The organism is Gemmobacter nectariphilus DSM 15620, assembly GCF_000429765.1.
Taxonomy (GTDB): domain Bacteria; phylum Pseudomonadota; class Alphaproteobacteria; order Rhodobacterales; family Rhodobacteraceae; genus Wagnerdoeblera; species Wagnerdoeblera nectariphila.
Genome location: NZ_AUCM01000009.1, coordinates 77,165 through 132,756 on the forward strand (window position 1 = coordinate 77,165; position 55,592 = coordinate 132,756).

The following is a 55,592-nucleotide window of genomic DNA, read 5'->3' on the forward strand; positions in this document are numbered from 1 at the left end:
GCTTCGGCTTCGGCTTCGGCTTCGGCTTCGGCTTCGGCTTCGGCTTCGGCTTCGGCTTCGGCTTCGGCTTCGGAAAGGGTCTCGGTCAGCGCATCCTGGTCAAGTGCCAGATCGGCGTCGAATTCCGGCGCCCACTCGTCGACCATCGCGGCCGGCGATTGCACGGAAGGCGCGTCGGGCTGACCATCGACGATCGAGGACAGCATGAGCGCCATATCGTCCGCTTCGATCACGTCGTCCGGCATGTCGTCTGCCGGCTCGGCCGCCGACAAGATTTCGGGCGCGGCCTCGACGATTTCCTCGGCGGCCAGGGCAAAGACATCGTCCGCGGCCTCTTCGGCGTCCTCGATCTCGTCCGCGAAGGCGGCATCGCGCGAGCGGCTGACAGCGGCGCGGATGCGGGCCAGCTTGGCGGCAACGCTATCGTCGACAGCGCGCAGGCGCGGTGCAGGCGATTCGGCGACCGGCTGGATGACCTCGGGTTCGGCCTGCGGCGCGGGCGCCTGGTCTTGCACGGGCTCGGGGGCCGCCGCAGCGACGGGTGCCGCAGCAGGGGCCAGCGTCGGCGCCGCAACCGCATCGCCTGCGCGCAGAATCACCCCGTTCTCTTCGATCTTGGCTTCGACCCGGCGCTGAATCTCGCGCTCGGCAATCTTGTGCAGCATCGCCGCATCAGGCTGCGGCGGTTCGGCGCCGAAATACCGGTCCTCGGCCGCCAGATCCCGGAAATATTCGGCAATCGCCTTCATCGTGCCGAAGGGATCGTCAAATCCTTCCAGTGTGCAGGAAAAGGTGCCGTAGGAAACGGTCAGGATCCGGTTCTGCGATACCATGGTCTTCTACCCTCTGCACAACTTTCGCTGCTCAACTTCGCCACCTATTGGTCCGATTCCATGAACCGACAAAGGCAAATTGAAGGATTGATCGTGGCCCCGGTTGCCTTCTTTTGCCTTAATTGGAAGAAGTCTCGGCATGGAACACACGATTGTCGAGTCAGATCATGGTGTAACGCTGGTTGGCGGGGCCCCCGTCACCCAGGCGCAGATGGCGCTGGCGCTGGCCCATGCGCCCCGTCTGGTCGCAGCCGATGGCGGGGCCGACCGGGTGCTGCGCCTGGGCCATCTGCCCGAGGCGGTGGTCGGAGACCTTGATTCGATCTCGGCCCCGGCGCGCGCGCGGCTGGCAGACCGGCTGCACCATATCGAGGAACAGGAGACCACGGATTTCGACAAGGCGCTGCGCAGCGTGGCGGCGCCCTTTGTGCTGGGTCTGGGCTTTTCCGGTGCGCGAATCGACCATGGCCTGTCGGTGCTGAACGCGCTGGCCCGCCATCCGCACCGGCGCTGCCTGATCCTGTCGGGCCATGATCTGGCCTTTCTGGCCCCGCCCGAATTGCGCCTGACCCTGCCGGTGCGCAGCCGGCTGTCGCTGTTCCCGCTAGGCCCGGTTCAGGGGATCAGCGCGGGTTTGCGCTGGCCGATCAAGGGCTTGCGCTTTGCCCCGGACGCCCGGATCGGCACATCGAACGAAGTGGCCACCCCCGAGGTGCGGCTGACCTTCGATGCGCCGCGCATGCTGGTCATCCTGCCGCGGAGCCGGCTTGCCGCCGTATTGCGCGGGCTTGGGCTGCCGTCACCCTCTCTCGGTGAATGATGTAAAGGCCCGAGGCAACGATCACGCCGATTCCCGTCCAGGTCCAGGCATTCGGGAAATCGCCGAACACCAGATAGGCCAGCGTCGCGGCAGAAACGATCTCCAGATAGTGCAGCGGCGCCAGCGTGGCCGAAGGCGCCAGCTTCAGCGCATAGGTCATGAACATGTGGCTGACCGTTGCCGCGACCCCCACCCCCAGCAGCCAGCCCCACGCCAGTCCCTGCGGCATGACCGGATCCAGCGTCGCGATGCCCGACCCTTCGGCCAGCGCGACCATCGGCAGACAGATGCCGGCCGCAACCCAGGCCGTGTGGAACTGCATCGCCTCGGGCGTCATGTGGCGCGAGGCTTCGCGCGTGATCAGCATATAGGCGGCAAAGGCAAAGGCCGTGCCAACCGGCAACAGGGCAACCCAGCCAAAGGTGGCAAAGCTGGGCTGAATGACCATCAACGCGCCGATGAACCCCACGCCCGAAGCGGCAATGCGGCGCGGCCCCACCTCGTCGTTGAACATCAGCTTGCCGAAGATCAGCAGGATGAACGGCTCGACAAAGGCGATGGCCAGCGCATCGGCGATAGGCATGTGGCTGACAGCCCAGACAAAGGTGAACGTCGCCGCAATCGAGGCCAGCGCCCGCCAGAGCGTCAGGCGAAACGCCCGCGCGGTCATCCGCATCCCCTGCCCCAGCAGCAGAAGGATGGGCAACATCAGGACGGACTGCACGATGAATCGCGCCAGCGTCACCTGCCCCACAGGCACCGTCTGGGTCGCGAGTTTCGAGGATACGTCGATCAGCGGGGCGAACAGGCAAAAGCCCAGCATCAGCGCAACGCCTGGCAGGATGCGATCAGTCGAGGCGGTCATTGGTCGCTCCTGGCGTCCCTGTGTGGCAGCGGGGGGCCGCCCCGGCGCCGGCTGGTTCTTGCACCGGTGGCGCACCGGCCGGCGACCCCTTGGGAAATTTGATCAAGACGAAAAGGGCAGACCGGCCTTAGCCTGTCTGCCCCACCGGGTCCAGAGGGCCCTGCCCTAGTTGGAGGCGCCACCTTCGCGGGCGATCAGGTTCCAGATGCCGTCCTTGACCACCGAAATCGTCACCTCGTTCGCGCCCTGATGGTTCTCGGGCGTGTATTTGATGTGCATGTCGGTCAGCTCGTCCTTGAAGTCGAGCGATTCCATGGCCTTCTTGAAGCTGTCGGCTGTCAGACCCGGCCCCGCGGCTTCCAGCGCGCGGATGACGATATCGGCCGTGTCATAGCCCAGCATGGCAAAGCCGGTGGCGGGCTGGTTATACTTGGCCGTGTAATCCGCGATGAACTTTGCCGGCACCGGATCGTTCTTGCGCGCCTGCAGATCCACCCAGCCAGCGGCCGCATAAAGCCCGTCGGTCACGCCGCCCGGCACCGCGGCCACTGCCTCGAGGAAGCCGGCCGAGGTGGCCAGGAACTTGACGTCGGTCCAGCCCAGCTGTTTCGCCGTGCCGACCACGGTGATCCCGGCCCGCACGCCAAGCGCCATGGTCACCACCTGGCACCCGTCGGCGCGCAGCTTCTGCACCGCACCGACGAAATCCTGCTCATCGGGCTTGTGCGTGGTTTCCGAGACGAACTCCATACCCAGCTCGGCCGCCTTTTCCTTGGAGGCGGACGAGATTTCCATGCCGAAATCGGTCGGCAGATACATGGTGCAGACCTTGGTCAGCCCGAACTCCTTGTTCAGATAGCGCATCCCGGCGACGGTCTGGTCGTAATAGCTGGAAAAGGCGATGAACTTGTTCTCTGCCCCTTCGGCAGGCAACATCTCGCGCGCGGCGGTCAGCGGGTTGATGTTGAACACGCCCTTGGGGTCCATGATCTTGAAGCCGGCCAGGTTGTGCGGCGTGCCCAGCGACATGATCATCGCGAAAACCTTGTCGCGGTTGACCAGCTTGTTATAGGCCTGCGTCGCCTTGGGCAGCTGATAGCCATGATCCTCGACGACGAACTTGATCTGGCGTCCATGCACGCCGCCCGCCGCATTGGCCTGTTCGAACCGCAGCGAGGCGCCGTTCATCGCCGGAACGCCGATGGCGGCGAAGATCCCCGACAGATCGTTCACCGATCCGATCACGACTTCCTTGTCCGACACCCCTTGCGTTTCGGCCAGCGCCCCCTGTGCCAGACCCAGCGCCAGCGCGCCTGCGGCCAATGCTTTCATCGTGCCTTTCATTGCGTCCTCCCTTTGCCCCCTCCTCCGGGGGTTACCGATACATGTCGTCGATCAGTCCCTTGTGCTTCTTCTCGACGAAGCTGCGTTTCAGTTTCATCGTGGCGGTCAGTTCCTCGTCCTCGGCGGTCAGCAGCACGTCGATCAGCCGGAAATCCTTGATCTGCTCGACCCGCGCGAATTCGCGGTTGACCTGGTCGATCTCGGCCCGGATCAACTCCTGGACTTCCGGCGCCCGGGTCAGCGAGGCAAAGTCGGAAAACGGCACGCGGGCGGTCTGGGCGAATTTCTCGACGTTTTCCTGGTCGATCATTACCAGCGCGGTCAGGAACTTGCGCCGGTCGCCAATGATGACGGCATCCGAGATATAGTGGCTGAACTTCAGCCGGCTTTCGATTTCCGCCGGGGTGATGTTCTTGCCGCCCGCAGTGATGATGATGTCCTTGAGCCGCCCGGTGATATAAAGAAACCCGTCCTCGTCGATGCGGCCGATGTCGCCGGTGCGCAGCCAGCCATCGGCGGTACAGGTCTCGGCGGTCTTTTCAGGCAGGTTCCAGTAGCCCCTGAAATTCGCCATCGCCATGCACTGGATCTCGCCATCATCGGCGATGCGCAGCTTGACGCCCGGCATCGCCTGCCCGACCGATCCCAGCCGGTCGGCGCCGGGGCGGTTGACGGTGCAGGTGGCGGCGTTTTCGGTCATGCCATAGCCTTCGAACACCGGAACGCCGATGGCGCGGAACCAGGTCAGCAAAGCCGGGCTGATCGGGGCAGCGCCAGAGATGCCCTGTTTCAGCCGGTTCATGCCCAGAAGCTGGCGCAGGTTGCGAAAGACCAGCAGATCGGCCAGCGCAACCCCCAGCCGCATGAGCAGGCCCAGCGGCTTGCCCGCGCTGTCCGCCGCCGCCCGCGCCATGCCGACCTTCATCGCCAGACCATAGGCCAGACGGCCGATCCAGGTGGCCTCTTGCGCCATGATCAGCACGCGCGAATAGACCTTTTCCCACACACGGGGGACTGCGGCAAAGACATCCGGGCTGACTTCCCGCAGGTTATCGAACACCGTCTCGGGGCTTTCGGCAAAATTCACCACCGACCGCGCGGCAATCGGGAAATAGGCCGAGTTGTTGCGTTCGAAGATATGGCACAGCGGCAAAAAGCAGAGCTGCTCTGCCTCGGGGCGCACCGCCAGATTGCGCAGGCCGGCCTGAATGGAATGCAGGATGTTTTCATGGGTCAGCATGGCGCCCTTGGGCGCGCCGGTGGTGCCCGAGGTATAGATCAGCAGCGCCACATCCTGCGGCTGCGCCCGTTCGATCTCGGCCTCGAAGGCGCCGGGGTGTTCGGCCTCTTCCAGCTTGCCCAGCTCGTAAAGCTCGGGCAGGAACAGGAACCGCTCCCCCTTCAGATCGTGCAGGCCCTCGTCTTCCAGGATGATGACCTTGTCCACCCCCGGTGCGCCGTCGGGAATGTCCAGGAACTTGTCCAGCTGCTCCTCGTTCTCGACGATCAGGAACCGGCAGCGGCTGTCGGCCAGGATATAGGCGACCTGAGAGGACGAGTCGGTCGTGTAGATGCCCGAGGATATCCCCCCCACCCCTTGGACGCCCTGATCGACATACAGCCATTCCTTGCGATCCTCGGACAGGATCTGCACGACCTCGCCGCGCTGCAGACCAAGGCGGCGCAGGCCAAGGCCGATCCATTTCGCATGGGTCCAGTAATCGCCCCAGGTAAACTCGCGCCAGATGCCCAGCGTCTTTTCCCGGTGGGCAATGCGGTTTGGCTCGGTCTCGGCGCGCAGCCGGAACAGGGCGGAAATCGTGTCGCAGCCATCGACCAGCAAGGGCCGCTGGCTGGCGTCGACATTGATCGCAACGCCCTTGACGGTTTCCATCTGGGGGATCTTGGCATGGCGGGTCATGGCATCACCTCCAGGTCTTGCGCCGCTTCCAGCGCCGCTCGCCCCGGGCGCCTTCGTTGGCGTGGCCCAGATAGAAGCTTTGAATATCCTCGGACGCGGCCAGCCGGTCGGCGGTGCCGTTCATCACGATGCGGCCCAGTTCCAGCACATAGCCATCATCGGCCAGATCCAGCGCCACGGCAGCGTTCTGTTCCACCACCATCATGGTCACGCCTTCATCCTTGTTCAGCCGCTTGAGGATGGCGAAAATCTCCTGCGTCAGCAGGGGCGACAGGCCAAGGCTGGGCTCGTCCAGCAGCATCAGGCGCGGGCGCAGCATCAGGCCCCGGCCGATGGCCAGCATCTGCTGCTGCCCGCCCGAAAGCGTGCCTGCCTCTTGCGCGCGGCGTTCGGCCAGAATGGGGAAATAGTCGAACACCATCTGCCGGTCGCGGGCGATTTCCGCCTTGTCGCTGCGGGTATAGGCGCCAAGGGCCAGATTTTCCTCGACCGTCAGCAGGGGAAACACCTCGCGCCCTTCGGGAACATGGACGATCCCGGCGCGCACGATGCGGTGCGGCTCCCACCCGGCAACGTTCTGACCCTGAAACAGGATCTCGCCCTTTTCCGGGTCCATGATGCCGGAAATGGTCTTGAGCAGCGTCGTCTTGCCCGCGCCATTGGCGCCCAGCACGGTGACGACCCTGCCCTGATGCACCTGCAAGGACACGCCGCGCAGCGCCATGATGGGACCGTAAAAGGTTTCAAGGTTGCGAATTTCCAACAACGGGGCGGTCATTTCCGGGCCCCCTTGGCATCGGCGGTTTTCGAAATCGCACCTGTGCCCAGATAGGCGGCAATCACCTCGGGGTGGCTTTGAACTTCGGCCGGGGTGCCCTCGGCGATCTTCTTTCCACCATCCAGCGCCAGCACCCGGTCGCAGACCTTGGCGACCAGGCCCATGTCATGTTCGACCATCAGCACGGTAATGCCCATCTGCCGGCGAATGTCGTCGATCCACCAGCGCATGTTCTGGGTTTCCTCGACCGACAGCCCGCTGGCAGGCTCGTCCAGCAGCAACAGCCGCGGCTTGCTGGCCAGCGCGCGGCCCAGTTCCACCACCTTGCGCACGCCATAAGGCAGGCCAGCAATGCGCTGATCGCGATAGGGTTGCAGGTCGAGAAAATCGATTACCTCTTCCACCGCCTCGCGGTGGGCGCGTTCCTCGTCGCGCACGCGGGGGGTGAACAGGATATTCTCGATCATCCCCGTGCGCCGGTGCCGGTGGCGCCCGACCAGCAGGTTCTGCAACACCGTCGCCTGATGAAACAGCTCGATGTTCTGAAAGGTCCGCGCGATCCCCAGCCCCGGCACCTGATGCGGCGCAAGGCGCAACAGATCATGCCCGTCAAAGGTGATCGAGCCGGAATAGGGCGTGTAGAACCGCGAGATCAGGTTGAACGCCGTCGACTTGCCCGCCCCGTTCGGCCCGACCAGCGCAAAGACCTGCCCTTCTTCCACCGACATCGACAGCGCGTTGACAGCGGTCAACCCGCCGAACTTCAGGGTGGCATCCCGGATTTCCAGCAAACTCACCGCAGCCGCTCCGTTTTCAGATAGGATTTCTGCCGGCGGAACATGTCCTTGCGGGCAAAGGGGAACAGCTCCAGCCAGGTGCGCACCTTGAGCCAGCGGCCATAAAGGCCCATCGGTTCAAACAGGATGAACAGGATCAGGATGCCGCCGAACACCGCCGCCTCGAGCCCAGGAATGGCGATGCCGCCGCCGATGCTGCTGGTGATGATCGACAGCAGCTGGGGCAGAAAGGCCACCACCACCGCCCCCAGAAACGCGCCATGGATGAAGCCAAGCCCGCCGACAACGATCATCATCACCAGTTGAATGGCGATCAGAAAGTTGAACGTCTCGTTGTTGAACACCTCGGCAAACAGGCCCATCAGCGCGCCGCCAAGGCCGGTGAAGGCGCACGACAGGCCAAAGGCGATGGTCTTGGTGCGCGCCACATCGACCCCCATGGCCTGCGCCGAAATCTCGCTGTCGCGCACGGCGGCAAAAGACCGCCCCAGCGGGCTGCGCAGGATGTTGCGATAGGCTGCCGTCACCAGCACGACCACCGCCAGCGCCATCCAGTACCAGGCGGCCGGATTGGCCCAGCGGTTGATTTCCAGCCCCAGAATGGTGACCGGGGGGGCATACATGCCGTTCACCCCGCCGGTCCAGGGCGCCAGCAGCACGATGATGTCATCGGCCAGAATCGCCAGCGCCAGCGTGGCGATGGCCAGATACACCCCATGCAGCCGCAGCGCCGGAACCGCGATGATCGCGCCGACAACGCCGGTGATCACCCCCGCCAGCAGAAAGGCCAGCACAAAGGGCAGACCTGCATCCATCAGCAGCACACAGGCATAGCACCCCAGCGCCATGAAGGCGGAATGCCCAAGGCTGACCTGCCCGGTCTGGCCGGTCAGCAGCATCAGCCCCAGCCCGGCCACCGCCCAAATCAGGACATTCGTCGCCTCGCCCAGAAAGAAATCGTCCAAGAGCCACGGCAACCCCACCGCCAGTGCCAGCAAGGCCAGATACAGCCCGCGCTTCCACCAGTCGGGAAAGAGGTCGATATCGGTGTCGTAACTCGTCTTGAAATGGAACCGCATCGGTCAGACCTTCTTGGTGCGGACCTGGCTGAACAGGCCGTGCGGGCGGAACACCAGAACCAGAATCAACAGCGCATAGGGCGCGATCTGGCTATAGCCGGGGGGCAGGTAGCGGGCGGCAAAGGGTTCGATGATGCCGACGATCAGCCCGCCCATCAGCGCGCCAGGCAGGCTGCCGAAGCCGCCGATCACCGCTGCCGCAAAGGCCTTGATGCCGATGAAGCCGGCGTTCGGCTCCAAGGCACCCTTGGAGGCATAGAGGATCCCGGCAATCGCCGCGACGATCCCGGCCAGCGCCCAGACCATGCCTTGCACCCGCTTGACCGGAATGCCCATGTAATAGGCCGCCATCTGGTTCTGGCTGGCGGCCTGCATCGCCAGCCCCACCTTGGTTTTCTGGAAGAACTGCCACAAAGCCAGCGTCAGGATCAGCGTGACCACGATCACCGCCAGATCGACCGTGCCCAGCACCACCCCGGCAAAGCGGACATCGCCAAAGGCCAACGGCGAATGCAGCGATTGCGGCTCGTGCCCCCAGATGGCACCGGCGGCAAAGCGCAGAATGAACCCCAGCGCGATGGTCAGGATGATCACCGCCGTCTGGCTTTGCCCGAACACCACCCGCAAGATCGCGGCGTCGATCAGATAGCCGATCGCGCCCATGATCAGGAACACCAGGGGCAGCGCCAGCCAGAACGGCAGCCCGGCATATTCAGGATTCACAAGCCCAAGGGTCACGAAGGCGCCCAGCATCATGAAATCGCCCTGGGCGAAGTTCACGGCCTCGGTCGCCTTGTAGATCAGCACGAAGCCAAGCGCGACCAGACCGTAGACACAGCCGTTCGCAAGCCCGCTGACCAGCAGCTGCAGCACATCCATATATCTCTCCCATAGGCGGCCGGTCCTCTGACGGGTCCGTTCCGCGCACCACCTGCCCGGTTTTCCGGTGCAGTCCTCCGTGATGCTGTCCCTATGATGAGCCTGCAACCTCTCTGTGCGTCAACGATTTTCGGTTGTTTACGTTGCGGAAGGCGCAAAATGCGAAACCCCGCCCTTGCGGGGCGGGGTTTCAGGGTCTGGCAACGGGTGCCGGATCAGGCGTGTTTCTTGCCCTTGATGCCGGCCCACAGACGCTTGTTGGTCAGATAGAGCAGCACCGACAGCACGCTCAGGAAGATCACGGCGGTAAAGCCGGCCTGCTTGCGCGCCATCATCTTGGGTTCGGCCGCCCACATCAGGAAGGCCGCAACGTCCTGCGCCATATGGTGAACCGAGTTGGCGTGGCCATCGTCGAATTCCACGGCGCCATCGGTCAGCGGGGGCGCCATGGCGATCCAGCCACCCGGGAAGGCGTGATTTTCATAGAAGGTCGAACCAGCCTCTTCCTTTTCCTCGCCGGTATAGCCGGTCAGGATCGAGGCGATATGCTCGGGTCCACCGATGCCGCGGAAGAACTGGTTGATCCCAAGGCCATAGGGGCCGTGAAAGCCGGCACGGGCCTTGGCCATCAGCGACAGGTCCGGCGCGTTCGACAGGCTCGACGGCGGGAAGTGGTCCGACGGCTCGCGCGGACGTTCTTCGCCATCGGGCAGCGTGACCGCGGCCAGTTCCTTGGCATAGGCGCGGACCTGATCGGCCGGCAGCTCGGGGCCGCCGGGGTCGGCCAGCGTGCGGATCGGCACGAACTTCATGCCGTGGCAGGCCGAACAGACCTCGGTGTAGATCTTCAGACCGCGTTGCAGCTGCATCTGGTCGAACTTGCCAAAGGGCCCCTCGAAGCTGAACGAGAAGTCCTCGGTATGCGCCACGGCCCCGGCCGCCAGAGCGGACCCTGCGGACAGCGACAGCGCAGCCAGCGCGGAAAGCGTGAGTTTACGGATCATTGTGCTTGCCCCTCTCTCACTCTGCGGGCTGGCCGTAGTGCGACTTGAAATCTTCCTCGATCGTTGCCGGTTGCGGCAGCGGCTTTTCGATCAGCCCCAGCAGCGGCAGGATGACGAGGAAGTAGACGAACCAGTAGGTCGCCGCGATCAGCGAGATCCAGGTGTAGAGCCCTTCGGCCGGCATCGCGCCCACCCACATCAGCACCATGAAGTCGACCGCCAGCAGCCAGAACCACCACTTGAACATCGGACGATACTTGCCCGACCGCACCGACGAGGTGTCCAGCCAGGGCGTCAGCGCCAGCACGGCGATGGCGCCGAACATGGCCAGCACACCAAAGAACTTGGCGTCGACGATGCCGAAGGTCACGAACTGAACCAGCTGCACCACCCACACATCGCCGGTGAAGGCACGCAGGATCGCGTAGAACGGCAGGAAGTACCATTCGGGCACGATATGCGCCGGGGTCGAGAGCGGGTTCGCCTCGAGGTAGTTGTCGGGGTGGCCCAGATAGTTGGGCATGAAGCCGACGATGGCGAAGAACACGATCAGGATGACGCCCAGGGCGAACAGATCCTTGATCACGTAATACGGCCAGAACGGCACGGTGTCCTTTTCCGCCTCGGCCTTCGAGGTGCGGCGCACGTCAACCCCGGTCGGGTTGTTGTTGCCGGTGGTGTGGAAGGCCCAGATGTGCACCGCGACCAGCGCCGCAATGACGAAGGGCAGCAGGTAGTGCAGCGAGAAGAAGCGGTTCAGCGTGGCATTGTCCACCGCCGGCCCGCCCAGCAGCCATTCCTGGATCGACGGACCCACGCCCGGGATCGCGCCAAACAGGCCGGTGATCACCGTGGCGCCCCAGAACGACATCTGACCCCAGGGCAGAACGTAGCCCATGAAGGCGGTCGCCATCATCGCCAGGTAGATCAGCATGCCGATGATCCAGGTCACCTCGCGCGGGGCCTTGTAGGACCCGTAGTAGAGGCCGCGGAAGATGTGCAGGTAGACCGCAACAAAGAACAGCGAGGCGCCGTTCGCATGCAGGTAGCGGATCATGTGCCCGCCGTTCACGTCGCGCATGATATGCTCGACCGAGGCGAAGGCCAGGCTGACATGCGGCGTGTAGTGCATCACCAGAACGATGCCGGTGATGATCTGCAGCGCAAGGCAGAAGGTCAGGACGATGCCCCAGACCCACATCCAGTTAAGGTTCTTGGGGGTGGGGATCATCAGCGTGTCATAGGCCAGACCCACGATGGGCAGGCGCTTGTGCAGCCATTTCTCGATGCCGGTCTTGGGCTCGTAATGGTCGTGCGGAATTCCAGCCATGGGTCGCTCCTCAGCCCAGCTTGATCGTGGATGCGTCGACGAACGCGGCTACCGGGATATGCAGGTTTTCCGGCGCCGGGCCGCGGCGGATACGGCCGGCGCTGTCATAGTGCGACCCGTGGCAGGGGCAGAACCAGCCACCGAAGTCACCCGCGCCATCGCCAATCGGAACGCAGCCAAGGTGCGTGCACACGCCCGACATCACCAGCCATTCTTCGGCGGCCTCGCCCTCGGCGCCCGGCGCGGCCAGCGCGCGGTTCGCATCGGTCGCAGGGGTGCCGGCGCCCAGGTTGGGGTTGCGCGCATCCTTGTCGACCAGCTGGTCCAGCGGCACGGCGCGGGCCATCTCGATCTCGTCCTTGGTGCGGCGGCGGATGAACACCGGCTTGCCAAGATACTTGACCGTCAGCTGGGTGCCGACATCGACGCCCGACACATCGACGAAGATCGACGACAGGGCCTGCACGTCGGCCGACGGGTTCATCTGGTTGACCAGCGGCCAGACGGCGGCGCCCGTGGCGACCGCCCCGGCCCCGGCGGTGGCATAATACAGGAAATCCCTGCGAGTGCCTGCGTGATCTTCTGCGTGGGACACGTTCCAAACTCCCTTTGCCAGCCGGGGAGACCGGCCATATGCGTGGACGGGGGCGCGCAAGACACCCCCCTCTCGGGCGGCTTTTAGCGGGCATGGCGGGGCACGTCCAGCGGGCAAACCGCCACGGGGGCACGGATTCTGCGCAACCGATGCGGCATTGTCGCGCGGGCAGGCCCCGTCAGGGCATCAGTCCGGCAGCAAGGCGGCCTGCGAATCCCAGAAAGAACACCCCGACCAGCGCATTGACCACGGGCGCGGCCCGCAGCCAGACCCGCACCGCCGCCGGGGTCGAGAAGGCCAGCGCATAGGCAGAATGGATGGAAAACGACAGCACCGAGGCCCCGGCACACAGCAGGGCGATGTCCCACCCGCTGGCCCGACCTACCGGAAACATTGCCATCACGGCGATCCAGGTGGTCAGTGCCTTGGGATTGGTCGCGTTCACCGAAAGCGATCGCAGGAAAGCCCCGCGCAGATTGCTGCCTGCCCGGGCGTTGACGCTGCCATTCGCGCGCCCCCAGCCCGCCATCGCCGACCGAAGATAGCGCGATGCGAACCAGACCAGCAGGCCGCAGGCAAGCAGCGTCATGGCCGCACGCAGGCCCGGCACGCTTTGCATCAGCGCCGCCATTCCAAGGCTCATCCCCAGACACCACAGGCCGATTCCCAGCCCGACCCCAAGGGCCGAGCCCAACCCTGCCCTGCGACCGGATCCGATGGCCAGCGCAATCGTGTTCAGAACATTGGGCCCGGGCGTGGCGATGTTCATCGCCAGAAAGGCCCAGACCGTCACAAAGGCGGAAACCGGCACCAGAAGCTCAGGCAAGGCAGCCCCCCTGCCCCGGGTTTCTGGTGCCAGACATGTTTGCCCCCGCCGCTGCGCCGTGTGCCCTCATGCCACGGCGTCATGGGCGGTCCAAGAGTGTCAGGCGTCCGCCAGACGGGTGATTTCCTCTTTCAGCTTCATCTTTTGCCGTTTCAGTTCGGCAATCTTCAGGGCATCCGACCCAGGGCTGCGCTGTTCCTGTTCCACCAGAGTCGAGAGATGTTCGTGCTTGCGGCGCAGTTCCTGAAGGTGCGAAGCGATGGTCATGACGGTCTCCTCTCCGGTTACATCCGTGTAACGAGTGCATCACAGAACGTGAGTCGTGTCACCTGAACTTGGTGTCACGGGAGCGTCATCTGCATAGAATTAGCCGAAAGCCGCCAGCGCCGCGCCATCGCGCAAGATGGCACGCACCGCGGGGGCATAATTCTCGCGGTCGCCATCGTGGCCGGGGCCGTCGTGCATGATCAGCGGCGCCAGCAGGCGGAACGGGCCGCGCGCCCCCTTGCGCGCCCGCAAGATCACCCGGCTGGCCGCCCGGCCCGGCCGCGCGGCAAGCGGCAGGACGGCAACGGACCCGAACCCCTCCATCGCGCACAGAATGTCGGGCAGGCGTTCGGCCAGATGGATCATGGTCAGCCAGCCGCCCGGATGCAGCCGCTTGCGCGCGGCAAGCAGCCAGTCGGCCAGCGGCGTATCCTCGCGCTGCGCGGTCTCGCGGCCACTGTCGCGGGCAGCGGTGCCATCCTGCGGGGCAAAATAGGGCGGATTGGCGATGACATGATCGAACGAGCCACGCAGCCCCGCAGGCATCTGCCGCAGATCGCCCTGATGCACCTCGAGACTGATGCCGGTGACCATGGCATTGTGCCGCGCCAGTTCGGCATAGGCGGGTTGCAGCTCCAGCCCGTGCAGCCGAACTCCGGTGACACGCGCGCCAAGGCAGAACGAGGCAACGCCCACGCCGCAGCCCAGTTCCAGCACCGACTCGCCCGCGCGGGCCGGACAGGCAGCGGCCAGCAGGACCGGATCGGTCGCGGCCCGATAGCCATGGCGCGGCTGCGACAGGCGCAGGCGCCCGCCCAGGAACAGATCCTGCGTCTGATCCTCGGGCGCGAAGCTTGCGGGTTGGCTCATGCGGGATCCAGCCCGTTGTCGGCCAGAACGGCCCGCGCGACAAAGGCATCACGGTCCGCAACCATCAGACGGCGCGGCAAAATGCCGATGGACCCCTCCAGCACGCTCGTGTGGATGTCGAGAACGAAGGCCGTTATACCCTCGCCCGACAGCAGCGCCTCGGCAAAGGCGATCCGGGTCGGGTCAGTGCTGCGCAGGATTTCCCTCATGGGAAAAGGGTTAGCGGCAGGCCGGCGGCTTGTCGAGACGGGGTGAGAGGGCACGAAACCGTGGACAGCGACGCGACGAAACCCCACGACAGGCTGGCCGCCGCGCTGGCAGACGACATGGATGCGGTCAACGCGCTGATCCGCGACCGCATGGCCAGCGAACATGCCCCGCGCATTCCCGAAGTGACGGCCCATCTGGTCGAGGCAGGCGGCAAGCGGTTGCGCCCGATGCTGACGCTGGCGGCCGCCCGGCTGCTGGGCGGCCAGGGCGAAAAGGCGGTCAAGCTGGCCGCGACGGTCGAGTTCATCCACACGGCCACGCTGCTGCATGACGATGTGGTGGACGAAAGCGAGAAGCGGCGTGGCCGGCCGACGGCGAACCTGCTGTGGGACAACAAATCCTCGGTCCTGGTGGGGGATTACCTGTTCGCGCGCAGCTTCCAGCTGATGACGGAATGCGACTCGCTGGCGATCATGGCCGTGCTGGCCAATGCCTCGGCGGTGATCGCCGAAGGCGAGGTGCTGCAGCTGACGGCCGCGCAGAACATGGGAACGACGGCCGAGACCTATCTGCAGGTGATCCGCGGCAAGACGGCGGCGCTGTTTTCGGCGGCGACCGAGGTGGGCGGCATGGTGGCCGGTGGATCGCCCGCGCAGGTGGACGCGCTGCGCGCCTATGGCGACGCCCTGGGGATCGCCTTCCAGATGGCCGATGATCTGCTGGATTATGGCGGGACCAGCGCCATCGGCAAGAACACCGGCGACGATTTCCGCGAAGGCAAGCTGACGCTGCCGGTCATTCTGGCGATCGCTGCCGCCGATACCGAAGAGCGGGCCTTCTGGGAGCGCGTGATCGAGAGGCGCGATCAGCGCGAAGGCGATCTGGACCAGGCGCTGGCGCTGATGGCGCGGCATGGCACGCTGGAGGCGACGCGAGCGGCCGCAAACGACTGGGCGGCGCGGGCGCGGGCGGCGCTGGAGGCGCTGCCGGACCATCCATTGCGCGGGATGCTGTCGGATCTGGCGGCCTATGTGGTGGCGCGTCTGGTCTGACGGCAGCGCTTGGGGGTAGCGCCGGGGGTTTCACACCCCCGGACCCCCGTGGGGTATTTGCAAAAAGGCAAAGGACCAGACCGCGCCTTATGCTTCGGGCAGGGCTGCGACGAGGGCGGCGAAATGTTCGCCGCGCTTTTCGAAGTTCGGGTATTGGTCGAAGCTGGCCGCAGCGGGGGCCAGCAGGATGACATCGCCGGGCTCTGCCTCGGCGGCAGCGCGGGCGACGGCGCGGTCCATGGTTTCGCAGATTTCCTGCGCCGTGCCGGGGATCTGAAGCGCGAAGTCGCGGGCCGAATGGCCGATCAGATAGGCCTTGAGCACATTGCCCATATCGGCTTGCAGGCTGGCAATGCCGCCATCCTTGCCCATGCCGCCGGCGATCCAGCGGATGCGGGGGAAGGCACGCAGGGCCTGGGCGGCGCTGTCGGTGTTGGTCGCCTTGGAATCGTTGACGAAGCGCACGCCATTGAGGGTGCGGATCAGCTGGCTGCGGTGCGGAAGGCCGGCAAAGCTGTGCAGCGCGGCCTCGATATCGCGGGGGCCAAGGCCAAGCGCGCGGGTGGCGGCCCAGGCGGCGGCGGCGTTCTGGTGGTTGTGCGCGCCTGGCAGGCCCGCAATCTCGCGCAGGTCGGCCGAGGCGATCTGGCGTCCCTTGCGCCATTCCGACAGGAAGCCCTTGCGGGCAAAGACCGACCAGCCAAAGGTTTCCAGCTTTTGCCCCGACGAGACGCGGATCACCCGGTCGTCCTGCGGGCCCATGGCCAGCTGATCGGCCAGGAACCAGCCTTCGGTTTCATCGACGCCGACGATGGCGCGGTCGGGGCCGCCTTCGGCAAAGAGGCGGCGCTTGGCGGCGAAATAGCCGCCCATGCCGTGGTGGCGGTCAAGGTGATCGGGCGAGAGGTTGGTGAAGACCGCGACGTCCGGCGTCAGCGCGCGGGCAAGGTCGGTCTGGTAGCTGGACAGTTCCAGCACCACGATGCCGCCATCGCCGGGCGGGTCGATATCCAGCACGCCGCGGCCGATATTGCCGGCCATCTGCACCTCGCGCCCCGTTTCCGCAAGGATATGGGCGATCAGCGCGGTGGTGGTGGATTTGCCGTTCGAGCCAGTCACTGCCACCACGCGGGGGGCGGTGTCGAAATTCGACCAGTCCTGTTGCCCGAGCGAGCGGAAGAAGAGGCCGATGTCATTGTCGACCGGCACGCCCAGCTGCATCGCCCGCAACAGGACAGGATGCGGCGCCGGGTAGAGATGCGGGATGCCGGGCGAGGTGACGACACAGGCGAGCCCGGTCAGCACATTGTCGCGGCGCAGATCCTCGGGGGTGAACCCCTCGGCCTCGGCTTTCGCGCGGCCTTCGGGGCTGTCGTCCCAGACGACCGGGGTTGCCCCCCCGGCCGCCAGCGCCCGCGCGGTGGCAAGGCCGGAACGGCCGAGGCCCAGAACACCAACGCGCGCGCCGGCAAAGCCATGCACCGGGATCATCGGATCACCCCATTTCCGCAAGGCGGGCCAATGCCGCCTTGACGCGCGAGAGCTCTTCCTCGCGCAGGGCGAGGTTGTCGCGCGCCTCGATCACCACCTCTTCGGCGGCGCTTTCGACGAACTTGGGGTTGGCAAGGCGCCCGCGCAGGCCACCTGCCTCTTTTTCCAGCTTGGCGGCGGCTTTCTCCAGCCGGGCCTGTTCGGCGGCCACGTCGATCACCCCGGCCAGCGGCAGGGCAAAGGCGCCGCCTTCGGCCGGGATGGTGACAGAGCCCTTGGGCGCCGCGCCTTCGGTCATATCGGCCAGACGGGCAAGGCGCTTGATCAGCGTCTCGTTGCGGGCCCAGGCGGCGCGGCCACGATCATCGAGCGAGATCATCACCACCGGCAGATGCAGGCCGACCGGAACGCCCATCTGGGCGCGGGCCGAGCGGATATCCTCGATCAGCTGGATGACCCAGCGCATTTCGCGCTCGGCCTCGGCATCGACCAGCTCGGGGCCATAGGCGGGCCAGTCCTGATGCGCCAGAAGATTGGCGCGGGTGCCGGTGATCGCCCACAGCTCTTCGGTGATGAAGGGCATGATCGGATGCAGCAGGATCATCGACTGGTCCAGCACCCAGGCCATCGTGGCGCGGGTCTCGGCTGCTGTGCCCTCGTCGGCCAGCAGGGGCTTGGCGAATTCGACATACCAGTCGCAGACCTTGCCCCAGACGAATTTGTAGAGCGCATCCGCCGCGTCGTTGAAGCGGAAGGCGGCCATGGCCTCATCGACCTCGGCGCGCACGCGGGCGGTCTCGCCAATGATCCAGCGGTTCACGGTGGCCTGCGCAGTCGGCACGGGGCCGGTCGCATGCCCTTCCCACACGCCATTCATTTCGGCAAAGCGGGTGGCGTTCCACAGCTTGGTGCCAAAGTTGCGGTAGCCGGTGATGCGCTGCATGTCCATCTTGAGCACGCCGCCCAGGGACGCCATGGCGGCATTGGTGAACCGCAGGGCATCGGCGCCGAATTCGTCGATGATGTCCAGCGGGTCCACCACGTTGCCAAGCGACTTGGACATCTTCTTGCCCTTGGCGTCGCGCACCAGGCCATGCAGATAGACGGTGTGGAACGGCACCTGATCCACCACGGCCAGCTGCATCATCATCATGCGGGCGACCCAGAAGAACAGGATGTCCGCCCCGGTCACCAGCACGCTGGTGGGGAAATAGCGCTGCATTTCCGGGGTGTTCTCGGGCCAGCCCAACGTGCCGATCGGCCACAGGCCCGACGAGAACCAGGTGTCCAGCACATCGGCATCGCGCCAGACCGGATAGACCAGATGGGTCGGATCTTGCGACAGGTTGTAATCGGCCAGCGCGGTGGCCAACATGTCCATCGCCTCGGCGCGGCTGGCAACCTCGACCACGCGGGCGTGGTTCAAGGGCATCGGCAGCGGCGCCAGCGCATCGCGGAACTTGTCGAGCACGGCATCGAAGGTGGCGGCGCAATGATAGACGGGCTCGGCCGAATTGAAGCCGCCCTCGTTCAGCAGGCGGAAAATCTCCACCTCGTCCAGCGCGTTGTCGCCCTGATCGTCCTTGAAGCCGCCCATGATATCGAGGCCATACCACACCGGGATCTGGTGGCCCCACCACAGCTGGCGCGAAATGCACCAGGGCTCGATGTTTTCCAGCCAGTGGTAATAGGTCTTTTCCCCGCTCTCGGGCAGGATTTTCACCTGGCCCGAGCGCACGGCGTCCAATGCCGGGCCGACGATCTTTTCGGCGTCCACGAACCACTGGTCGGTCAGCATCGGCTCGATGACGACCTTGGAGCGGTCGCCAAAGGGCTGCATGATCTTTTTCGCCTCGATCAGCGGGACCAGCGCGTCGGCGCCTTCGGCACCCGGCTTGACCGCTGCCTTGCCAAGGCGCGGGTCATCGGCGCGGGTCATCACCGCCAGACCTTCGGCGACGATCTCGGCCACCACCTTTTCGCGCGCCTCATAGCGGTCAAGGCCGCGCAGATGGTCAGGGACCAGGTTCAAGAGGTCGGTTTCCGCCTCGGTCAGGGTCTGCGCCCCTCGTGCGACCGCCTGCGCGGTGGCCGCCGCCTGTTCATAGGGCAGACCGTCGGCGCGCATGCGCGCCCGCATGTCCATCAGGCGATAGCAGGGAATAGCGCCGCGCTTGGCCACGCCATAATCGTTGAAATCATGCGCCCCGGTGATCTTCACCGCGCCCGAACCAAAGGTCATGTCGGGGTAGTCGTCAGTGATGATCGGGATCAGCCGGCGGTGTTCCTTGGGCCCCACCGGGATTTCGCACAGCATGCCAACGATGGGCTTGTAGCGTTCGTCATCGGGGTGCACGGCCACCGCGCCATCGCCCAGCATGGTTTCCGGGCGGGTCGTCGCGATGGAGATGTAATCCCGCGTCTCGCGCAGGGTCACGTTCCCCTCGGCGTCCTTCTCGACATATTCATAGGTCGCACCGCCCGCGAGCGGGTATTTGAAGTGCCACATATGGCCGTCAACCTCGAGGTTCTCGACCTCGAGATCCGAGATAGCCGTCTCGAAATGCGGATCCCAGTTCACCAGCCGCTTGCCGCGATAGATCAGGCCCTTCTGGTACATGTCCACGAAGACCTTGATCACGGCATCGTGGAAATTGCCTTCCTCGCCCGCCGGTGCGCCGGGGGCGCCGGACATGGTGAAGGCCTCGCGCGACCAGTCGCAGCTGGCGCCAAGGCGTTTCAGCTGGCCGATGATGTTGCCGCGCGACTTGCGCTTCTGGTCCCAAACAAGGGCGGTGAAATCCTCGCGGCTGAAATCGGTGCGGCGCTGGTTGGTTTTCGCGAGTTCCCGTTCCACCACCATCTGGGTGGCAATGCCGGCATGGTCGGTGCCCACCTGCCACAGCGTGTCATGCCCGCGCATCCGGTGCCAGCGCGTCAGGATGTCCTGCAGCGTGTTGTTGAAGGCGTGCCCCATGTGCAGGCTGCCGGTGACGTTCGGCGGCGGAATGACGATGGAAAAGCTCTCGGCCCCCGGCTTGGCGTTTACGCCTGCGGCAAAGGCGTTCGCCGCCTCCCACCGGGCAGAGATCCGCGCTTCGGCTTCGGTCGGGTTGAAGGTCTTTTCCATCGGCATCTCGGGCATCCTCTCGGCAACCCCCGCTATGTAGCGCGCGCAGGGGACAAGGGGAAGTAGGGCGGGGTTCGCCCCGCCATTCTCCGGCGGCGTCGGGGTGAATCACGCCCTCCCCCTAGACCGCCCGGTCGATCCGGGTCGACAGGTGGATCAGCGATTCCGAGGATTTCACCCCGCTCATCTGGCCGATGCGGTCCAGCACCTCGTCCAGCGCGGCGGTGCTGGGCGCGGCGACTTGCAGCAGCAGATCGAACCGGCCCGAGGTGGAATGGGCGACCTCGACCTCGGGGACGGTCTTCAACCGGGTCAGGATGCCGGCCTGGGACCGGGGCTCGATGGTCAGAAGGATCGTCGCGCGGATGCGGGCGGCCTTGGCGGCCTCGCCCAGTTTCAGGGTATAGCCGGCGATGACGCCCGTGGTCTCCAGCCGCTCCAGCCGGGCCTGAACGGTCGAGCGGGCAACCTTCAACCGCCGCGCGAGGGTTGCCACCGACATGCGCGCATCGGCGCTGAGCAGCCCCAGAATGGTTCGGTCCATGTCATCCATCGCGCACCTTCCATTTTGACCGGCGTTTTCGTCGATATAACGATCTCGCGCGACATTTCATAGGTTTTCATCGCGCCGGATGTGCCTCATATGCGCGTCCAGAAAGTCTCAGGAAAAGGGCGGCTCATACGCACCTGGCCTGGTTGGATGAAACGCTCACGCGCTTTCCCCAACCCGTTGTCCGGGGCAAGGATGCTGCGTTCTGTTGGCCCGAAAGGATGCGCCGATGGGACTGTCGAAGACTATCTGGTCGAAACCTGCCGAATATCTGACCCGCACGCAGCCGGAACATCCGGTGATGTTCTTTGCCCCCGGCGTGTTGCAAGACACCGCCCGCCGCTTCATCGACGGCTTTCCGGGGATGGTGACCTATGCCGTCAAGTCGAACCCCGACGAGGCGGTGATCGCGAACCTGGCCGCTGCAGGTCTGCGCGGCTTTGACGTGGCCTCGCCGGCCGAGATGCTGATGATCCGCCGCCTCGCCCCGGAAGCGGCGATGCATTACAACAACCCGGTGCGCGCGCGGTCCGAGATTGCCGTGGCCGTCGCGCTGGGGGTGAAATCCTGGGCGGTCGACAGCCGGTCAGAGCTGGCCAAGCTGATCGAGATGGTGCCGGCAGAGGGCGCCGAGATCGCGGTGCGATTCAAGCTGCCGGTCGAGGGGGCGGCCTACAATTTCGGCGCCAAGTTCGGGGCAACGCAGGAGCTGGCGGCAGAGTTGCTGGCACGCGTGGCGGCGGCGGGGTTCATCCCGTCGATGACCTTTCATCCGGGCACGCAATGCAGCGATCCCTCGGCCTGGGGCGCCTATATCCACGCGGCAGCCGGGATCGCCCGGCAGGCCGGGGTGCGGATCGCGCGGCTGAATGTCGGCGGCGGCTTTCCCAGCCATCGGCTGAACGGTGTGCGGCCTGATCTGGGTGCGATCTTTGCCGGGATCGGTGCGGCGGTGGACAAGGCCTTTGGCGCCGATCGCCCGGCGCTGGTCTGCGAGCCGGGGCGTGCGATGGTGGCGGAATCTTTCACGCTGGCGGCGCGGGTCAAGGCGGTGCGCGACGACGAGCATGTGTTCCTGAACGACGGCACCTATGGCAACCTGGACGAGCTGCCGGTGATCGGCGTGATCGACCGGACCGAGGTTCTGGCGCCTTGCGGCACCCGCCGCACCGGCGCGCCGCGCCCGCGCATCGTCTTTGGCCCGACCTGCGATTCGGTGGACCGGCTGCCTGGCGCGCTGGACCTGCCGGTCGACATTGCCGAAGAGGATTACGTCCTGTTCCATGGCCTTGGCGCTTATTCGCTGGCGACCAACACCCGCTTCAACGGCTTTGGCGAGGTTGCGCTGGAGACAGTTCTGGCGCTGCACTGAGGGGCCGCTCCCGCACCCCTTGAGCGCGCGGGGCGCGCCCAAGGGCTTTGGGCCGGGCGCCGCGCGGTCGCGCGGCGCGGCGCCTGTGCCGGACCTTGCGCGGGATGGCCGGTGGCGGATGCCTCCGGCGGGGGTATTTGAAGCAAGGTGAAAGATCAGACGGTGGTGCGGTTGGCGTCGCCCAGGGGGGCGGCGGCAATCCACCAGTCGGGGTGGGTCTGGCGCAGGGCGGTGGCGGCGACCTCGGCCGATGCGGGCGTGCCGAAGAGCGCAAAGCAGGTGGCACCCGAGCCGGACATGCGGGCAAGGAGAGTGCCTGGCAAGCTGGCGAGGCGGTCCAGGACCATGGCGATCTGCGGGGCGACGGCGATGGCGGCGGGTTCCAGATCGTTGCGCTGTGCGGCAAGCCAGCGGGCCAGATCCGGCGCATTGGCCCAGCAGGGAAGGTCCGCGGGCATCGCGGGATTGCTGCGCGAGGTCAGGGCGCAGAACACCGCCGGGGTGGGCACCGGGATGCGCGGATTGGCAAGAACGGCCCAGACGGGCGGCAAGGGCGGGACGGGGGCGAGATGGTCGCCCACGCCGGACATGCGGCAGGTCTGGCCCTGCAGGCAGACCGGCACATCGGCGCCAAGCGCCAGACTGCGCGCGGGATCGGGCAGCGGACAGGACCAGAGCCGCGACAGGCCATGCAGTGCCGCCGCCGCATCGGCAGAGCCGCCGCCGATGCCCGAAGCAACCGGCAGGCGTTTGTCGAGGGTGATCCGCGCGCCCTGCCCCGGCGCCTCAAGGGCAGCGGCCGCGCGCAGGACGAGATTGTCGGGCTCGGCCGCCAGGCCAGCGCCTTCGGGGCCGGTGATCCGGAGTGACAGATCGTCGGCCGGTTCCAGTGTCAGCACATCTCCGACGCCGGCAAAGGCAACCAGGCTGTCGAGCAGGTGATAGCCATCATCCCGCCGTCCGGTCACATGCAGCGTCAGGTTGACCTTGGCCGGCGCGAAGACCTGAAGCGTCATTTCTTGCCGCGGTCGGACAGCGCGGGCAGTCCTTCCTCGGCCAGCACGGCATCAAGGCCTATGTCCAGCTTGCGGCGGATGCGGGCGGCATCCTTTTCCGTCGGCTCGAAGGACAGCGCGCGATGCCACTGAAACCGCGCCTCGTTCAGACGGCCAACCGCCCAGTAGACATCGCCCAGATGGTCGGTAACGATGGGATCGACCGGCATCAGCAGCGATGCCCGCTCCATCTGCGTGAGCGCCTCGGGGTAGCGGCCTGTCAGGAAATAGCCCCAGGCCAGCGAATCGATGATATAGCCATCGTCCGGGCGCTGTTCGACCGCGCGCTCGATCATGCCAAGCGCCTCGGGGATCTTCACGTTGCGATCGAGCAGCGAATAGCCAAGGTAGTTCAGCACCTGTGGCTGATCGGGCTGCAAGGCCAGGGCCTTGCGCAGATCGGCTTCGGCCTTGTCCCAGTCCTTGGCCTGTTCGCGCGCGATGCCGCGGGCATAGAACAGCCCCCAGTGGCGCGCATCGGGCGTCTTGACCAGTGCAATGGCGCGGCCATAGGCCTCGGCGGCGTCAGTGTTGCGTTCTTCGCGGCGCAGAAGATCGCCAAGCGCCACATGGACGGACAGGAACTGGCCATGGCTGCGCGCCAGATCCTCGGCTGCGGCAATCGCCTCGTCCTTGAGGCCCAGACGGTACAGCGCCTGAACCTTGCCACTGGCCGCGGCCAGCCGGGCCGGGCTGTCAGCCGGGATCCGGTCATAATTGGCAATCGCGAGGTCCAGCTGCGACATCGATTCCAGCATCGAGGCCGACAGCAGGATCGCATCTATATGGTCAGGACGCAGGAATTCGGCCATGCGGGCATGGGCCAGCGTCTGAATGTCCGGCGCCTCGCCCTGAAAGACCGAAGCCAGCAGGAAGAACACCTCGGCCAGACCATCGCGGACAGTGCGCACGGTATCGAAGGGCACCGGGGCCTCGGCGTCCAGCGCCTTGCGCAGCGCGTCAAGCTCGGGGTCGGTGCCGTCGGCGCCAAAGGCATCGTCAAGGCGGGCGCGGGCCGCATCCTCGCGGTCAAGCTGCGAGAGGATCTGGGCATGGGCAAAGACCGCGCGCCGCATCCCCATCAAGGGGTTGCGCACATCCGAAAACAGCCGGTCGGCGCCTTCGAAATCCCCCGCCATCGCAAGGGCAAGCGCCTTGTGATATTGGCCGAACACCTCAAGCCCCTGAGTTTCGGCCAGCTTGTCGAATTCGGCCAGCGCCTGCGCCATGCTGCCGGCCCCAAGCTGGGCCCAGCCGCGCACCAGGGGATCGACCAGCGGGCTGATCAGCCGGTTTTCAGGGTCGGCCAGATCGGTCAGGGCCTGCTTGTAATCGCCGTTCGCCAGCATGTCGGCCAGCCGCACCATGGCCGAAAGCTGGCTTTTCACGCCAAGGCTGCCCAGCCGGCGGGCAACCGGCACAGCGCCCTTGATGTCGCCCAGCCCGACATAGGCGGTGATCAGCCCGTCAAGGATCCCGGGATTGGCCGGGTCCTCGGCCAGTGCGCGCAGCAGATAATCGCGCGCCGGCGCGAAATCCGAGGCCATGTCGGCGGATCGCGCCGCCAGATAAGCGCCGGCCAGCTCGGCACGGCCCGTCACGGGAAGCAAGGCGATCAGGGCCCCGGCAAGGGCGATGGCTAGGCGGGATCGGCGGATCGGGGGCAAGGCGGTTCTCCGGTCGGGTGCCCCGAAGCTAGGGCCGCAAGGGTGCCAAGGCAATGCGCCCCGGCACCGATCACGCGGGTGTCACATGTTCGGATAGTTCGGCCCGTCACCACCTTGGGGCGTGGTCCAGGTGATGTTCTGGCTGGGATCCTTGATGTCGCAGGTCTTGCAGTGGACGCAGTTCTGGAAATTGATCTGGAACCGCGCCTCGGCGCCCTCGCCGATCACCTCATAGACGCCGGCCGGGCAATAACGCTGCGCAGGTTCGGCATATTCGGGCAGGTTGATCTTGATCGGGACCGAGCCATCCTTCAGCCGCAGATGGCAAGGCTGGCTTTCCTCGTGGTTGGTAAAGCTGAAGGCCACGTTGGTCAGCCGGTCGAACGACAGCACGCCATCGGGTTTCGGATAGTCGATCGGCTTGAAGTTCTTCGCCTTGCCGGTCGCCGCCGCATCGGTCTTGCCGTGCTTGAGCGTGCCAAAGAGCGACAGGCCGAACAGGCTGTTGGTCCACATGTCGAACCCGCCCAGCGGCAGCGCCGCCGCCAGACCCAGTTTCGACCACAGCGGTTTCATGTTGCGGACGGGCTTGAGATCCTTGGCGATCGGGCCCGAGCGCACGTCGGCCTCATAGCTCGACAGTTCATCCCCCTGACGGCCCGCCGCGATGGCGGCATGGGCGGCTTCGGCCGCTGCCTTGCCCGAAAGCATCGCATTGTGGTTGCCCTTGATGCGCGGCACGTTGACCATGCCGGCCGAACAGCCCAAGAGCGCCACGCCCGGCGCCACCAGCTTGGGCAGCGACTGCCAGCCGCCTTCGGTGATCGCGCGGGCGCCATAGGCCACGCGCTTGCCGCCCTTCAGCAGCTCCGCCACCACCGGGTGATGCTTGAAGCGCTGGAACTCCATGTAAGGATAGAGATAGGGGTTTTCATAGTTCAGGTGGACGACGAAGCCGATATACACCTGATTGTTTTCAATGTGATAGATGAAGCTGCCCCCGCCCGCGCGGTTGCCCAGCGGCCAGCCCATCGTGTGGGTGACGGTCCCCTCCTTGTGCTTGGCGGGGTCGATCTCCCAGATCTCTTTCATGCCGATGCCGAATTTCTGCGGCTCTTTCCCGGCAGAGAGATCGTATTTCGCGATCACTTCCTTGGACAGGCTGCCGCGCACGCCTTCGGCCAGCAGGACATATTTGCCATGCAGCTCCATGCCCGGCTCGTAATGCGGGCCGGGGGTGCCATCGGCGTTCAGCCCCATCTCGCCAGCGATGACGCCCTTGACCTCGCCGTTGTCGCCATAGACCAGCGCGCTGCACGACATGCCGGGGAAAATCTCGACGCCCAGCTCCTCGGCCTGCGCGGCCATCCAGCGGCAGACATTCGCCATGCTGACGATATAGTTGCCGTGGTTGTTCATCAGTCCCGGCATCGGCCAGTTCGGAATGCGCAGCGACCCGGCCTCGCCCAGCATCAGGAAATTGTCCTCGCGCACCGGAACGGTGATCGGGGCGCCCTTTTCCTTCCAGTCGGGAATCAGGGCATCAAGGCCCGAAGAGTCCAGCACGGCGCCGGACAGGATATGCGCGCCGACCTCGGAGCCCTTTTCCAGCAGAACGACGTTCAGGTCGGGCTCCAGCTGTTTCAGGCGGATCGCCGCCGACAGGCCCGCGGGCCCGCCGCCCACGATGACCACATCGTATTCCATCGCCTCGCGTTCGATCGCTTCTGCCATAGCTGCCTCCGTGTCGGGTCGCGCGCCCGTGCGCGTGGGTTCCTGCTTGGCGCCTTGCTAGCGAAGGGGGCCGCAACGGTCAATCGTAACGCAACATCATTGCGCGAAAGACAAGCCCGACGACATGCTTTGTGCGCGCCCGCCTGACCGGAAAAACCGCCGGCACCGCCCGTGCGAGGCAGACCGCAAGGGGCTTGCATTCGCACCGCGCAGGGGTCAGGTATTGGGAAAGACCGACAGGCGCCGCACCCCGTGCATGGGGACGGCGCCTGTCTACACGAAGGGTGCCGACGATGGAAAAGATTCCGATGACCCGCGCCGGGTTCGACCTGCTGGACGCCGAGCTGCGCCAGCTGAAGTCCGAGGAACGCCCGGCCGTGATCCGCGCCATTGCCGAAGCGCGCGAACATGGCGATCTGTCGGAAAACGCCGAATACCATGCCGCGCGCGAGAAGCAGAGCTTCATCGAAGGCCGCATCAAGGAGCTGGAGGCGATCCTGGGCCGCGCCGAGGTGATCGACACTGCGCGCCTGTCCGGGTCGATCAAGTTCGGTGCCCGCATCACCATCATCGACGAGGATACCGAGGAAGAGCACCACTATCAGATCGTGGGCGAAGCCGAGGCCGACATCGAACGTGGTCTTCTGAACATCAAGTCGCCCCTGGCCCGCGCCCTGATCGGCAAGGACGAAGGCGACAGCGTCGAGGTTCGCACCCCCGGCGGGGAACGCAGCTACGAGGTGCTTTCGGTCCGCTACGAATAGGGGCCCTCGGAACAGGAGGCCACCGCATGTCCGACCCGAAGACGGATCGTCCGATGATGCTGGGCGCGGTGGCTCCGCGTGGCGAATCGCCGCGCATCACCGTGACCGAGATCGCGGCCGGGGTTCTCAGCCTTGTGTGGCTTGTGGCGGTGCTTGCCTGGTTCTTGCTGACCGAACCTGCGGCATCCGGCGGCGACGGGCTGATCCTGAAGGTCTTTGTGGTGTTCCTGCCCATTGCGCTGATCTGGGTTGCCGCGATCACCACCCGCACCATCCGCGAGCTGAAGGACGAGGCCCGACGCCTGCAGGTGGCGGTCGATGCGATGCGCCACAGCTATGTGCAGCAGCAACAGGCCGCAGCCGCAGCCGCGCGCCCCAGCGTGGAGCGCAAGCTGGACGAGATCGCGGCAGCCGCAAAGCAGACCGAGACCGCCATCGCGACCTTTGCGTCCTCACGCCGCGATGCGGCCGCGCCGCGCCCCCTGCCCGCCGTGCCGGTCCAGCAGAGCGAACAGCCGGCACTGGCACTGGACGATGCCCCGCCCGAAGATCAGCGCCTGCCCATTGCCATCGACGAATTCATCTGCGCGCTGAACTTTCCCGACAACCCCGAGGACAAGGAAGGCTTTCGCTGCCTGCGCCTTGCGCTCGAGGATCGCGAGGCCGCGCGGCTGATCCGAGCGGCGCAGGATGTGCTGACCTTGCTGGCGCAGGACGGAATTTACGTCGACGATCTGCGCCCTGACCGGGCCAAGCCCGAGATCTGGCGCCGTTTCGCGGCGGGCGAGCGCGGGCGCACCATTGCGGCGCTTGGCGGCATCCGCGACCGTTCGTCCATCGCGCTGACGGCCGGGCGGATGCGCAGCGATACCATCTTCCGCGATGCGGCGCACCACTTCCTGCGCCAGTTCGACCGCAGCTTTCAGGCGTTCGAGAAGACCGCGACCGATCAGGACATCGCCGAGCTGGCCGATACCCGCACCGCCCGCGCCTTCATGCTGTTCGGCCGCGTGACCGGCGTGTTCGACTGACCCCACGGACCGGGCGCCCATGCCCCAGCCCTTGGGCAAGCGTTGACGCTGGAGGGGTTTCACACCCCTCCAGACCTCCCCGTGGGGTATTTTTCAAAAGGCAAAGCCGCACCGCGGCATCGCTGCGCGGATCGGGTCTCAGGGCTTGAGGGACAGTGTGCGATCACGCAGCATCGTCAGCCAGCCGCGCGGATCCCGGGACCAAGGCGCGATCTCCTCGGGGCTGATCGGCGCGCCGATCACCGGGCGCTGCGGCTTGTTCAGGGCCGCGCGGATTTCATGCAGCAGCAGGCTTTGCCGCAAGGTGGCCGAGCTTTTCGCCGCCCATTGATAGAGCCGCGTGTTCTGGCCCTGGAAATGGATCGGCACCACCGCCGCGCCAGAGCGCATCACCATCTTGGCGGTGAACGGATTCCATTCGCCTTCGATCGCAGGGCCCATCCAATCCTGGGAATTTGCCACCCGGCCGGCCGGGAACAGGATGATGCAGCCCCCCGCCTTGAGCACCCGCATGCATTCGGCGCGCATCGCAAGGCTTTCCTCGCGGGCGTTTTCCTCGTGCGGGAAGGGGACCGGCAGCATGAATTCGGCGATCTCGGGAATGCCGGTCAGCAAGGAGCGGGTGAGGATCTTGTAGTCCTGCCGGACCTGACCGACCAGCCAGGCCAGGATCATGCCATCGACCAGACCATGCGGATGATTCGCCACCACGACCAGCGGGCCGGTCGCCGGGATATGGGCGATCTCGTGCGGGGGGGTCTGCACGTCGATCCCCATCACCTCCAGCGCCTGCGGCCAGAAGGTCTGGCCAAAGGGCGCGCCCTGACGTTCGAACTTGCGGATGAGCGAGAGCAGCTTGGGCTTGGCCGTCAGCCATTCGATGGTGCGGATCGTGCCGGACTTCCACGGATTGGTGAAGGTGCCGGCATAGCTGAGGCGGCGCTTGTCATAGGGTTTCGGCACCGGCAAGGCAGGGGCGTCAGGCATCGGCAATTTCACATATCCTCGCCGAAACGATTGGCGACCAGCGCCTCCAGCGCATCGGCCAGCGCCGCGGCCTGATCGCCCGAGGTTTCCACCTCGATCGTGGTGCCCTTGTGGGCCCCCAGCATCAGCAGGCCCATGATCGAATCGCCCGAAACCCGCATACCGTCGCGGCTGACCATGGCTGTTGCGTCAAAGGCTTCGACCTGCTCGACGAAGCGGGCCGAGGCGCGGGCGTGCAGGCCCTTTTCGTTCACGATCCGCAGGCTGCGAGTGATCATGCGCGCACCTCTCCATTGCCGACTTCCCGGCCATCTATGTACTTCCGCCCGGCGGCCAGTGCCGCCTGCACGGCAGCATCCAGCGGCTGGTGGCGCGACTGCGCCAGTTTGAGCAGCATGGGCACATTGGCCCCGGTCAGGATATGCCGCGGGGCGGGGCCGCCAACCGCCTGGCACAGGTTCGCAGGCGAGCTGCCATGCAGGTCCACCACCACCACCACGCCGCTGCCATCGTCCACCGCATCCGCGGCGGCCCGAATCTCGGAGGCCTTTGCCTGCCTGTCATAATCGGGATCTATGCTGATCGCGCGCACGCCAGACAGCTTGCCCACCACATGTTCGACGGCGGCCAGCAATTCGCGCGCAAGGCCACCATGCGCCACGATCACGATTCCGATCTCATGCGGGGTCTGACTAACCGTTGCGGACTGGCCCATCACCTATCACCCTGCCCACCACCCGGCCCGCGGGCCGCCAGAGCTGGCGCACCTGTGGGCATCCTTTCAAGTTCCCGGTGGCGGCGGGAAATCTGCCATCCGGCCTGCTCAAGGGTATCGCCCAGTTTTTCTGCAACTGCAACCGACCTGTGCTGCCCGCCTGTGCAGCCGAAACCTATGGTCAGATGCGCCTTGCCTTCCTCGATATGCGCGGGCAGCAACATGCCGATCAGGCCCGACACGCGGTCAAAGAATTCCGCAAAGCGCGGATCGCCTGACACATAGGCCGCCACCTCGCTGCTGCGGCCATCCAGCTTGCGCAGGGCCGGCACCCAATAGGGATTGCGCAGAAAGCGGCAGTCGAACACCATGTCCACCCCGCGCGGCACCCCGCGCTTGTAGCTGAAGGATTGCAGCGACACCGCCATGCGCTGCGCCGGGGTTGCCCCCATCCATTTCGCCACCTCGGCCTTGAGGTCATGCGGCGTGAATTCCGATGTGTCGATCAAGAGGTCCGCCCGCACCTTGATCGGTGCCAGCAGGTCGGTTTCGCGCAGAATGCCGATCAGCGGCGGCTCGGCCGGGAACAGCGGGTGACGGCGGCGGGTCTCGGAATAGCGCCGCTCCAGCACCTCGGTGCGGCAATCGAGGAACATCACCTCCAGCGCGACGCGGGGGTCGGCGGTCAGCGTGTCGATCAGTTCGATCAGCGCCGACGAGGAAAAGTCGCGGTTGCGCACATCGACCCCAAGCGCGATGGACCGGCCCAGCGGCGGGCCGTCCAGCAGGCGCGGGATCAGCGACAGCGGCAGATTGTCGATGGTCTCGCAGCCCAGATCCTCCAGCGCGCCGATCGCCGTCGACCGGCCGGCGCCCGAGGGGCCGGTCACCAGGATCAGGCGTTGCTGCTGCGAGACATCGGACATGGATCAATCCTTGCGACCCATGAGGATATAGTGCCGGATCGCCGCAGCAAAATGCCCGCTCACGGGACCGTGGACAACCTCCAGCTTGTGATTCATCAGTGTGATGTGGCGTCTGGGCGGCAGGCGGTCGGTCTCGGTCTGGCCAAGGTCGACCACCAGCACAACTGCGGCGCGATCCAGCAGCCGGGCGTTCAGCAGGCCGATGCCCCGCGCCTCGATCAGAGGGGGCAGACCCGGGGGCGCGCTGGCCAGCAGATCATTGCCCGACGGATGCAGGGCCACCCGGTCATCGGCAACCAGATCCGCCCCCAGCGCCATCAGATTGAGTGCCAGGGCCGATTTCCCCGCCCCCGAAGGGCCAAGGATCAGCACCCCCCGCGCGTCGAACGCCACACAGCTGGCATGCAGCACCTGCGCGGGGGGGCGGTCCATCAGACGGGCAGGCCCACCACGAAGCGCGCGCCAAGCGGGTCGGATGCGGCATCGTCTTCGGTCGGGCGGATGTTTTCGGCCCAGATCACCCCGCCATGCGCCTCGACGATCTGTTTCGAGATCGACAGGCCAAGGCCCGAGTTGTTGCCGAAATGCGTGGCGGGCCGGTCAGAGTAGAACCGCTTGAAGATCTTGCCCAGTGCCTGTTCGGGGATGCCGGGCCCGGTATCTTCGACCACGATCAGCACGCGGTTGTCGCGCCGGCGCGCCCAGACCCGCACGGCATCGCCTTCGTCGCAGAAGGATATCGCGTTCGAGATCAGGTTGACGAACACCTGTGCCAAGCGCCCCTCCAGACCATGGATCTCGATCGGTTCGGCCGGCAGGTCGGTGATGTAGTCCACACCCTTCTCGGCCGCCTGCTGACCCATGTACTGGTTGATGTTGTTCAGCGTGCGGATGAGGTTGAATTCCTCTTCCTCTTCCTTGACCAGTTCACTGTCCAGCCGCGAGGCGTTGGAAATGTCGCTGACCAGCCGGTCCAGCCGGCGCACGTCATGTTCCAGCACATCCAGCAGACGTTCGCGTTGTTCTTCCTTCTTGACCAGCCGCAGCGAGCCGACGGCAGATCGCAGCGAGGCCAGCGGGTTCTTGATTTCATGCGCCACGTCGGCGGCGAACTGCTCGTTCGCCTCGATCCGGTCATAGAGCGCGGCGACCATGCCGCGCAGCGCGCCGGACAGGCGGCCGATTTCATCGGGCCGCGCGGTCAGATCGGGGATGCGCACCCGGCCCGGCGCCATCTTGCGGGCATTGCGGTCACGCCCAAGTTCGGCGGCCGCGGCCAGATCGGACAGCGGGTTGGCGATCGTCGAGGCCAGCACCAGGCTGAGCGCGATGGACACCAGCAGCGCCACGACGAACATGCGCAGCACCTGTTCGCGTTCGTTGCGCACCAGCTGATCCAGCTCGCCCGCGGCAGAGGTCACGGCCACCACACCCAGCACCGCGCCATCGCGCACGATCGGCGTTGCGACCGAGAACAGCGTCGCGCCGCCGGCGTCGGTGCCGCTGCGCACCGTTGTCGTGCCGTTGCGCGCCGCCTCGACCAGCCCTTGCGCCAGTGTGGCGGCATCGAACCCCTGCCCTGGCGCCGCGCTGCCGGGAACCAGGCGCGATACGCCATCCCAGACGGCGCTGAGCAGATCGGTCAGATAGGTGTTGCGCGGAACCAGCACCGGCAGGCCGCGCGCGACATCGCCGCGCGCACGCCCCACGGTCGAGGCGACAAGCCCCCCGGCACGGTCATAGATGAACAGCTCGGTTCCCGGTGCGAGGTCGATCTGCGCAAGCGTCAGCGCCGCCACGGCCTCTTGTGTCGGGGCATCCTGCGCGGGGCCGGACAGCTGCGGCAAACGCGCCTCGACCGCCGTGGCGATCAGGCGTGCCTCGGTGACAAGCGCAGCCTCGCGTTGCAGGACAAGGCTGTCGCGCGAGGGGTTGAGGAACAGCACCCCGGCGACCAGAACCACCAGCGCCAGCAGGTTGAACACGACGATCTTGCGCGCAAGCGGCGAGCGGTTCGGCGAGACCACGCTGCGCCGGCGCCGATCATCGCGCAGCGCGGGATCCGTCGATCCTTCGGGGTTGACCCAATCCTCGCCCAGCAGCACCTCGCCCTGACCTTGCCGGGGCGCGGGCGCCGAGCGCTGGGTGTCGATGCGGCTGGCCAGGGTCATTCTTCGTTATAGCGATAGCCGATGCCATACAGCGTCTCGATTGCCGAAAACTCGGCATCGACGGCGCGCATCTTCTTGCGCAGACGCTTGACGTGGCTGTCGATGGTGCGGTCGTCGACATAGACCTGATCGTCATAGGCGACGTCCATCAGCTGATCGCGCGACTTCACGAAGCCGGGCCGCTGGGCCAGCGCCTGAAGCAACAGGAATTCCGTCACGGTCAGCGACACGTCCTGCCCTTTCCAGCTGACGGAATGGCGCAGCGGGTCCATGCGCAGGTTGCCACGTTCCATCACCTTTGATTCGTCGGTGACCGGGGCGTCCCCTGCCGAAATCGCATCCTGCCGGCGCAGAATCGCCCGGATGCGTTCGACCAGAAGCCGCTGGCTGAAGGGCTTTTTCACATAATCGTCCGCGCCCATGCGCAGGCCCAGAACCTCGTCGATCTCATCGTCCTTGGATGTCAGGAAGATCACGGGCATATTCGTCTTCTGCCGCAGGCGTTGCAGCAGGTCCATGCCATCCATCCGGGGCATCTTGATATCCAGCACCGCCATGTCCGGCAGGCGGCGGTTGAAGGCGTCCAGCGCCGACTGGCCGTCGTTGTAGGTTTCAACCTCGAAACCCTCGGCCTCAAGGGTCATGGATACAGACGTCAGAATATTGCGATCGTCGTCAACGAGGGCGATCCTGGACATGGGTTTATCCTTATACTGCTCACATGCCTATTTTTTGCCACATTCTCCGTCTTTCGCCCGGGTGAATCAACTGCCAAGTACGAATCACCCCCCGCGGACCCTTCCAGAAGAGCTAAAAATTCCAAACCAATGACTAATATGCCGCAGTTCATTGCGTGATTGCGCTAACCGTTGCTTGGTTGCGCTAACTGGGACACTGCGTCCTGTTCCCCTCGGCGGGCATCATGCTATAGCGCAGCCATCGCGCCCGACAGGGCTGCGAGCGGCGCAGTATTTCCTGTCGCGCCGGGATTTCGGAATCTGATCTGGCCGCCAGCGCGGCACGGGAGCCTGCACATGGATCATGGACGCGTGAACCCAGCCCATAAACTTGAAGCTCAAGGTCTCACGGGGCTTGGCAACGTCTATTACAACCTGATCGAGCCGGCGCTGGTCGAAGCCGCACTGGTCCGGGGCGAAGGCAGGCTTGGCAAGGGCGGGGCATTCCTTGTCTCGACCGGCCAGTTCACCGGCCGCTCGCCCAAGGACAAGTTCGTCGTCCGCACGCCTTCGGTCGAAGACACCATCTGGTGGGAAAACAACGCCCCGATGTCGCCCGAGGCGTTCGACGTGCTCTACGCCGACATGCTGGCCCACATGAAGGGCGGCGACTATTTCGTGCAGGATCTCTATGCCGGCGCCGACCCCGCGCACCGTCTGGACGTGCGCGTTGTCAGTGAGCTGGCCTGGCACAACCTGTTCATCCGCCACCTGCTGCGCCGCCCCGAAGCGGCCGAGCTGGCGACCTTTGTGCCGGAATGGACCATCATCAACTGCCCGAAGTTCAAGGCCGACCCGGCCCGTCACGGCTGCCGCACCGAAACGGTGATCGCGCTGAACTTCGACAAGAAGGTCATCCTGATCGGCAACACCGAATATGCCGGCGAGAACAAGAAGTCGGTCTTCACGCTGCTGAACTATATCCTGCCCGGCAAGGGCGTGATGGCGATGCACTGCTCGGCCAACCACGCGCATGGCAACCCCGACGACACGGCCGTGTTCTTCGGCCTGTCGGGCACCGGCAAGACCACGCTGTCGGCCGACCCCAACCGCGTGCTGATCGGCGATGACGAACATGGCTGGTCGGACAACGGCACCTTCAACTTCGAAGGCGGCTGCTACGCCAAGACGATCAACCTGTCGGCCGAGGCCGAGCCGGAAATCTACGCCACCACCTCGAAGTTCGCGACCGTGGTCGAGAACATGGTCTATGATGCCGACACGTTCGAGCTGGACTTCGAAGACAGCAGCCTGACCGAGAACATGCGCTGCGCCTATCCGCTGGATTACATCTCGAACGCCAGCGAGACCGGCCTTGGCGGCGCGCCCAAGAACGTGATCCTGCTGACCTGCGATGCCTATGGCGTTCTGCCGCCCATCGCGCGGCTGACCCCGGCGCAGGCGATGTATCACTTCCTGTCGGGCTTCACCTCGAAGACCCCGGGCACCGAGCGTGGCGTGGTCGAGCCGACCCCGACCTTCTCGACCTGCTTCGGCGCGCCCTTCATGCCCCGCCGGCCGGAAGTCTATGGCAAGCTGCTGCAGGAAAAGATCAAGGCGACCGGCGCTTCGTGCTGGCTGGTCAACACCGGCTGGACCGGCGGCGCCTTCGGAACCGGCAAGCGGATGCCGATCAAGGCCACCCGCGCCCTGCTGACCGCCGCGCTGGACGGCTCGCTGAACGATGTCGAGTTCCGCAAGGATCCGAACTTCGGCTTCGAGGTTCCGGTCGCGGTGCCGGGCGTCGATACCGCCCTGCTTGATCCGCGCGGCACCTGGGCCGATGCCTCGGCCTATGATGCGCAGGCCGCCAAGCTGGTCGGCATGTTCTCGAAGAACTTCGGCCAGTATGTCGACCACATCGACGACGACGTGAAGGCCGCCGCCATCGGCTAAGGCCGCACGGCCCGCAAGATCAGGGCCCCGCAGTCGATTGGCTGCGGGGCCCTTTGCTTTCGCCATGGGGGTTGGCCCGGGCCACTGCGCCGCCTACATCCCTGTCACGCCAGACCGGAGTTTCAGATGCTGCTCAACGATCCGCTGTTCTACGTCGTCGCCGGCTCGACCCTTGCGGTGCTGGTCGTGCTGATGCTGGGCCTTGGCAGCTTTGCCAAGGGGGGCGATTTCAACCGCCGCCACGCCAACCGTTTCATGCGCTGGCGGATCATCGCGCAGGCCATCGCGGTCGCGCTGATCGTCGGCTTTGCCTTTGTCCGGCACACCTGGGGGAACTGATGGTCGTTCTGTCGAAAATCTACACGCGCACCGGCGATGCCGGGGAAACCGCACTGGTCGATGGCACGCGCGTGCCCAAGCACGCTGCCCGCGTCAACGCCTATGGCACGGTCGATGAAACCAATGCCACGGTCGGCCTTGCCCGGCTGCACGCCACGGGCGACATGGAAAAGGCGCTGGCCCGCATCTCGAACGATCTGTTCGATCTGGGTGCCGATCTTGGCCGCCCGCACATGGAAAGGGACGATCAGGCCGGCTATCCCGTGCTGCGGATGCTGCCCAGCCAGGTGGACCGGCTGGAAGCCGAGATCGACGCGATGAACACCCGCCTGACGCCGCTGCGCAGCTTCATCCTGCCGGGTGGCAGCACGCTGTCGGCCCAGCTGCATCTGTGCCGCACCGTCTGCCGACGGGCCGAGCGGCTGACCGTGGAACTGGCCGCCGCCGAATCGGTCAACCCTGATGCCGTGAAATACCTCAACCGGCTGTCCGACTGGTTCTTTGTTGCTGGCCGCATTGCCAATAACGACGGGGCCGACGATGTGCTCTGGGTTCCGGGCCTCACACGCTGACATATGACACAAGCGCGATTTCATATGCAGAAAACGCGGCGTCCCAAGGCGCGTGTGAACGATTTTTGTCTGTTTTTGCAACCGCAGAAGGGCTAACACCCTGTCAGACTCAAGGCGCGGCCCCCCGGTCGCGACAGTAAAGGGAGAGCTTTGCCGATGAAGGTTCTGGTCCCGGTGAAACGGGTGATCGACTATAACGTGAAGGTCCGTGTGAAGGCGGATGGCTCGGGTGTCGATCTGGCGAACGTGAAGATGTCGATGAACCCCTTTGACGAGATTGCCGTCGAAGAGGCGATCCGCCTGAAGGAAAAGGGCGTCGCGACCGAGATCGTGGTGGTGTCGATCGGCGTCAAGCAGGCGCAGGAAACCCTGCGCACCGCGCTTGCGATGGGCGCTGACCGTGCGATCCTGGTCGAAGCCTCGTCCGACGTTCACACCGACATCGAGCCTCTGGCCGTGGCCAAGCTGCTGGCCAAGGTGGTCGAGGCAGAACAGCCCGGCCTGGTCATCGCCGGCAAGCAGGCGATCGACAATGACATGAACGCGACCGGCCAGATGCTGGCGGCGCTGCTGGGCTGGGGTCAGGCGACCTTTGCCAGCGAAGTGGCGGTTGACGGCGATAGCGCCACGGTCACCCGCGAGGTCGATGGCGGCCTTCAGACCATCAAGGTCAAGCTGCCGGCCATCATCACCGCCGACCTGCGCCTGAACGAGCCGCGCTATGCCAGCCTTCCGAACATCATGAAGGCCAAGAAGAAGCCGCTCGAGGAAAAGACCGCCGCCGATTACGGCGTCGATGTCTCGCCGCGCCTGACCGTGGTGAAGACCGCCGAGCCGGCCGGCCGCAAGGCGGGCGTCAAGGTGGGCTCGGTCGACGAGCTGATCGCGAAACTGAAAGACGAAGCGGGGGTGATCTGATGGCTGTTCTCCTTCTGGCCGATGTGAACAACGGGCAGCTTGCCACCGATGCGGTTGCCAAAACCTTGACGGCGGTGAAATCGCTGGGCGATGTGGCGGTTCTGGTTGTCGGCCCGGCCGCGGCTGCTGCGGCCGCTGCCCAGCTGGATGGCGTCGCCAAGGTGCTGCACGCCGATGACGCGGGCCATGGCCTGGCCGAGCCGGTGGCCGATCTGATCGTGTCGCTGGCGGGTGGCTACAGCCATATCGCTGCAGCCTCGACCGCGTTTTCCAAGAACGTCCTGCCGCGCGTCGCCGCGCTGCTCGATGTGATGGTGCTGTCGGATGTGACCGCCGTGGTCGATGCTGACACGTTCGAGCGCCCGATCTACGCCGGCAACGCGATCCAGACCGTGAAATCGGCTGACGCGAAAAAGGTCTTCACCGTGCGCACGGCCGCCTTCTCGGCCGCGGGCCAGGGTGGCTCGGCCGCCGTCGAGGCCGTGGGCGCCAAGGCGTCGGATCTGTCGTCCTGGGTCGAGGACAAGGTCGCCGCGTCCGACCGTCCGGAGCTGACCTCGGCCAAGATCGTCGTCTCGGGTGGCCGCGGCGTCGGGTCCGAGGAAAACTTCGCGCTGATCGAGAAACTGGCCGACAAGCTGGGCGCCGCCGTTGGCGCCAGCCGTGCCGCCGTCGACTCGGGCTATGCGCCGAACGACTGGCAGGTCGGCCAGACCGGCAAGGTCGTCGCGCCGCAACTGTATGTGGCCGTCGGCATCTCGGGCGCGATCCAGCACCTGGCGGGCATGAAGGACAGCAAGATCATCGTCGCGATCAACAAGGACGAAGAGGCGCCGATCTTCCAGGTCGCCGATTACGGGCTGGTGGGCGATCTGTTCAACCTTGTGCCGGAACTGACCGACAAGCTCTGATCCGGCCTTGCCCGGACCTCAGGGGGCGCCCTTCGGGGCGCCCTTTTGCTTTGGCACCCAGCGCAGCAGCGCACGCGCCGCGGCCTCATGCGCATCGGCCCCCGGCAAGGCACGGGCGGCCGCCTCTTCCAGCGGCCCGAACTCCTTGCCTTCGGAGCTGCCGAAGAAATCCCGCTCGACCACCTCGACCAGACCGGCCACGCGCGGGCGCAGCGCCTGCAGCATCATGGTATCGACCAGCAGCGGCGCACCGGGCGCAAGGCGCAACCGCTCGCCCGGCAGGGGCGCCCGGCGGTCGGCAAACCACAGCAGCACCGTGCGCGGCCCCAACGCCTCCAGCACCGCGCCCATCCGGTCCAGCCAGGTTTCCCCCAACACCTGCGCCACCTCGGCAAAGCGATGCGCGCCGCGCGCGGCCAGCGCCCGGATCATGTGCCTTGTAAAGGCGAAATCCATGAAATCGATCTCGGGATACAGGCGCTGCAAACGCGGGCTGGCACTGAGGAAACGGTCATTGCGGCGCGGATGCACCGAGTAAAGCGGGTTCGACAGGTTCACCGCCCCCGGCACCTGGACGATCCGCAGCCGCGCCCCGGCCGCGATGCGCAATAGCGCCGGTTCATGCAGCCAGGCATCCGGCCCCGCCGATGGAACGCCCATATTAAGCACCATCTGCCCGCTGGCCTGTTCCAGCCGCTCGGGCCATGGCCGGGCGACGAACCGCCCATAGGTTTCCTCGGCCCCCAGTGCCACGGCGGTTGCCGCCGCCGGATCGCGCCACGGCCCGCGAAACACCAGCCGCGACTGGCCATAGCGGCATGGAAAATAGTCGAGCGCCCCGGCGCCCGGAACCTCATATGTCATAACACCCACCCATTGCAGTCACCCGGCCTCAGGCTGCCAGATCGGGGTTAGCGCAAGCCTAAGGTTTAGAATTGCGCGCATTTCCAACGCCCCCTTGCACCCGACCTTCGGCCCCGCATAAGGTCGACAAGGACAAATGGCTGGAGGCAGGTATGGAAATCCGCAGCGTCGGGGTGATTGGTGCAGGCCAGATGGGCAATGGCATCGCCCATGTCTTTGCGCTGTCGGGGTATGAGGTGCTGCTGACCGACGTCAACCAGAAGGCGCTGGACGATGCGATCGCGCTGATCGACAAGAACCTTGAACGTCAGGTCAGCCGCGGCAAGACCACCGCCGAGGAAAAGGCTGCCGCCATGGGCCGCATCCGCACCACGCTGAAGCTGGCCGATCTGGGCCCCACCGATCTGGTGATCGAGGCCGCCACCGAGCGTGAAACGGTCAAGAACGCCATCTTCGAGGATCTGCAGCCCCATCTTGCACCGCATACGATCCTGACCTCGAACACCTCGTCGATTTCCATTACGCGACTTGCGGCCCGCACCGACCGGCCAGAGCGGTTCATGGGCTTTCACTTCATGAACCCCGTGCCAGTGATGCAGCTGGTCGAGCTGATCCGCGGCATCGCAACGGACGAGGCGACCTATCAGACCATGCTCAAGGTCGTCGAAAGCCTTGGCAAGACCGCCGCCAGCGCCGAGGATTTCCCTGCCTTCATCGTCAATCGCGTGCTGATCCCGATGATCAACGAGGCTGTCTATGCGCTTTACGAGGGCGTTGGCAACGTGCGGTCCATCGACCAGTCGCTCAAGCTGGGCGCGAATCATCCGATGGGGCCGCTGGAACTGGCGGATTTCATCGGGCTGGATACCTGCCTTGCCATCATGAACGTGCTGCATGACGGGCTGGCCGATACGAAATACCGCCCCTGCCCGCTCTTGACCAAATATGTCGAGGCCGGTTGGCTGGGCCGCAAGACCAAACGCGGCTTCTACGACTATCGCGGCCCGGAACCCGTGCCGACGCGCTAGGCGCAGGGCGGGGGTCACCCCGCCGATCCCGGCCGATGGCGGGGTGAACCCCGCCCCAGGCCATCGGTGCCCCGATCGGCGGGGGCAGGTCCCGGTGGACCTGCCCTGCCCCATCGGCTAAGTGCGATGCAGGGAGTTTCAGCCGCAGGAAGTGCCATGTCCGCCCATGCCGATCCGATTCCGATGACCGCCCGCGCCTCAGGCCCGCTGAAAGGCGTGGCCGAAGTGCCGGGGGACAAGTCGATCAGCCACCGCGCGCTGATCCTTGGCGCTCTGGCCGTCGGGCGGACCCATGTGACCGGCCTGCTCGAAGGGCAGGATGTGCTGGACACCGCCGCCGCCATGCGGGCCTTCGGCGCAACGGTGGACCGGCTGGGCGATGGCGAATGGGCAGTGCAGGGCGTCGGCGTCGGCGGCTTTGGTGAACCTGCCGATGTGATCGACTGCGGCAATTCGGGCACCGGCGTGCGCCTCATCATGGGCGCCATGGCGACCAGCCCGATCACCGCCACCTTCACGGGCGATGCCTCGCTGCGCAAGCGCCCGATGGGGCGCGTGACCGATCCGCTGGCACTGTTCGGTGCGCGCGCCTATGGCCGCCAGGGCGGCCGCCTGCCGATGACGCTGGTGGGCGCCGCCGACCCGGTGCCGGTGCGCTATACGGTCCCGGTTCCCAGCGCGCAGGTGAAATCCGCCGTGCTGCTGGCCGGGCTGAACGCGCCTGGCGAAACCGTCGTCATCGAACGCGAGGCAACGCGCGACCATTCCGAACGGATGCTGGCGGGCTTCGGCGCACAGATCCGCGTGGAAACCGCCCCCGAAGGGCGCATCATCACCCTGACCGGCCGCCCCGAACTGCGCCCCCAGACCGTTGCCGTGCCGCGCGATCCGTCCTCGGCCGCCTTCCCGGTCTGCGCCGCGCTGATCGTGCCGGGCTCGGACATCCTCGTGCCAGGCGTCAGCCGCAATCCCACCCGCGACGGGCTGTTCGTCACGCTGCTGGAAATGGGCGCCGACATCACCTTTGAAAACCCGCGCGAAGAAGGCGGCGAGCCGGTGGCCGACCTGCGCGTGCGCTTTACCGGCGATCTCAAGGGGATTGAGACCCCGCCCGACCGCGCCGCCAGCATGATCGACGAATTCCCCATCCTCTCGGTCGTGGCCGCCTGCGCCAGCGGCACCACCACCATGCGCGGGGTCAAGGAACTGCGGGTCAAGGAATCCGACCGGATCGACGCCATGGCCCGCGGGCTCGAGGCTTGCGGCCTGCGCATCGAGGAAGATCAGGATACGCTGATCGTCCACGGCTTGGGCCAGGGCAATGTCCCCGGCGGCGCGACCTGCGCGACCCATCTGGATCACCGCATCGCCATGAGCTTCCTTGTGCTGGGCCTTGCCAGCAAACAGCCCGTGTCGGTGGATGATGGCAGCCCGATCGCGACCTCGTTCCCGGTGTTCGAGCCGCTGATGAAACGCCTTGGCGCCAGCATCGAGCGCTCGAACCGATAGGGCGCGCGGCCCCTGCCCGTTTCACCTTGCTTCAAATACCCCGGGGGCAAGCCTGCCCCCACCACTCGCGCAACAGACCAACGGGGGCAGCGCCCCCGCCGCGCCACGCGGGCCATATGGCAGGGCCGCAACCGGCCCTGCCCGACGCTTTCAGTACAGGATCACCGACCGGATCGACTTGCCTTCGTGCATCAGATCGAAGGCCTCGTTGATCTGGTCCAGCGGCATGGTGTGGGTGATCATCGGGTCGATCTCGATCTTGCCGTTCATGTACCAGTCCACGAACTTCGGCACATCGGTGCGGCCCTTGGCGCCGCCAAAGGCGGTGCCCTTCCAGACGCGACCCGTCACCAGCTGGAACGGCCGGGTCGAGATTTCGGCCCCCGCAGGCGCCACACCGATGATCACCGACACGCCCCAGCCGCGGTGCGAACATTCCAGCGCATCGCGCATCACCTTGACGTTGCCGGTGGCATCAAAGGAATAGTCGACGCCGCCGATCTGATCGTCGCCCTTCTTCGTCATGTTGACGATGTGCTGCACGACCGACCCTTCGATCTTCGAGGGGTTGACGAAATGGGTCATCCCGAACTTGCGGGCCATCTCTTCCTTGTCGTCGTTCAGATCGACGCCGATGATCATGTCGGCGCCCGCCATCCGCAGGCCCTGAATGACGTTCAGCCCGATGCCGCCAAGGCCGAACACGGCTGCGGTGGACCCGATCTCGACCCCCGCCGTATTGATCACCGCGCCGATGCCGGTGGTCACGCCGCAGCCGATGTAGCAGATCTTGTCAAAAGGCGCGTCCTCGCGCACCTTGGCCAGCGCGATTTCCGGCAGAACCGTGTGGTTCGCAAAGGTCGAGCAGCCCATGTAGTGATAGATCGGCGTGCCATCCAGCATGGAAAACCGCGTCGTGCCATCGGGCATCAGGCCCTGGCCCTGGGTATTGCGGATCGCAGTGCAAAGGTTCGTCTTGCCCGACCGGCACGAGGGACATTCGCGGCATTCGGGGGTGTAAAGCGGGATCACATGGTCACCCGGCTTCAGCGTGGTCACGCCCTCGCCCACCTCGATCACCACGCCTGCGCCTTCATGGCCCAGGATGCAGGGGAAAATCCCTTCGGGGTCGGCACCCGAGCGGGTGAATTCGTCGGTGTGGCAAACGCCCGTGGCCTTCACCTCGATCAGAACCTCACCCTTTTTCGGGCCGTCAAGGTTGACCTCCATGATCTCCAGGGGCTTGCCAGCGGCAAGGGCGACAGCGGCACGGGTGCGCATGAGGGAACTCCTGTTCAGTCGGGTGCAGGCTGGACCCGATCATTGTGCAACGCAATCGGGCTCGTCAGGTAATGGCGCGATCCGGGGTGGCATTTCAACCCCGTCCGCTCACGCAGATGGGCCCCCTCCCCGCGCCGGCGGCCTGCAAGCTGGATTGCCCCGAAGGCCGCGTTTCTGCGCGACCAACCGGCCATCTGGCGCGCACCATCTGCGCATCGGGCAATCCGGCCCAGCCCCACAGCTGCCAAACAGTCACGGGCGGCCAAGCAGGATCATCCCGCCGCAGACCTGCGGCCAAGCTGCCCGGCATGCCAGCCATGCCGGGCGCCACCCTTGCGGGCAGGCGACAGGGGCGCCTTACTTCTTGGCGCGATAGGCTTCGTGGCAGGCCTTGCAGGCACCGCCGACGGCGCCCATCCCGGCCTTCACCCCTTCAAGCGAGGCGACATCCATCGCCTCGGCCGCTGTCACCAGCGCTTCGGCCTTGGCGGTGAAGCCGGCAAAATCCTGCCAGATCGCCGGAGCGGCCTCGGACACCGGATCATCCTCATTCGCCTCGAACTTGGCGACGATCTGCGCGGCGGCGGCGGCCAGCGCGGTCTTGGCGGCAGTTGCGGCCGCCGGATCAAAGGCGGTCTTGCCGCCGGCCATGTTGCCCAGAATGCCCGTGTTGACGCGAATGGTATCCATCGTCTCCATCCGTGCCTTGACCACAGGGTTCGTCACCCCGTCCTTGGCAACGGCGGCACCGGCCGCAAGGATCACGCAAAGGGCGACGGTCTTTGACAAGAATTTCATTGGCTTGCTCTCCAGGGCTTGCAAATGCGGAACGCTTCAGGATGGCCGGAGGTTACAGGGCAGACGGCCTGCCGGCAAAGTGACAAGATCACCTCTCACGGATATGTCAGATCAGCGCAGCTTCTTCAGAAGCGCCTCGTTGACATAGCCATCGGGGGCCATGCCCTGGGCCACCTGCCAGGCGCGCACAGCCTCCATCGTGCCCGATCCGGTCACGCCGTCGATCTCGCCCTGATAATAGCCCATGTCGGCCAGACGGCGCTGGATCTCCTTGCGTTCGGCTTCGGTCAGCGCGCGATCACTGCGCGGCCATGGGCGCTGCAGGCCGCCGCGCCCGGCCAGCTGGTCGGACAACAGGCCGATGCCCATGACATAGCTGTCGGCATTGTTATAGCGGCTGATGACCCGGAAATTGTCAAAGATCATCAGCGCGGGCCCGTTCGCGCCGGCCGGCATCAGGATCGACGCCGCGCCATGATCCGGGATCCGCCCGCCGCGCACCGATTTGACCCCCTGCGCCTGCCAGGCCGACGGCGCCTTGCGGATGCCCTTGCCCGCCTCGCGGAAGCCTGCCGGAACGGTCACCTCGACGGCCCAGGGCTGGCCGGTGGTCCAGCCCATCTTGGCCAGATAGTTCGCAGCCGAGGCCAGCGCATCCGTCGGGTTGTCCGACCAGATGTCACGCTTGCCGTCACCCGTGAAATCCACCGCATAGGACAGATAGCTGGTCGGCATGAACTGGGTATGCCCCATCGCGCCGGCCCAGCTGCCCAGCATGTGCGCCGGGTCCACATCGCCGGCCTGAATGATCTTCAGCGCCGCGATCAGCTGGTCTTCAAAGAATGCGCCGCGCCGCCCGTCATAGGCCAGCGTCGCCAGCGACGGGATGATGCCCTTCTTGCCGCGATTGACGCCATAGCTGGTTTCCATGCCCCAGATCGCTGCGACCACCTCTTTCGGCACACCATAGCGCGCCTCGATCCGCGACAGCACCGCGCCATGTTCGGTCAGCACCTTGCGCCCGTTGGCAAGCCGCGTGTCGGACACCGCACTGTCCAGATATTCCCAGATCGGCCGGGCAAATTCGGCCTGCCGCCGGTCCAGCCGGATCACATCGGGGTCATAGGCGGCCACGCGCATCGCGCTGTTCAGCACGCCCGGGGAAATGCCCTTGCTTGCGGCCCGCGCCCGAAAGCCCACCGCCCAGCGGTCGAACCCGGCCTGCTGTTCGGGCGTCGCCACGGCTATCGCGGCAGGCGCGGCACTTGGGCGCGGCGAGACATAGCGTTCCGAACCCGCGCTGCCGCATCCCATCGGCAGCAGGGCGAGGCCGAGTGCAAGAACCTTGGCTTTACCGGGCATGAAGACACCTGTGATTTCCGTTGTTATCTGCTCTTTGGAAGCAATCTAACCGGAAACCCTGTGCCCGCCTAGGCCCGCCCCGGGATCAGCGCCGCTTGCGCGCGATCTTGCGAGACTTTGCCGGTTTTTCACGCGGCGCGTGGCCGCGCCGCTTGCCAAAGCCCTTGCCGCCGCCTTTGCGCGCCCGCGCCGCGCGGCCCGAAGGCAGCCCCTTGTCGTCGACCGACAGCAGCTCCAGCGTCAGGCCGCCCGTCACCGGAACTGCCTCGGCCAGCCGCACCGTCACCCGCTGGCCAATGCCCAGCGTCAGACCGGTATCGGCCCCCATCAGCGTCTGGCTGTCGGGGTCAAAGTGGAAGAACTCGCGCCCGATCTCGCGGATCGGGATCAGCCCGTCGGCCCCGGATTCGTCCAGCCGCACGAACAGGCCGAACCGCTGCACCCCGGAAATGCGCCCGGTGAATTCCGCCCCGACCCGGTCCGACAGCCACGAGGCCAGATAGCGGTCCGTCGTGTCACGCTCGGCCGCCATGCTGCGCCGTTCCGTGTCCGAGATCTGTTGCGCGGTTTCGGCCAGGGTTTCGATGTCCTCGCGGCTCAGGCCATCGTCGCCCCAGCCATGCCCCAGGATCAGCGCCCGATGCACGATCAGGTCCGAATATCTGCGGATCGGGCTGGTGAAATGGGCATAGGACCGCAGCGCAAGTCCGAAATGTCCAAGGTTGCGCGGGTCGTAATAGGCCTGGGTCATAGACCGCAGCGTGGTGATGTTCATCAGCTCGTCGAAATCGCTGCCCTCGGCCTGCCGCAGCAGGTTGTTCAGATGCTGCGTCTTGAGCACCTGCCCCTTGGCCAGCACAAAGCCCGACGCCTCGGCCACCTCGCGCAGCGCGTCGATCTTGTCGAGGCTGGGTTCTTCGTGCACGCGATACAGCAGCGGACGTTTCAGCCGTTCAAGTTCCTCGGCGGCGGCGACATTGGCCAGCACCATGAATTCCTCGATCAGCTTGTGGGCGTCGTAGCGTTCCTTGAACGCGACCGAGACCACCTTGCCCTCGTCCGACAGCACGATGCGCCGCTCGGGCAGGTCCAGCTCCAGCGGCTGACGCAGCGCGCGGGCACGCTTGAGCGAGTCATAGGCCGCGTAAAGCGGGCGCAGGATGGGATCCAGCAGCGGCTCGGTCCGGTCATCGGGGCGGCCGTCGATGGCTGATTGCACCGCCTCATAGGCCAGCGAGGCCTGCGAGCGCATCAGCCCGCGGGTGAAGCGGTGCGAGATTTTCTGCCCCTGCGCGTCGATGCGGATGCAGACCGCCATGCAGGCGCGGTCCACCCCTTCGTGCAGCGAACACAGGTCGCCCGACAGCCGGTCGGGCAGCATCGGAACCACCCGGTCGGGGAAATAGGTGGAATTGCCGCGCTTGCGCGCCTCGCGGTCCAACAGCGATTGCGGGCGCACATAATGCGCCACATCAGCGATGGCGACCCAGATCACATGGCCGCCGGGATTGGTCTTGTCCGGGTCGGCATGGGCCAGCACCGCATCGTCACGGTCGCGCGCATCGGCCGGGTCGATGGTGACCAGCGGCAGATGCCGCAGATCCTCGCGATCGCCAAGGCCCGCAGGTTCCTGCCGCTCAGCCTCGAGGATCACATCATCGGGGAAATCGTCGGGGATGCCGTGCTGGTGGATGGCGATCAGCGACACCGCCTTGGGCGCGCCCGGATCGCCCAGCCGCGAAATGATGCGCGCGCGCGGCAGGCCCATCGCCTCGCGCCGGCCGACGATCTCGGCCTCGACCAGCTCGCCATCGCGGGCGTTCTGGGTGGCATCGCGGCCAACCATCCATTCCTTGGTCTCGCCCTTGTCGATGGGCAGGATCCGGCCCCCTTCGGTCATCTTGCGGAACAGGCCCAGAATGCGCCGCGCGCCCTGCCCGATGCGGCGGATCAGCCGGGCAGAATGGGAATAGGCCTCGCCTTCAACCTTGGTCAGCCGCACAAGGATGCGGTCCCCGGCCCCAAGTGCCGGATCGTCCTTGGCCGTCGTCACCAGAATGCGCGGCGCCTCGCCCTCGCCTTCCCATTCCAGCGCGCGGGCGAACAGATCGCCCATCCGGTCCGGTCCCGTCACCTCCAGCACCGCGACGGCGGGCAATTCGCCCGGCTTGCCATAACGGCGGGCCTTCTTCTCGACGGCGCCGTCGGCCTCCATCTCTTTCAGCATCCGCTTCAGCTCGATCTTCAGCGGGCCCTTGATGCCAAAGGCACGGGCAATGTCGCGCTTGGCAGGATCGCCGGGATTGTCGGCAATCCAGTCGAGGATCTGCTGGCGGGTCGGAAGCTGGGTCGCGGGCTTTTTCATGCCCATGGCCTAGCACGGGGCCAATCTTGCGTCATGTGGAAAAGCCGGCGGGCGTGACGTCACGGCACCATTGCACGGCCCGCACCGGCGCGGAAACTGCGGCCAGGAGGATCGCGCGATGACCGAAGACGAGGTGCGGATCATGGGGCCGGGCGGCCCGCTGGCCGGGCGGCTGATCCTGCCAGAGGCCCCGGACAAGGCCATCGTGATCAACGCGGCAACCGCCGTGCCAGCCGGATATTACGCGCCCTTCGCCCGCTGGCTGGCCAGTGAACACAGCGCGGCGGTGCTGATCTGGGACTACCGCGATTTCGCCGCCTCGGGCGATCCGCGCCGCTCGCGCGCCACGATGGCGGATTGGGGCGTGCATGATGCGGCGGCCGTGCGGCGCTGGATGGGCCAGCGCTGTCCTGGCCTGCCGCTTTGGGTGATCGGCCATTCGCTGGGCGGGCTTGCGCTGCCGTTCCAGCCCGACCTGCACCTTGTCGACCGCGCGATCATCGTCGCCGCCGGGCCCGTGGCCTTGCGTGAACATCCCTGGCCGCTGCGCGCGGGCATCGCGGCCATGTGGCACGGCTATGGCCCAGCCGCTGTCGCGCTGCTGGGCTATTTCCCGGGCCGGCGCATGATGCTGGGGGCGGATGTGCCCGGGCCCGCCTTCCGCCAGTGGCGCCGCTGGTGCACGACGGACGGATCTTGCCTTGCCGACCCGGACATGCCCCCGCTGGCCAGCCCGGCACTTAGCTGCCCGGTGACGCTGATCAGCTTTTCCGATGACGGGATGGTGCCGGCGCCGGCAGTCACTCGACTGGCCGACTGGATGCCAAAGGCGGCGGTCACCCGCCGCCTGATCGCCCCGCAAGACCACGGGGTGCACAGCATCGGCCATATCGCCGCCTTTGCCAGCCGCAACCGCGCGGTCTGGCCGGCGCTGGTGGCCTGATTACTTGTTGGCCTCGCGGATCTGATCCGCCTTGGCCTTGTCATAGCCGACGCCCTTGGCATCGAACAGCTGGTCCAGCTCGCCCGACAGGGTCATCTCGGTGACGATATCGCAGCCGCCCACGAACTCGCCCTTGACATAAAGCTGCGGGATGGTCGGCCAGTCCGAGAAATCCTTGATCCCCTGACGGACATCCGGATCGGCCAGCACGTTCACATCGGCATAATCGACGCCCATGAAGTTCAGGATCCCCGCCACGCGGCTGGAGAACCCGCATTGCGGCATCATCTTGGTGCCCTTCATGTAAAGCACCACGTCATTCGCGGCGATCGTCTCGCGGATCTGGTCCACTGCGCTCATCTTCATCCCCTCACGGCCGCCCAACCTGCGGCCAATATCCCAAGGTCACGCCCGCCGGGCCGCCATCACCAGCCCGGCGATGACCAGCACGGCCAGCAGCACCCACAACATCACTCTGGCGCCTTGGTGGTCAGCGCCAGCGCATGCAATTCGCCGTTCGCCCCGTCCATCTTGCCCTTGAGCGCGGCATAGACGGCGCGCTGCTGCTGCACCCGGTTCAACCCGCGAAAACTCTCGTCGATGACCTCGGCCGCAAAATGCGCGCCATCATCGCCCTGCACCGTGATCTGGGCATGCGGAAAGCTCTCGCGCAGCAGGTTCTCGATATCCTGGGCCTGTATCATGGGTCGCTCCTTGCACCTGCCCCCAATCTAGGCCGCGTACCGCCGCCCCGCAAGCCACCCGGAAACGGCCTCGCTTTGCCTTTTCCGAAATACCCACGGGGGATTTTCAAGGGGGCGCGTGCGCCCCCTTGAAGCGGGGTCCGGGGGCGGCAGCCCCCGGCTCCCCCCTCAGCCCTTCTTGGCCACCCGCGCGTTGCGCGTCGCGATCAGCTTCAGCCGCAGCGCGTTCAGACGGATGAAGCCTTCGGCATCCTTCTGGTTGTAGGCGCCCGCATCTTCCTCGAACGTCACATGCTTTTCGGAATAAAGCGAGTGATCCGACCAGCGCGCAACCGTGCGCACCGAGCCCTTGTAGAGCTTCAGCCGCACCGTGCCGGTGACATGTTCCTGCGTCTTGTCTATCAGCGCCTGCAGCGCCTCACGCTCGGGGCTGAACCAGAAGCCGTTGTAGATCAGCTCCGCATAGCGCGGCATGATCGAATCCTTCAGGTGGCCCGCGCCGGCATCCAGCGTGATCTGTTCGATCCCGCGGTGGGCTTCCAGCAAGATGGTGCCGCCGGGGGTTTCATAGACGCCGCGCGACTTCATGCCGACAAAGCGGTTTTCCACGAAGTCCAGCAGGCCCACGCCATGCTTGCCGCCCAGCTCGTTCAGGCGGGTCAACAGCATGGCCGGCGACAGCGCCTCGCCGTTGACCGCCACGGCATCGCCCTGCTCGAAGGTCACTTCGATGAATTCCGGCGTATCGGGCGCCTCTTCCACCGGCACGATGCGCTGCGCGACGTAATCGGGCGCCTCGACACCCGGATCTTCCAGCACGGTGCCTTCGGACGAGGTGTGCAGCAGGTTCGCATCCACGCTGAACGGCGCCTCGCCGCGCTTGTTCTTGGCGATCGGGATCTGGTTCGCCTCGGCGAATTCCAGCAGCCTGGTGCGGCTGGTCAGATCCCATTCCCGCCAGGGCGCGATCACCCGGATCGTCGGGTCCAGCGCCAGCGCCGACAGCTCGAACCGGACCTGATCGTTGCCCTTGCCGGTCGCACCATGCGCCACCGCATCGGCGCCATGCTTGTGGGCAATGTCCACCAGATGCTTCGAGATCAGCGGCCGCGCGATCGAGGTGCCCAGCAGATACAGCCCCTCATAGACCGCATTCGCGCGGAACATCGGGAACACGAAGTCGCGCACGAATTCCTCGCGCACGTCGACGATGTGGATGTTCTCTTCCTTGATGCCCAGCATCAGCGCCTTCTGGCGCGCGGGCTCCAGTTCCTCGCCCTGGCCAAGGTCGGCGGTGAAGGTGATGACCTCGCAACCGTATTCGGTTTGCAGCCACTTGAGGATGATCGAGGTATCGAGGCCGCCGGAATAGGCAAGCACGACTTTCTTGGGCGCGGACATGGGGCAGCTCCGTCAAGGGAAAACCGCGCAGGGTCTAGCCGCATTTGGCCGGGGCGGCAAGGGCGGTGGACGCGCGGGCCGCGGACTGTTACGGGAACCCGACAGACCCGGAGGTCCAGATGACCGATTTCCCCCAAGCCGTGCGCGATGCCGCTGCTGCCCTGCGCGATCTGTTCGAGCCGACGCCGCTGCAACGCAATGACCATCTGTCGGCCCGCTTTGGCGCCGATATCTGGCTCAAGCGCGAGGATCTGACCCCGGTGCGCAGCTACAAGCTGCGCGGGGCCTTCAATGCGATGCGCAAGCTGCGCGTGGCGCAGCCGGACCAGCGCCAGTTCGTCTGCGCCAGTGCCGGGAACCATGCGCAGGGCATGGCCTATGCCTGCCGGCATTTCGGGGTGCGCGGCACGATCTTCATGCCGGTGACGACGCCGCAACAGAAGATCGACAAGACCCGCACCTTTGGCGGCGGTGCGGTGGAAATCGTGCTGACGGGCGACTATTTCGACCAGACCCTTGCCGCCGCCAAGGCCTTCTGCACCCGGCAAGGCGCGCATTTCCTGGCCCCCTTTGACGATGCCGACGTGATCGAAGGTCAGGCGACCGTGGCCGTCGAGATGCTGGACCAGCTGGGCCGCGCGCCGGACATGGTGGTCATTCCGGTCGGGGGCGGCGGTCTGGCGGCCGGTGTCACCAGCTATCTGAACGAAGCCGCGCCCGGCATCGACTTTCGCTTTGTCGAACCGCTGGGCGGGGCCAGCATGGCCGCCGCGCTTGCTGCGGGCGGGCCTGTCACCTTGCCCCGCGTCAACAGCTTTGTCGATGGCGCGGCGGTGGCACGGCTGGGCGATCTGCCCTTTGCTGCCTTGCGATGGGTGGACCCGGCCCATGTCCTGGCCGCCCCAGAAGACCGCATCTGCATCACCATGCTGGAGATGCTGAACGTCGAGGGGATCGTCCTTGAACCCGCTGGCGCGCTCTCCATCGACGCGCTGCCCGATCTTGCCGCCCAGATTCGCGGCAAGACGGTCGTCTGCATCACCTCGGGCGGCAATTTCGATTTCGAGCGCCTGCCCGAGGTCAAGGAACGCGCCATGCGCTTTGCCGGCAAGAAGAAATACTTCCTGCTGCGCATGCCCCAGCGCCCTGGCGCGCTGCGCGAATTCCTGTCGATGCTGGGCCCCGACGACGATATCGCCCGGTTCGAATACCTCAAGAAATCGGCGCGCAACTTCGGATCGGTGCTGATCGGGATCGAGACCTCGCGGCCCGAGAATTTCACCACGCTGCTTGCCCGGCTGGATGCGGCCGCCTTTGTCTGGCGCGACATCACCGGCGACGAGACGCTGGCGGAATTCCTGATCTGAGCGCGGCGCAGGCGCCTGCTCAGGCCTGGCGCTCTGCCAGACCGTCCAGGAACGCCGCGCGCGACTTTTCGTAAAGCGACACGACGCTTGTCAGATCGACCTCGGCCGCGCGCCCCTCGGCCGCCATCCGCTCGCCCAGCTGGCAGACCGCGCCCAGTCTGCCGAAGCCAAGGTTCAGCGCGCTGCCCTTGAGAAAATGCATGTCGCGTTCGACATTGATCTGGTCGGGCGCGCTGCGCATGCGGGCGATCACCTCATCGACCTCGTCCAGGAACAGGGCCACGACCTCTGTGAAACTTTCCGCGCCCACCTCATCGCGAAGCAAGGTTACCCTGTCCCAGTCAATCATCATCCAACTCCTGCACCGCAAGGCGACGCCTACCAGCCACAAAACACGCTGACGTTGCAAGGTTAAAGCATCGTATTCGCCGCATCGTGTTTCAACAGCAATTTTAACGTTCATTCGCCCTTAACCCGTCGCGGCAACGATCCTCGCAGCGAATGGGGGTGAAACGTGCCATCGGGGTCCACTCAGACCAGACCGGAATTGACTGCGCGGCAGCGTGTGCTGGTCGTCGACGACAGCCGCGCGCAGCGCGCCTTGCTGCGCGTCTCGCTGACGCGCTGGGGCTATGAGGTGACCGAGGCCGCCACGGGCGACGAGGCGCTTGCCCTGTGCCGTGTGCAGCAGTTCGACATCGTGCTGTCGGACTGGATGATGCCGGGCCTGTCGGGGCCGGACTTCTGCCGCGCCTATCGCGCCCTGCCCGGTGAAAGCTATGGCTATTTCATCCTTCTGACCTCGAAATCCGAAAAGGACGAGGTTGCCTTGGGGCTGGACGCGGGGGCCGACGATTTCCTGTCGAAACCCGTCACGCCCGAGGAACTGCGCGCCAGGATGCGGGCCGGGGAACGCCTGCTGGCCATGCAGCGCGAATTGCGGGACAACAACCGCCTGCTGGGCGCGGCGCTGGACGAATTGCAGGGCGTCTATGATTCGCTCGACCGTGACCTGATCGAGGCGCGCAAGCTGCAACAGTCGCTGGTGCGCGACCGCCACCATGACTTTGGCAGCGCGGCGATTTCCCTGCTGCTGCGCCCTTCGGGCCATGTGGGGGGCGATCTGGTGGGCTATTTCCCGCTGGCGCCGGACCGGCTGGCGTTCTTTTCGGTCGATGTCTCGGGGCATGGCGTGGCCTCGGCGATGATGGCAGCGCGGCTGGCGGGGCTGCTGTCGGCCAGCTTTGCCGATGGCAATGTGGTGTTCGACTACGATTCGGGGGCGATTCGCGTCTTGCCGCCGGAACAGGTGGCCGAACGGCTGAACCATCTGGTGCTGGAGGTGATGCAGGTCGATCAGTATTTCACCTGCGTCTATGGCGATGCCGATCTGCGCAGCGGGCGCTTGCGCATGGTGCAGGCCGGGCACCCGCACCCGCTGCTGCTGGACGCGGCGGGCGATGTGCGCCCGCTGGGCGGCGGTGGCCTGCCGGTCGGGCTGATCCCCGGCGCCCGCTGGGACCGGCTGGAGATCACGCTTGCCCCCGGTGACCGGCTGTTCCTGATGACCGACGGGTTGACCGAATGCCGCAACCCCATGGGCGAGGAACTGGGCGAAGACGGGCTGGCCCGCCTTGTCCGCCGAAACCTGGCTCTGGGGGGCGAGGAGTTCCTTGACGCCCTGCAATGGGATGTCGAGGCATGGGCCGGCAGCGCCGATCTGGCCGATGACATGTCGGGCGTGTTGCTGGACTGGCGCGGCCTAGCGCAATAGCGACAGGAAATGCCGATCGCCCGGATTGCCCAGCATCTGCGCCGCCTGGTCAGGGCGCACCCACACGGCACTATGGCCCGGCTCGGTCGGGGGGCCAAGCCGCAGGATCGGCCGCGCCAGATAGATGGTGCACAGCTTTTCCGCCCACAGGTCATATTCGGGCATATAGGTGAACCGCCGGAACGCCCCCAGCCGCCGGATCAGCTGCATGGACCAGCCGGTTTCCTCGCGCACCTCGCGGTGCAGCGCGGGCACCGGATGCTCGCCCGGGTCGATGCCGCCACCGGGCAACTGGAACTCGGGCCAAGGCTCTTGCTGATGGGTCAGCAACACGCGCCCGCCGCGCATCAGCACGGCATAGGCACCCGGGCGGCGGCGATAGCGGCGGCCCGGCTCTGGCGGCAGATCGAAACGGGGGATCATCGGGGCCTCTTGGCTGGGGCGGTCAATCGCCTATATACAGACCAACATTCCCAATGCGCCATGCCTTCGGGCTGGCAAGGAACCCCCAATGACCGCGACGAATACCCCCACCTGGGACGACAGCGTCCTGCCGTTTCAACTTGACCGCGCCGATGTGCGGGGCCGCGTCGCCCGTCTGGATGGCGCGCTGAATGCCATTCTGGGCCAGCACAACTACCCCCCCGCCATCGAGGCGCTGGTGGCCGAGGCCGTGCTGCTGACCGCGCTGATCGGCCAGACCATCAAGCTGCGCTGGAAACTCAGCCTGCAAATCCGCGGCAATGGCGCCGCGCGGCTGGTGGCGACCGACTATTACGGCCCGACCGAAGACGGCCAGCCCGCCCGTATCCGCGCCTATGCCAGCTTTGATCCCGACCGGCTGGACCCCACCGGCCCCGCCTTTCCCCAGATCGGCGAGGGGTATTTCGCCATCCTGCTGGACCAGGGGCCCGGCACCACGCCCTATTCCGGCATCACCCCGATCGCCGGCGGCTCGCTTGCGGCTTGTGCCGAGGCGTATTTCGCCCAGTCCGAACAGCTGCCGACGCGCTTTGCGCTCAGCTTTGGCCAGTCGCAGCTGCCCGGCCAGACCGCCAGCTGGCGGGCCGGCGGCGTGATGCTGCAACACATGCCCAAGGCCTCGCCCTTCGCCACCGGCGCGGGTGGCTCGGGCGAAGGCGGCTTGCTGACGGCCGAGGATTTGCTGACCGGCGATGACAGCGAAAGCTGGCAGCGCGCCAATTTCCTGCTGGATACGGTCGAAGAGCTGGAACTGATCGGCCCCGGCGTGTCGCCCGACCGCCTGCTCTACCGGCTGTTCCACGAAGAGGTGCCGCGCGTCTTTGCCGTCCAGCCGGTGAACTTCGGCTGCTCCTGCTCGGCGGACAAGGTGCGCAGCAGCCTGTCGATCTATTCGGCCAAGGACATCGGCCACATGACGACGCCCGAAGGCACGGTGACCGCCGATTGCCAGTTCTGCGGCGCGCATTATGTGCTCGACCCTGCTACGCTGGGTTTTGAAGCCAGCAGGGAGGCCAGCGGTGAATGACCACATAGACCGTTTGCGCCGCGCGCTGGCCGACCCCGAAGGCGCCTCGTCGGATTTCGACCTGAACCCGGGCCACCGCCCCCCCGAGGGGCGGCTTTTGCGCCCCGCCGCCGTGCTGGTCGCGCTGGCCGACGGGGCCATGGGGCCGGAACTGGTGCTGACCAAACGCTCCTCGGCGCTGCGCCACCATCCGGGGCAGATCGCCTTTCCGGGTGGCAAGCAGGATCCGGGCGATCCCTCGTCCGAGGCC

General features: G+C 65.9%; 54 protein-coding genes and 1 pseudogene (1 of these 55 cut by a window edge). 17 read left to right on the forward strand and 38 right to left on the reverse strand.

What is annotated here, in order from left to right; genetic code table 11:
- A pseudogene (locus tag G481_RS26975) lies at positions 1-833 on the reverse strand (hypothetical protein); the annotation flags it as partial.
- Between the two features lie 139 nt (positions 834-972).
- Between G481_RS26975 and G481_RS0110695 the strand changes: the two are divergent.
- Positions 973-1,653 (forward strand): thiamine diphosphokinase, encoded by a 681-nt coding sequence (locus G481_RS0110695; RefSeq protein WP_028030019.1) that lies wholly within the window; start codon positions 973-975, stop codon positions 1,651-1,653.
- Here G481_RS0110695 and G481_RS0110700 read toward each other — a convergent pair.
- The 14 genes from G481_RS0110700 to G481_RS0110765 all read right to left on the reverse strand — a co-directional run bounded on the left by G481_RS0110700 (position 1,580) and on the right by G481_RS0110765 (position 14,417).
- A complete protein-coding gene (locus G481_RS0110700) occupies positions 1,580-2,518 on the reverse strand; it encodes a DMT family transporter (protein WP_028030020.1) in 939 nt (312 codons plus the stop codon). The two genes, G481_RS0110695 and G481_RS0110700, sit on opposite strands and share 74 nt — an antisense overlap.
- A gap of 165 nt (positions 2,519-2,683) precedes the next feature.
- Positions 2,684-3,862, reverse strand: coding sequence for an ABC transporter substrate-binding protein (locus tag G481_RS0110705; protein ID WP_028030021.1), 1,179 nt, complete (start codon positions 3,860-3,862; stop codon positions 2,684-2,686).
- A 31-nt stretch (positions 3,863-3,893) separates the two neighbouring features.
- Positions 3,894-5,783, reverse strand: coding sequence for an AMP-dependent synthetase/ligase (locus tag G481_RS0110710; RefSeq protein WP_245594955.1), 1,890 nt, complete (start codon positions 5,781-5,783; stop codon positions 3,894-3,896).
- A 4-nt stretch (positions 5,784-5,787) separates the two neighbouring features.
- Positions 5,788-6,561: an ABC transporter ATP-binding protein gene (locus tag G481_RS0110715; RefSeq protein WP_028030023.1), complete on the reverse strand. Its 774-nt coding sequence runs from the start codon at positions 6,559-6,561 to the stop codon at positions 5,788-5,790.
- Positions 6,558-7,358: an ABC transporter ATP-binding protein gene (locus G481_RS0110720; protein WP_028030024.1), complete on the reverse strand. Its 801-nt coding sequence runs from the start codon at positions 7,356-7,358 to the stop codon at positions 6,558-6,560. Before G481_RS0110720 ends, G481_RS0110715 begins: the two co-directional genes overlap by 4 nt.
- Positions 7,355-8,437, reverse strand: a complete 1,083-nt coding sequence (locus tag G481_RS0110725; protein WP_028030025.1) for a branched-chain amino acid ABC transporter permease — start codon at positions 8,435-8,437, stop codon at positions 7,355-7,357. Before G481_RS0110725 ends, G481_RS0110720 begins: the two co-directional genes overlap by 4 nt.
- A gap of 3 nt (positions 8,438-8,440) precedes the next feature.
- Positions 8,441-9,316: a branched-chain amino acid ABC transporter permease gene (locus G481_RS0110730; protein WP_028030026.1), complete on the reverse strand. Its 876-nt coding sequence runs from the start codon at positions 9,314-9,316 to the stop codon at positions 8,441-8,443.
- Between the two features lie 215 nt (positions 9,317-9,531).
- On the reverse strand, positions 9,532-10,320 hold the full coding sequence (locus G481_RS0110735; RefSeq protein WP_028030027.1) for a cytochrome c1: 789 nt from the start codon (positions 10,318-10,320) through the stop codon (positions 9,532-9,534).
- A 16-nt stretch (positions 10,321-10,336) separates the two neighbouring features.
- On the reverse strand, positions 10,337-11,650 hold the full coding sequence (gene petB / locus G481_RS0110740) for a cytochrome b (protein ID WP_028030028.1): 1,314 nt from the start codon (positions 11,648-11,650) through the stop codon (positions 10,337-10,339).
- A 10-nt stretch (positions 11,651-11,660) separates the two neighbouring features.
- Positions 11,661-12,245 (reverse strand): ubiquinol-cytochrome c reductase iron-sulfur subunit, encoded by a 585-nt coding sequence (gene petA, locus G481_RS0110745; RefSeq protein WP_028030029.1) that lies wholly within the window; start codon positions 12,243-12,245, stop codon positions 11,661-11,663.
- Positions 12,246-12,423: 178 nt separating this feature from the next.
- On the reverse strand, positions 12,424-13,071 hold the full coding sequence (locus G481_RS0110750) for a LysE family translocator (protein ID WP_028030030.1): 648 nt from the start codon (positions 13,069-13,071) through the stop codon (positions 12,424-12,426).
- 99 nt (positions 13,072-13,170) lie between these two features.
- Positions 13,171-13,338 (reverse strand): YdcH family protein, encoded by a 168-nt coding sequence (locus tag G481_RS25430; protein ID WP_084450844.1) that lies wholly within the window; start codon positions 13,336-13,338, stop codon positions 13,171-13,173.
- Between the two features lie 99 nt (positions 13,339-13,437).
- Positions 13,438-14,208: a tRNA1(Val) (adenine(37)-N6)-methyltransferase gene (locus G481_RS0110760; RefSeq protein WP_028030031.1), complete on the reverse strand. Its 771-nt coding sequence runs from the start codon at positions 14,206-14,208 to the stop codon at positions 13,438-13,440.
- Positions 14,205-14,417 carry a putative signal transducing protein gene (locus G481_RS0110765; RefSeq protein WP_028030032.1) on the reverse strand — a complete coding sequence of 71 codons (213 nt, stop codon included), beginning with the start codon at positions 14,415-14,417 and terminating at the stop codon, positions 14,205-14,207. The genes G481_RS0110760 and G481_RS0110765 overlap by 4 nt, the downstream gene beginning before the upstream one ends.
- A 117-nt stretch (positions 14,418-14,534) precedes the next feature.
- Here G481_RS0110765 and G481_RS0110770 point away from each other — a divergent pair, with 117 nt between their 5' ends.
- A complete protein-coding gene (locus tag G481_RS0110770; protein WP_084450858.1) occupies positions 14,535-15,470 on the forward strand; it encodes a polyprenyl synthetase family protein in 936 nt (311 codons plus the stop codon).
- Between the two features lie 87 nt (positions 15,471-15,557).
- On the opposite strand, the gene murD is transcribed toward G481_RS0110770, so the two are convergent.
- The 3 genes from murD to G481_RS0110785 all read right to left on the reverse strand — a co-directional run bounded on the left by murD (position 15,558) and on the right by G481_RS0110785 (position 20,644).
- Positions 15,558-16,961 (reverse strand): UDP-N-acetylmuramoyl-L-alanine--D-glutamate ligase, encoded by a 1,404-nt coding sequence (murD, locus tag G481_RS0110775; protein WP_028030034.1) that lies wholly within the window; start codon positions 16,959-16,961, stop codon positions 15,558-15,560.
- Positions 16,962-16,965: 4 nt separating this feature from the next.
- Positions 16,966-20,097, reverse strand: a complete 3,132-nt coding sequence (locus tag G481_RS0110780) for a valine--tRNA ligase (protein ID WP_028030035.1) — start codon at positions 20,095-20,097, stop codon at positions 16,966-16,968.
- A 115-nt stretch (positions 20,098-20,212) separates the two neighbouring features.
- Positions 20,213-20,644 carry an Lrp/AsnC family transcriptional regulator gene (locus G481_RS0110785; protein WP_028030036.1) on the reverse strand — a complete coding sequence of 144 codons (432 nt, stop codon included), beginning with the start codon at positions 20,642-20,644 and terminating at the stop codon, positions 20,213-20,215.
- Positions 20,645-20,870: 226 nt separating this feature from the next.
- Between G481_RS0110785 and G481_RS0110790 the strand changes: the two genes are divergently transcribed.
- A complete protein-coding gene (locus G481_RS0110790) occupies positions 20,871-22,013 on the forward strand; it encodes a type III PLP-dependent enzyme (protein ID WP_028030037.1) in 1,143 nt (380 codons plus the stop codon).
- Positions 22,014-22,168: 155 nt separating this feature from the next.
- On the opposite strand, the gene G481_RS0110795 is transcribed toward G481_RS0110790, so the two are convergent.
- The 3 genes from G481_RS0110795 to G481_RS0110805 all read right to left on the reverse strand — a co-directional run bounded on the left by G481_RS0110795 (position 22,169) and on the right by G481_RS0110805 (position 26,469).
- Complete coding sequence (locus G481_RS0110795; RefSeq protein WP_028030038.1) at positions 22,169-23,029, reverse strand: 4-(cytidine 5'-diphospho)-2-C-methyl-D-erythritol kinase; 861 nt, start codon at positions 23,027-23,029, stop codon at positions 22,169-22,171.
- Positions 23,026-24,735, reverse strand: a complete 1,710-nt coding sequence (locus G481_RS0110800) for a tetratricopeptide repeat protein (protein WP_245594956.1) — start codon at positions 24,733-24,735, stop codon at positions 23,026-23,028. The genes G481_RS0110795 and G481_RS0110800 overlap by 4 nt, the downstream gene beginning before the upstream one ends.
- Positions 24,736-24,816: 81 nt before the next feature.
- Complete coding sequence (locus tag G481_RS0110805) at positions 24,817-26,469, reverse strand: electron transfer flavoprotein-ubiquinone oxidoreductase (protein ID WP_028030040.1); 1,653 nt, start codon at positions 26,467-26,469, stop codon at positions 24,817-24,819.
- Between the two features lie 293 nt (positions 26,470-26,762).
- Here G481_RS0110805 and greA point away from each other — a divergent pair, with 293 nt between their 5' ends.
- The gene (gene greA / locus G481_RS0110810; RefSeq protein WP_028030041.1) at positions 26,763-27,233 is read left to right on the forward strand and encodes a transcription elongation factor GreA; all 471 of its coding nucleotides are present in this window, start codon (positions 26,763-26,765) and stop codon (positions 27,231-27,233) included.
- A gap of 26 nt (positions 27,234-27,259) precedes the next feature.
- Positions 27,260-28,264, forward strand: a complete 1,005-nt coding sequence (locus G481_RS0110815; protein ID WP_028030042.1) for a hypothetical protein — start codon at positions 27,260-27,262, stop codon at positions 28,262-28,264.
- A gap of 138 nt (positions 28,265-28,402) precedes the next feature.
- On the opposite strand, the gene G481_RS0110820 is transcribed toward G481_RS0110815, so the two are convergent.
- The 7 genes from G481_RS0110820 to G481_RS0110850 are packed head-to-tail and all read right to left on the reverse strand — an operon-like array spanning position 28,403 to position 33,761.
- Positions 28,403-29,251 carry a lysophospholipid acyltransferase family protein gene (locus tag G481_RS0110820; RefSeq protein WP_028030043.1) on the reverse strand — a complete coding sequence of 283 codons (849 nt, stop codon included), beginning with the start codon at positions 29,249-29,251 and terminating at the stop codon, positions 28,403-28,405.
- 8 nt (positions 29,252-29,259) lie between these two features.
- Positions 29,260-29,529: an HPr family phosphocarrier protein gene (locus tag G481_RS0110825; protein ID WP_028030044.1), complete on the reverse strand. Its 270-nt coding sequence runs from the start codon at positions 29,527-29,529 to the stop codon at positions 29,260-29,262.
- A complete protein-coding gene (locus tag G481_RS0110830; RefSeq protein ID WP_051294468.1) occupies positions 29,526-29,966 on the reverse strand; it encodes a PTS sugar transporter subunit IIA in 441 nt (146 codons plus the stop codon). The genes G481_RS0110825 and G481_RS0110830 overlap by 4 nt, the downstream gene beginning before the upstream one ends.
- The gene (gene rapZ, locus G481_RS23560; RefSeq protein ID WP_051294469.1) at positions 29,966-30,892 is read right to left on the reverse strand and encodes an RNase adapter RapZ; all 927 of its coding nucleotides are present in this window, start codon (positions 30,890-30,892) and stop codon (positions 29,966-29,968) included. The genes G481_RS0110830 and rapZ overlap by 1 nt, the downstream gene beginning before the upstream one ends.
- A gap of 3 nt (positions 30,893-30,895) precedes the next feature.
- Positions 30,896-31,324 (reverse strand): HPr kinase/phosphorylase, encoded by a 429-nt coding sequence (locus G481_RS25895; protein ID WP_028030046.1) that lies wholly within the window; start codon positions 31,322-31,324, stop codon positions 30,896-30,898.
- On the reverse strand, positions 31,324-33,063 hold the full coding sequence (locus G481_RS0110845) for a sensor histidine kinase (protein WP_028030047.1): 1,740 nt from the start codon (positions 33,061-33,063) through the stop codon (positions 31,324-31,326). Before G481_RS0110845 ends, G481_RS25895 begins: the two co-directional genes overlap by 1 nt.
- On the reverse strand, positions 33,060-33,761 hold the full coding sequence (locus G481_RS0110850) for a response regulator transcription factor (protein ID WP_028030048.1): 702 nt from the start codon (positions 33,759-33,761) through the stop codon (positions 33,060-33,062). The genes G481_RS0110845 and G481_RS0110850 overlap by 4 nt, the downstream gene beginning before the upstream one ends.
- A 336-nt stretch (positions 33,762-34,097) precedes the next feature.
- Between G481_RS0110850 and G481_RS0110855 the strand changes: the two genes are divergently transcribed.
- The 5 genes from G481_RS0110855 (at position 34,098) to G481_RS0110875 (ending at position 38,436) form a co-directional block, all read left to right on the forward strand.
- Entirely contained in the window at positions 34,098-35,696 is a 1,599-nt protein-coding gene (locus G481_RS0110855) for a phosphoenolpyruvate carboxykinase (protein WP_028030049.1), read from the forward strand.
- Positions 35,697-35,825: 129 nt separating this feature from the next.
- Positions 35,826-36,035 (forward strand): twin transmembrane helix small protein, encoded by a 210-nt coding sequence (locus tag G481_RS0110860; protein ID WP_028030050.1) that lies wholly within the window; start codon positions 35,826-35,828, stop codon positions 36,033-36,035.
- A complete protein-coding gene (locus G481_RS0110865; protein ID WP_028030051.1) occupies positions 36,035-36,607 on the forward strand; it encodes a cob(I)yrinic acid a,c-diamide adenosyltransferase in 573 nt (190 codons plus the stop codon). The genes G481_RS0110860 and G481_RS0110865 overlap by 1 nt, the downstream gene beginning before the upstream one ends.
- A 156-nt stretch (positions 36,608-36,763) precedes the next feature.
- On the forward strand, positions 36,764-37,525 hold the full coding sequence (locus G481_RS0110870) for an electron transfer flavoprotein subunit beta/FixA family protein (RefSeq protein ID WP_028030052.1): 762 nt from the start codon (positions 36,764-36,766) through the stop codon (positions 37,523-37,525).
- Positions 37,525-38,436: an electron transfer flavoprotein subunit alpha/FixB family protein gene (locus G481_RS0110875; RefSeq protein ID WP_028030053.1), complete on the forward strand. Its 912-nt coding sequence runs from the start codon at positions 37,525-37,527 to the stop codon at positions 38,434-38,436. Before G481_RS0110870 ends, G481_RS0110875 begins: the two co-directional genes overlap by 1 nt.
- Positions 38,437-38,454: 18 nt before the next feature.
- Here G481_RS0110875 and G481_RS0110880 read toward each other — a convergent pair whose 3' ends face one another.
- Positions 38,455-39,300: a DUF6473 family protein gene (locus tag G481_RS0110880; RefSeq protein ID WP_028030054.1), complete on the reverse strand. Its 846-nt coding sequence runs from the start codon at positions 39,298-39,300 to the stop codon at positions 38,455-38,457.
- A 152-nt stretch (positions 39,301-39,452) separates the two neighbouring features.
- Between G481_RS0110880 and G481_RS0110885 the strand changes: the two genes are divergently transcribed.
- Both G481_RS0110885 and aroA read left to right on the forward strand, forming a co-directional pair.
- Positions 39,453-40,328: a 3-hydroxybutyryl-CoA dehydrogenase gene (locus tag G481_RS0110885; protein ID WP_028030055.1), complete on the forward strand. Its 876-nt coding sequence runs from the start codon at positions 39,453-39,455 to the stop codon at positions 40,326-40,328.
- 156 nt (positions 40,329-40,484) lie between these two features.
- Positions 40,485-41,837 carry a 3-phosphoshikimate 1-carboxyvinyltransferase gene (gene aroA, locus G481_RS0110890; RefSeq protein ID WP_028030056.1) on the forward strand — a complete coding sequence of 451 codons (1,353 nt, stop codon included), beginning with the start codon at positions 40,485-40,487 and terminating at the stop codon, positions 41,835-41,837.
- A gap of 150 nt (positions 41,838-41,987) precedes the next feature.
- Here aroA and G481_RS0110895 read toward each other — a convergent pair whose 3' ends face one another.
- The 4 genes from G481_RS0110895 to rnr all read right to left on the reverse strand — a co-directional run bounded on the left by G481_RS0110895 (position 41,988) and on the right by rnr (position 47,643).
- A complete protein-coding gene (locus tag G481_RS0110895) occupies positions 41,988-43,118 on the reverse strand; it encodes an S-(hydroxymethyl)glutathione dehydrogenase/class III alcohol dehydrogenase (protein ID WP_028030057.1) in 1,131 nt (376 codons plus the stop codon).
- 357 nt (positions 43,119-43,475) lie between these two features.
- Entirely contained in the window at positions 43,476-43,916 is a 441-nt protein-coding gene (locus tag G481_RS23565; protein WP_051294470.1) for a c-type cytochrome, read from the reverse strand.
- A 111-nt stretch (positions 43,917-44,027) separates the two neighbouring features.
- Positions 44,028-45,278: a lytic murein transglycosylase gene (locus G481_RS23570; RefSeq protein ID WP_051294471.1), complete on the reverse strand. Its 1,251-nt coding sequence runs from the start codon at positions 45,276-45,278 to the stop codon at positions 44,028-44,030.
- A gap of 85 nt (positions 45,279-45,363) precedes the next feature.
- Positions 45,364-47,643 (reverse strand): ribonuclease R, encoded by a 2,280-nt coding sequence (gene rnr / locus G481_RS0110910; protein ID WP_035025861.1) that lies wholly within the window; start codon positions 47,641-47,643, stop codon positions 45,364-45,366.
- Between the two features lie 118 nt (positions 47,644-47,761).
- Between rnr and G481_RS0110915 the strand changes: the two genes are divergently transcribed.
- On the forward strand, positions 47,762-48,586 hold the full coding sequence (locus G481_RS0110915) for an alpha/beta hydrolase family protein (RefSeq protein WP_028030059.1): 825 nt from the start codon (positions 47,762-47,764) through the stop codon (positions 48,584-48,586).
- Here the strand turns inward: G481_RS0110915 and grxD are convergent, their stop codons facing one another.
- From grxD to G481_RS0110930, 3 genes are all read right to left on the reverse strand, one after another.
- The gene (gene grxD / locus G481_RS0110920) at positions 48,587-48,946 is read right to left on the reverse strand and encodes a Grx4 family monothiol glutaredoxin (RefSeq protein ID WP_154664584.1); all 360 of its coding nucleotides are present in this window, start codon (positions 48,944-48,946) and stop codon (positions 48,587-48,589) included.
- 110 nt (positions 48,947-49,056) lie between these two features.
- Complete coding sequence (locus G481_RS0110925; protein WP_035025814.1) at positions 49,057-49,290, reverse strand: BolA/IbaG family iron-sulfur metabolism protein; 234 nt, start codon at positions 49,288-49,290, stop codon at positions 49,057-49,059.
- 168 nt (positions 49,291-49,458) lie between these two features.
- Positions 49,459-50,691 carry an argininosuccinate synthase gene (locus G481_RS0110930; protein WP_028030062.1) on the reverse strand — a complete coding sequence of 411 codons (1,233 nt, stop codon included), beginning with the start codon at positions 50,689-50,691 and terminating at the stop codon, positions 49,459-49,461.
- 119 nt (positions 50,692-50,810) lie between these two features.
- Between G481_RS0110930 and ilvA the strand changes: the two genes are divergently transcribed.
- Positions 50,811-52,058, forward strand: coding sequence for a threonine ammonia-lyase IlvA (gene ilvA, locus G481_RS0110935; protein ID WP_028030063.1), 1,248 nt, complete (start codon positions 50,811-50,813; stop codon positions 52,056-52,058).
- Between the two features lie 19 nt (positions 52,059-52,077).
- Here ilvA and G481_RS0110940 read toward each other — a convergent pair whose 3' ends face one another.
- Positions 52,078-52,407, reverse strand: coding sequence for an Hpt domain-containing protein (locus G481_RS0110940; protein ID WP_028030064.1), 330 nt, complete (start codon positions 52,405-52,407; stop codon positions 52,078-52,080).
- 198 nt (positions 52,408-52,605) lie between these two features.
- Between G481_RS0110940 and G481_RS0110945 the strand changes: the two genes are divergently transcribed.
- A complete protein-coding gene (locus tag G481_RS0110945) occupies positions 52,606-53,832 on the forward strand; it encodes a PP2C family protein-serine/threonine phosphatase (protein WP_028030065.1) in 1,227 nt (408 codons plus the stop codon).
- Here the strand turns inward: G481_RS0110945 and G481_RS0110950 are convergent.
- The gene (locus G481_RS0110950) at positions 53,821-54,255 is read right to left on the reverse strand and encodes an NUDIX domain-containing protein (protein WP_028030066.1); all 435 of its coding nucleotides are present in this window, start codon (positions 54,253-54,255) and stop codon (positions 53,821-53,823) included. The two genes, G481_RS0110945 and G481_RS0110950, sit on opposite strands and share 12 nt — an antisense overlap.
- Positions 54,256-54,343: 88 nt before the next feature.
- Between G481_RS0110950 and hslO the strand changes: the two genes are divergently transcribed.
- Positions 54,344-55,342, forward strand: coding sequence for an Hsp33 family molecular chaperone HslO (gene hslO / locus G481_RS0110955; RefSeq protein ID WP_028030067.1), 999 nt, complete (start codon positions 54,344-54,346; stop codon positions 55,340-55,342).
- On the forward strand, positions 55,284-55,592 hold the 5' portion of the coding sequence (locus G481_RS0110960) for an NUDIX hydrolase (protein ID WP_084450849.1). 339 nt of this gene lie beyond the right edge of the window; 309 of the gene's 648 nt are visible here — the first part of the coding sequence; its start codon is at positions 55,284-55,286; the stop codon falls past the right edge of the window. Before hslO ends, G481_RS0110960 begins: the two co-directional genes overlap by 59 nt.

Excerpts from the sequence above, each read along its gene's own strand:
- G481_RS0110695 (WP_028030019.1), top strand. The coding sequence starts at position 973 with ATGGAACACACGATTGTCGAGTCAGATCATGGTGTAACGCTGGTTGGC.
- G481_RS0110700 (WP_028030020.1), bottom strand. The coding sequence starts at position 2,518 with ATGACCGCCTCGACTGATCGCATCCTGCCAGGCGTTGCGCTGATGCTG.
- G481_RS0110705 (WP_028030021.1), bottom strand. The coding sequence starts at position 3,862 with ATGAAAGGCACGATGAAAGCATTGGCCGCAGGCGCGCTGGCGCTGGGT.
- G481_RS0110710 (WP_245594955.1), bottom strand. The coding sequence starts at position 5,783 with ATGACCCGCCATGCCAAGATCCCCCAGATGGAAACCGTCAAGGGCGTT.
- G481_RS0110715 (WP_028030023.1), bottom strand. The coding sequence starts at position 6,561 with ATGACCGCCCCGTTGTTGGAAATTCGCAACCTTGAAACCTTTTACGGT.
- G481_RS0110725 (WP_028030025.1), bottom strand. The coding sequence starts at position 8,437 with ATGCGGTTCCATTTCAAGACGAGTTACGACACCGATATCGACCTCTTT.
- G481_RS0110730 (WP_028030026.1), bottom strand. The coding sequence starts at position 9,316 with ATGGATGTGCTGCAGCTGCTGGTCAGCGGGCTTGCGAACGGCTGTGTC.
- G481_RS0110735 (WP_028030027.1), bottom strand. The coding sequence starts at position 10,320 with ATGATCCGTAAACTCACGCTTTCCGCGCTGGCTGCGCTGTCGCTGTCC.
- petB (WP_028030028.1), bottom strand. The coding sequence starts at position 11,650 with ATGGCTGGAATTCCGCACGACCATTACGAGCCCAAGACCGGCATCGAG.
- G481_RS25430 (WP_084450844.1), bottom strand. The coding sequence starts at position 13,338 with ATGACCATCGCTTCGCACCTTCAGGAACTGCGCCGCAAGCACGAACAT.
- G481_RS0110760 (WP_028030031.1), bottom strand. The coding sequence starts at position 14,208 with ATGAGCCAACCCGCAAGCTTCGCGCCCGAGGATCAGACGCAGGATCTG.
- G481_RS0110765 (WP_028030032.1), bottom strand. The coding sequence starts at position 14,417 with ATGAGGGAAATCCTGCGCAGCACTGACCCGACCCGGATCGCCTTTGCC.
- G481_RS0110770 (WP_084450858.1), top strand. The coding sequence starts at position 14,535 with ATGGATGCGGTCAACGCGCTGATCCGCGACCGCATGGCCAGCGAACAT.
- murD (WP_028030034.1), bottom strand. The coding sequence starts at position 16,961 with ATGATCCCGGTGCATGGCTTTGCCGGCGCGCGCGTTGGTGTTCTGGGC.
- G481_RS0110780 (WP_028030035.1), bottom strand. The coding sequence starts at position 20,097 with ATGCCGATGGAAAAGACCTTCAACCCGACCGAAGCCGAAGCGCGGATC.
- G481_RS0110785 (WP_028030036.1), bottom strand. The coding sequence starts at position 20,644 with ATGGATGACATGGACCGAACCATTCTGGGGCTGCTCAGCGCCGATGCG.
- G481_RS0110790 (WP_028030037.1), top strand. The coding sequence starts at position 20,871 with ATGGGACTGTCGAAGACTATCTGGTCGAAACCTGCCGAATATCTGACC.
- G481_RS0110795 (WP_028030038.1), bottom strand. The coding sequence starts at position 23,029 with ATGACGCTTCAGGTCTTCGCGCCGGCCAAGGTCAACCTGACGCTGCAT.
- G481_RS0110805 (WP_028030040.1), bottom strand. The coding sequence starts at position 26,469 with ATGGCAGAAGCGATCGAACGCGAGGCGATGGAATACGATGTGGTCATC.
- greA (WP_028030041.1), top strand. The coding sequence starts at position 26,763 with ATGGAAAAGATTCCGATGACCCGCGCCGGGTTCGACCTGCTGGACGCC.
- G481_RS0110815 (WP_028030042.1), top strand. The coding sequence starts at position 27,260 with ATGTCCGACCCGAAGACGGATCGTCCGATGATGCTGGGCGCGGTGGCT.
- G481_RS0110820 (WP_028030043.1), bottom strand. The coding sequence starts at position 29,251 with ATGCCTGACGCCCCTGCCTTGCCGGTGCCGAAACCCTATGACAAGCGC.
- G481_RS0110825 (WP_028030044.1), bottom strand. The coding sequence starts at position 29,529 with ATGATCACTCGCAGCCTGCGGATCGTGAACGAAAAGGGCCTGCACGCC.
- G481_RS0110830 (WP_051294468.1), bottom strand. The coding sequence starts at position 29,966 with ATGGGCCAGTCCGCAACGGTTAGTCAGACCCCGCATGAGATCGGAATC.
- rapZ (WP_051294469.1), bottom strand. The coding sequence starts at position 30,892 with ATGTCCGATGTCTCGCAGCAGCAACGCCTGATCCTGGTGACCGGCCCC.
- G481_RS25895 (WP_028030046.1), bottom strand. The coding sequence starts at position 31,324 with ATGGACCGCCCCCCCGCGCAGGTGCTGCATGCCAGCTGTGTGGCGTTC.
- G481_RS0110845 (WP_028030047.1), bottom strand. The coding sequence starts at position 33,063 with ATGACCCTGGCCAGCCGCATCGACACCCAGCGCTCGGCGCCCGCGCCC.
- G481_RS0110850 (WP_028030048.1), bottom strand. The coding sequence starts at position 33,761 with ATGTCCAGGATCGCCCTCGTTGACGACGATCGCAATATTCTGACGTCT.
- G481_RS0110855 (WP_028030049.1), top strand. The coding sequence starts at position 34,098 with ATGGATCATGGACGCGTGAACCCAGCCCATAAACTTGAAGCTCAAGGT.
- G481_RS0110865 (WP_028030051.1), top strand. The coding sequence starts at position 36,035 with ATGGTCGTTCTGTCGAAAATCTACACGCGCACCGGCGATGCCGGGGAA.
- G481_RS0110870 (WP_028030052.1), top strand. The coding sequence starts at position 36,764 with ATGAAGGTTCTGGTCCCGGTGAAACGGGTGATCGACTATAACGTGAAG.
- G481_RS0110875 (WP_028030053.1), top strand. The coding sequence starts at position 37,525 with ATGGCTGTTCTCCTTCTGGCCGATGTGAACAACGGGCAGCTTGCCACC.
- G481_RS0110880 (WP_028030054.1), bottom strand. The coding sequence starts at position 39,300 with ATGACATATGAGGTTCCGGGCGCCGGGGCGCTCGACTATTTTCCATGC.
- G481_RS0110885 (WP_028030055.1), top strand. The coding sequence starts at position 39,453 with ATGGAAATCCGCAGCGTCGGGGTGATTGGTGCAGGCCAGATGGGCAAT.
- aroA (WP_028030056.1), top strand. The coding sequence starts at position 40,485 with ATGTCCGCCCATGCCGATCCGATTCCGATGACCGCCCGCGCCTCAGGC.
- G481_RS0110895 (WP_028030057.1), bottom strand. The coding sequence starts at position 43,118 with ATGCGCACCCGTGCCGCTGTCGCCCTTGCCGCTGGCAAGCCCCTGGAG.
- G481_RS23565 (WP_051294470.1), bottom strand. The coding sequence starts at position 43,916 with ATGAAATTCTTGTCAAAGACCGTCGCCCTTTGCGTGATCCTTGCGGCC.
- G481_RS23570 (WP_051294471.1), bottom strand. The coding sequence starts at position 45,278 with ATGCCCGGTAAAGCCAAGGTTCTTGCACTCGGCCTCGCCCTGCTGCCG.
- rnr (WP_035025861.1), bottom strand. The coding sequence starts at position 47,643 with ATGAAAAAGCCCGCGACCCAGCTTCCGACCCGCCAGCAGATCCTCGAC.
- G481_RS0110915 (WP_028030059.1), top strand. The coding sequence starts at position 47,762 with ATGACCGAAGACGAGGTGCGGATCATGGGGCCGGGCGGCCCGCTGGCC.
- grxD (WP_154664584.1), bottom strand. The coding sequence starts at position 48,946 with ATGAGCGCAGTGGACCAGATCCGCGAGACGATCGCCGCGAATGACGTG.
- G481_RS0110925 (WP_035025814.1), bottom strand. The coding sequence starts at position 49,290 with ATGATACAGGCCCAGGATATCGAGAACCTGCTGCGCGAGAGCTTTCCG.
- G481_RS0110930 (WP_028030062.1), bottom strand. The coding sequence starts at position 50,691 with ATGTCCGCGCCCAAGAAAGTCGTGCTTGCCTATTCCGGCGGCCTCGAT.
- ilvA (WP_028030063.1), top strand. The coding sequence starts at position 50,811 with ATGACCGATTTCCCCCAAGCCGTGCGCGATGCCGCTGCTGCCCTGCGC.
- G481_RS0110940 (WP_028030064.1), bottom strand. The coding sequence starts at position 52,407 with ATGATTGACTGGGACAGGGTAACCTTGCTTCGCGATGAGGTGGGCGCG.
- G481_RS0110950 (WP_028030066.1), bottom strand. The coding sequence starts at position 54,255 with ATGATCCCCCGTTTCGATCTGCCGCCAGAGCCGGGCCGCCGCTATCGC.
- hslO (WP_028030067.1), top strand. The coding sequence starts at position 54,344 with ATGACCGCGACGAATACCCCCACCTGGGACGACAGCGTCCTGCCGTTT.